This window comes from Cupriavidus phytohabitans, assembly GCF_017815025.1.
GTDB lineage: Bacteria > Pseudomonadota > Gammaproteobacteria > Burkholderiales > Burkholderiaceae > Cupriavidus.
In genome coordinates this window covers 57672-108445 of the sequence record NZ_JAGIQB010000023.1, presented here as the reverse complement: position 1 = coordinate 108445, position 50774 = coordinate 57672, and the positions used below count along the sequence as shown (strand labels likewise).

Here is a 50774-nt window from a genome sequence, read left to right as displayed (position 1 = left end):
CGATCAAGCTGGTCGATGGCGGCGCGCAGAAGCGCGCCTTCGCCGATATCTCGGACGGCATCAGCGCGCTGATGCGCGTCATCGAGAACCCCGGCGGCATCGCCAGCGGCAAGATCTTCAATATCGGCAACCCGGCCAATATCCATTCGGTGCGCGAGCTGGCCGAGATGATGCTGACGATGGCCGCGGACTACCCCGAGTACGCCGAGGAGGCGCGCAAGACGCAGATCGTCGAGACCTCGTCGGGCGACTTCTACGGCAAGGGCTACCAGGACGTGCAGCACCGCGTGCCGAAGATCGACAACACCATCGAAGAGCTGGGCTGGAAGCCCGAGGTCACGATGGAGCAGTCGCTGCGCCGCATCTTCGAGGCGTATCGCGGCAAGGTGGTCGAAGCCCGCACGCTGGTCGACTCGGCCAACTGAGCGCGCACCGCAGATGGCACGCATTGCCCTGAAGGTCGACGTCGACACCCTGCGCGGCACGCGCGAAGGCGTGCCGAAGCTACTGTCGATGCTGGACGCCGCACAGGCGCAGGCCACGTTCCTGTTCAGCCTCGGGCCAGACCATACCGGCTGGGCGCTGCGGCGCGTATTCCGGCCCGGCTTCCTGAAGAAGGTGTCGCGCACCTCGGTGGTATCCAACTACGGCTTGCGCACGCTGATGTACGGCGTACTGCTGCCGGGGCCGGACATCGGGCGCAAGGCCGCGGCGGAAATGCGCGCGGCCCGCGCCGCAGGCCACGAGTGCGGCATCCACACCTGGGACCACGTCTACTGGCAGGACAACGTGCGCGAGCGCGATGCCGCCTGGACCCGCCGCCAGATGCAGCAGGCGTTTGCGCGCTACACCGAGATCTTCGGCGAAGCGCCGCCGACGCATGGTGCGGCAGGCTGGCAGATGAACGAAGATGCGTTCCGCCAGATCGACGACTGGGGCATGGCCTATGCATCGGACGGGCGCGGCACGGCGCCTTATATCCCCACCATCGACGGCGTGCCATGCCGGCACGTGCAGATGCCGACCACGCTGCCGACGCTGGACGAACTGATCGGCACCGACGGGCTGACCGAAGACAACGTCCATACTGCGCTGCTGCAGCTGACCGCAGGCCCGGGCGACCATGTCTTTACGCTGCATACCGAGCTGGAAGGCGGCAAGCTGGCGCCGGTGTTCGAGCGGCTGCTGGCGGGGTGGCGAGCGCAGGGGCACGAACTGGTGTCGATGGCGGCGTGGTATCGCGGGCTGGATCGAAGCGGGTTGCCGGAGCTGCCGGTGACCTGGGGGGAGATTCCGGGGCGGAGTGGGGAATTGATCGTGCAGCCCGGAGTGGTATCACGCTGAGCCCCAGCCAACACCGTTTGAACCAGGCACCCCTCTCCCGCAAGCGGGAGAGCGGGAGAGGGGTGCAAACCCGTGGCGACATCTAGTCCCGGCGGCTGGCTGCCCCCACCCGCAGCCCATTGAACACCACCAGCAGGCTCGCCCCCATATCGGCGAACACCGCCATCCACATCGTTCCCATCCCCATCCCCATCACCGTCAGCGCCAGGAATACCGCCTTGATGCCCAGCGCCAGCGTGATGTTCTGCGCCAGGATGCGCGAGGTGCGGCGCGACAGGCGGACGAACTCCGGGATCTTGCGCAGGTCGTCGTCCATCAGCGCCACGTCGGCTGTCTCGATGGCGGTGTCGGTGCCGGCCGCGCCCATGGCGAAGCCGATATCGGCGCGCGCCAGCGCCGGTGCGTCGTTGATGCCATCACCAACCATGCCGATGCGGCCGCCGCGCGCGTGCGCGGCGTCGGTGAGTGCGGCGATGCCGTCGGCCTTGTCCTGCGGCAACTGGTTGCCGCGCGCCTCGTCAATGCCGACCTCGGCCGCGATGGCCTGCGCGGTATGCGGATTGTCGCCCGACAGCATCAGCGTCTTCACGCCCAGCGCATGCAATTCGGCAAGCGCCTGCCGGCTGGTCTGGCGCACCGTGTCGGCCACCGCAAAGAGCGCCAGCGCGGTGGCGGCGCCGTTGTCTTCGACGCGCGCCAGCAGCACCACGGTCTTGCCTTCGCGCTCGATCGCTTCCAGGCGCGCCTCCAGCGCCGGCGAGCATGCGCCCAGGTCATGCACCAGCCGGTGGTTGCCCAGTTGGTATTCAACGCCCTGCACCTTGCCGCGCGTGCCGCGTCCGGCGAGCGCCTCGAAATCGTCCACCGGCAGCGTGGCGATGCCCTCGCCCGCCGCCGCGGCGGCCACCGCGCGCGACACGGGGTGGTCCGAGCGCGCCGCCAGGCTGGCGGCAATGGCGCGCGCCTGCGGCGGCGCGTCAGCCAGCAGCGCATGGCCGGTCTGCACCGGCTTGCCGTGCGTGATCGTGCCGGTCTTGTCCAGCGCCACCCAGGCCAGGTGCCGGCCCTGCTCCAGGTAGACCCCGCCCTTGACCAGGATGCCCCGGCGCGCGGCCGCGGCCAGGCCGCTGACGATGGTCACCGGCGTGGAGATCACCAGCGCGCACGGGCACGCGATCACCAGCAGCACCAGCGCCTTGTAGATCCAGTCGGCCCAGCCGCCGCCGGCCAGCAGCGGCGGCACCACCGCCACCGCCACGGCAATCGCGAACACGGTCGGGGTATAGATGCGCGAGAACTGGTCGACGAAGCGCTGCGTCGGCGCGCGGCTGCCCTGCGCGGCTTCCACCGCGTGGATGATGCGCGCCAGCGTGGAGTCGCTGGCCGGCGCGGTCACGGTGTATTCCAGCTCGCCCGACTGGTTGATCGAGCCGGCGAAGAGCGGATCGCCCTCGGCCTTGTCGACCGGCACGCTTTCGCCGGTGATGGGCGCCTGGTTTAGCGCCGACTGGCCGCGCACGACCGTGCCGTCCAGCGCCACGCGCTCGCCGGGGCGCAGCCGCACCAGCGCGCCGACGGCGACGCTGGCCGCAGACACGGCTTCCCAGCTGCCGTCGTCGCGGCGCACCGTCGCCTGCTCCGGCGCCATCGCCATCAGCCCGCGGATCGCATTGCGCGCGCGGTCCAGCGAGGCAGCCTCAATGCGCTCGGCCAGCGCGAACAGCACCATCACCATCGCCGCTTCGGGCCACTGGCGCAAAAGCAACGCGCCCGTGACCGCGATGCTCATCAACGCATTGATATTCAGGTTGCCGTTGCGCAGCGCGATCCAGCCCTTGCGGTAAGTGGTCAGGCCGCCCAGCGCCACCGCCGCCAGCGCCAGCGCGGCCGGCAGCCACGGCAGGCCGAGCGCCAGCCATTCGGCCGCTTCCGCGCCGACCGCGGCCACGCCGGCCAGCGCCAGCGGCCACCAGGGCTTGTGCGCGGTGGATGATTCGGGCAGCACCTGCTGCGCGGCTTCGGCATCCAGCGGCACCGCCTGCATGCCGAGGCTGCGGATAGCAGCGACCACCGGCTCCGGCGACGGCAGCGTATGGTGGACCGTCAGCACCCGCTGGATCAGGTTGAACTCCAGCGCCGCCACGCCGGCCATACTGCCCAGCTTGTTGCGGATCAGCGTTTCCTCGGTGGGGCAGTCCATCGCGTCGATGCGATAGGCGGCCATGCGGGCGCCGGCCGGCACCTCGACAGGCGCGGCTGCCACGGCCGGCGTCAGGACAATCGTCGACGAGCAGCCACCTCCGCAGCAGTCGGGCGCCGCGGCGGCCGGGGCGGCCTGCGAAGGTCCGTGATCGTGATCGTTGGCGTGATTGTCGCCATGATCGTGATCATGGGAGTGATCGCGCCCGTGATCATGGGCGTGATCGTGGCCATGTTCATGGCAGTGTTTGGAGTGATCGTGCCCCGGGCCTGCATGATCCCGGGGCAGTGCGTCTTCAGGTGACGTGCGAGCCATCTCTTGTTGTTCGCGTGGTTTGACCTGATGACATTGAAGACCCTGTAGCGGCTACAGAGTCAAGCGGGCCAGAGGCCGCAAGAGGCCCCTCAGTGCTCGCAATTGACCATCCACGACATGCCGAAGCGGTCAACCAGCATGCCGAAGCCTTCGGCCCAGAACGTCTTCTGGTACGGCACCACCACCTGCCCGCCGTCGGCGAGCCCGTTGAAGATGCGCTCGCCCTCTTCCTTGCTGACCGCGCCGACCGACAGGCTGAAGCCGCTGAAGGCCGGGCGCTCGCCCGGGCGGCCATCGGACGCCATCAGCTGGGTCTCGCCGAACTGGATATTGGCGTGCATCACCTTGTCCTTCCAGTCTTCCGGGATCTGCATGCCCTGGTCCGGCGGCGCCTCCTTGTAGCGCATCGCAAATGTCACCTGCGCCCCCAGCACCTTGCCGTAGAACGCCACGGCTTCGTCGAAGCGGCCGCCAAAATCCAGATAGGGTTGCACCTGCATTGTCACTCTCCTTGTGGGTTGTGATCCTGGTTGCGTAGGGATGCGCCGGCCGGAGTTGCCGTTGCCGGCACGCGCGCCATTATGCGCGCGCGCCGGGCACATGCAAGTGCAGCGGGCGTTTCACGCCACCGGGGCAGGCGCCTGCGCCGTCGCGGCCGCGCCCTCGGCGGGGAATTGCAGCGAGAACACCGTGTCCCCATCCAGGCTGCGCACGGTCACGCTGCCGCCATGCAGCCGCATGATGGTGTCGACAATCGCCAGGCCGAGGCCGGTCGACGTGGCGGAATTGCGGCGCGACGGATCCGCGCGGTAGAAGCGTCCGAAGATATGCGGCAGCGTTTCCGGCGGGATCGCCGGTCCCGCGTTGCTGACGCGGATGCTGGTAGTGGCGCCGCCCGGCGCAGGCACGCGCGTGGCATCCAGCCGCACCGTGGTGCCCGCGGGCGCGTGGCGCAGCGCGTTGTCGAGCAGGTTGGTGACCGCACGCCGCAGCAGCGTCTGGTCGGCCTGCACCAGCGCGTGTCCGCCAACCGCCAGCGTGACATCGCGGTCGGCCGCGACCGCCTCGAAATACTCGGCCATCTTGTCGAGCTCTTCACGCGCGTCCAGCGTGCGCACGCCCAGCGCCACCTGCGCATGGTCGGCGCGCGCGAGGAACAGCATGTTCTCGATCATGCGCGCCAGCCGCTCGTACTCTTCCAGGTTCGATTCGAGCAGCGCCTCGTATTCCGCCGCGCCGCGGCTCTGCGCCAGCGTCACCTGGGTCTGGCCGATCAGGTTGCTGATCGGCGTGCGGAAATCGTGCGCGAGGTCGGCCGAGAACTCGGACAGCCGCGAGAAGCTGTCCTGCAGCCGCGCCAGCATGTCGTTGAGCGCGGCCGCCAGCTCGCGCAGCTCGGCGGGCGCACTGCCCACATCGAGCCGCGTGGCGAGCCGGCTGGTAGTCACCGCGGCCGCATCGGTTGCCATGCGCCGCAGCGGCCGCAGCCCGCGCCGCGCCAGCACGAAACCGAGCCCGGCCGCCACGGCCGCGCCGCACAGCGTCGCCCACAGCAGGCGGTAGCGGTATTCGCGGATCAGCGCCACGCGGTAGCCGGCATCGCGCAGCACCACGATCTCGACCGCCTTGTCGGAATCGCCGAGCTGGCCGAGCGCCGCAATGCCGCGCGAGGGCACGCCGTTGCGCGGACGCCAGGTCTGCAGCATGTCCTTTTCAGGCTGTGTGCCGGCCGGCAGCACGCGCAGCGGCGGCACGGTCTCGTTGCGCGGATTGAGGGTGACCAGCGGCTCGCCCTGGCGCGTGCGCACCACCAGGATCAGCCCTTCATGACCCATGGCGATATCGGCGAACCGGTGCGTATCGGCGCGGATTTCCGCCTCGCTGCGCACTTCGCGCAGCAGGTGGCGCACCAGCAGCACTTCGCCGACCAGCTCGCTCTCATCGCGGCCCTCCAGCTGCGCCGACAGCGCGCTGGACAGGTAGGCGGCCACGCTGACCAGGATCGCGGCCGTGGCCAGCCCGTACGCCAGCGCCAGCCGCGTGGTAAGGGACGACGGCAGCCGCATCATGCCGCGGCGGGGCCGCAGCCATCGCTGTCTTCGCCATCGTCCAGGACGTAGCCCATGCCGCGCCGGGTATGGATCAGCTTGCGCGGGAACGGGTCGTCGACCTTGGCGCGCAGGCGCCGGATCGACACGTCGACCACGTTGGTGTTGCTGTCGAAGTTGACGTCCCACACCTGGGACGCGATCAGCGAGCGCGACAGCACCTCGCCGCGGCGGCGCGCCAGCAGGTACAGCAGCGCAAACTCCTTGGAGGTCAGGTCGATCTTCTGGCCGGCGCGCACCACGCGACGCCGGATGGCGTCGATCTGCAGGTCGGCCACTTCGATGAATTCGCTTTCGCGCATCGGTCCGCGGCGCAGGATGGTGCGGATGCGCAGCACCAGCTCCGCGAACGCGAACGGCTTGACCATGTAGTCGTCGGCGCCCAGCTCCAGGCCCTTGAGGCGGTCGGACAACTCGTCGCGCGCGGTCAGGAACAGCACCGGCGTGTCGCGCTCGCGGCGCAGTTCGCGCAGCACCTGCCAGCCGTCCAGGTTCGGCAGCATCACGTCCAGCACGATCAGGTCGTAGGGGTGCTCGCGCGCGTGGGCCAGGCCGTCGACGCCGTCGCGCGCCAGGTCCACCACGAAGCCGGATTCGGTGAGGCCCTTGAGCAGGTAGTCGCCCGCCTTGGGTTCGTCCTCGACAATCAGGATACGCATGTGTCAGTCACTTTCCGGCGGCGCCAGTGCCGCCAATGCGTAACGCTAGCCGAGGACAGCCGGAAATGGGCAAAGATTTCAGAAATGTCATCGCAAAGACGGCTTTTTGCGGGTAAATGCCAGTAAAATGCGCGCTGACCGCCCGGCTTCGCCGATGGTTCCCCGCGCGCCGCGCGCTTTCCTGTCCGCTTAGCCTTCGCCCGCCTGATGAAACGCCTGCCGCGCCTGTCGAATTCCCTGCTGCTGTCGCTTGCCCTGATCGCGCTGCCCGTGTCCGCCGCCGACGCGGCCGTGACGACCGTGTGCAGCGCGGTGCAGGCCGCGGGACTATCGCTGCCGGAACGGCATGCCGCGGCCAAGATGGTAGCCGAAGCCGCACTGGGCGGCGGTAGCGGAGGCAGCTGCCGCGGCGCCGCCGTGCAGGTCATGGCGGAACCCGGCGGACAAGGCGTGCCGCTGCAACTGCAGGACGATGGATCGCCGCAGCCGTCGGACGACGACACCGCTACGCTGCCGGCGCAGCCCGCCGCCGCGGCGGGCGAACTGCCGGAACTGCCGCCCGAGGTGATGGCCCACTGGGCGCATGTGGCGCCGATGGCGACACCGGCGGTATTCAACGGCCTGCTGCCTTTCGCCACGCGCTGCTGAAGCGCCACGCCGCGCCTGGCCGCTTTTCCGACTGTTTTTTTCAGACTGTTTTCAGACGGTTTCCGGCTGCTACGCCTCGACCGCCACACAGCCACTGGCGCTGCGCATGCGGCTTATCCGACGCGGAAGAACTCGATCGATTGCCCCGCATTGACTGCGCGCTGCAGCCAGTCGGGGTATTCGCCCTCGCCGTCCCAGCTTTGCCCCAGGGCATTGCGGTAGAGCGGACGCGGTGCGCCGTTGGCTTTGGCGGCTTTGGCGCTGACAACATCGGCGCCAGCCTCGGGCGCGGCTGCCTTGCGTGAAGATTCCAAAGCGGGCGCCGGGACCTTGTCAAAGCATCCCGCGGCGACCAGGTCGTCAAGCGTCAGCGCATGACGATCCATTTGCTCGTGGATCCAGGCCACCGCAGCGAGTTTGGCTGAATCAGACTCGGACATGACTATCGTGAGAGGCCCGCTGCATTCCCGCGGGCAATGAAGACCGGCGATGGAACCGCAGGCCGGTCGGATAGCCATGATTCTACAGCCTTTGCCTGCGCTGCCGGAGTTTGCGCGTGACCGCGCAGCGCATTTCCTTGCATTTGCCATGTGCTGGCCCTGCGCTTGCCATGCACTGGCCGCGCTGGCCGCGTTGGCCAATGCTGCATGACGGCAATGTCATGCGGGCGTCATGCTGGCGTGGAGGGCGAGTGCCTAGACTTCTCTCTACCGCCGCCCGTCCCGGGCTGCACTCTTACGGAGAAGCATCCATGCAAGCACTCAGGCAAATCCTTGTCGCCACCGCGCTGACTGCGGCCGTGGCCGGCACCGCGCAAGCCGCACCGCGCAGCGTCGATCCGTTCAGCGATGGCGCGCGCAGCGTCACTGGTACGCGCAGCCCGTTCACCGACGGCGCACATACGGCCACCGGCACCCGCAGCAGCTTTACCGATGGCGCACACACCGCCACCGGCACGCGCAGCACGTTCACCGACGGCGCGCACAACCCGAACGGCCCGCGCGACAGCTTTAGCGACGGCGCCTGACCTCCCCAGCCCATGCGCCCGCCACGCAGCCGCCACGCCGCGCACGCGGGACCGCATCAGCGCACCGCGCCGTAGATCCGGCGCGCATCCGCGGCGCCGGCGATGGGCCGGCCCAGCGTGAGCCCGCCTTGCACGGCCTGCGCCACCAGCGCGGCGTTGCCGGGCGCGCGGCTGCCGTCGCGCAGCAGCAGGTTGTTCTCGAACCCTACCCGCACATGGCCGCCGAACGCGGCGGCCGCGGTCACGCAGGCATTCTCTTCGCGGCCAAAGGCGCAGATCGCCCACGGCAGCGTATCGTCGCTTTCCGCGGCCACCTGCAGGAACGGCAGCAGGTCGTGTGGCGACGAGACCTGCCCCGCCGAATAGCGTCCCAGCACATAAAGCAGCGACCACGCGCCAGCCGGCACCAGCCCGCGCGCGCGCAGCCCATGCCAGCGGCGCACGTCGGCCGCGTCGTACAGGATCACCTGCGTCATCACGCGTTCGCGCGCCAGCCAGGCGAAGAACGCGGCCAGCTCGTCTTCCGGGATCTCCGGCACCGCCACTTCGCGCAGCCCCACAGACACGGCTTCTGGCCGCAGCTCGCGCACCATCGCCATCTGCGCGGGGGCCTTGTACACGCCGGCGGCTTCGCTGGTCACCTGCACCAGCAACGAGTCGCCGACCGCCTGCCTTACCGCGGCCAGCGCGTCGCGGTAAGCCTGCACGTCGAGCGAATGGCGGCCCTGCGCGTCGCGCACGTGCATATGCATCATGGCGGCGCCGGCATCGACGCAGGCACGCGCTTCCTGGGCCAGCGCCGCGGCGGTCAGCGGCACCGCGGGATGGTCGGCAGACTGCTTGTACGCGCCGTTGGGCGCCACCGTGACGATCAGCGGCGAATCGGCCAGCGCTGCGCGGGGGGCCGCGGATTGTGCCGAGGCGGACGGATTGGCTTGGGTCATGGCTGGATCCCGGGCAATTCAGGGGCGATCAGGTCGAGGCCGGCACGCAGCAGGCGGTCGTAGCGCGCGCGCTCGGCGTCAATGGCTTCGGGGCTCCAGACATAGAAGCCCTCGCCGCGCTTCATGCCGTGGCGGCCGTCGGCGGCGCGCTCGGCCAGGCAACGGGCGGGATGGTCGTCATTGCAGAAGCTCGGGTACATGGTGGCGCCGGCGGCGGCATGCACGTCGATGCCGGCATGGTCGCGCTGCAGCACCGGGCCCGCCGCCAGGAAACGGAAGCCGAAGCCGAAGCGCACCGCCGCATCCACGTCCTCGGGCGAGGCAATGCCGCGGTCGATCAGGCTGAAGGCCTCGCGCGACAGCGCGTGCTGCAGCCGGTTGGCGAGGAAGCCCGGCAAGTCCTTGCGCACCTTCACCGGCACCATCGCGCAGCGGCGCATGAACGCAATCAGGGCGTCGGCGCCGCGCTCGTCGCTGTCCTCGCCCATCACCACTTCGACCAGCGGCACCAGGTGCGCCGGCATGAAGAAATGCAGGCCCAGCATGCGCGCGCGCGTCTCCAGCCCGGCTCCGATCGCGCTGATCGGGAAGCTCGAGCTGTTGCTGGCGAGCACCGTGTCGGGCCGCGCGCGCCGGACCAGGTCGGCGAACAGCTGCTGCTTGAGTTCGAGCCGCTCGGGGATGCACTCGATCACCAGGTCGACCGTGGCCCAGTCGACTTCATCAAGCGAGGCTGCCACGGACAGGCAGGCGTCGCCCTCGGCGCGGCCGATGGCGGCCAGGTTGTCGCGCACCCGCCCGGGCAGCGCGGCACCGCGCGTGGCGTCGGGCTCGATCACGGTGGTGCGGCACAGGGCGCGGGTCAGCACCACGGCGACGTCGGCGCCCATGGTGCCGCCGCCCACCACCACCGCATGGGCGGCGCGAGGGGGGCCCAGCGGGCTGGTGGTGACCGGCTCGGTCAGGTTCGGCATAGGTTCTCCGGGGAAATCCTGCGGGATTGGTGGGCTGCCCCGGCGGCCACCAGAGCGCGCCGGACAACGGATTCCCGGCAGTGTAGAGAACTCGCTTTGATTGATGAAGTCGATTCTGTGGATAAAATGATCCACAAATCAGATCAATGGCACGATCAGGCCTGTCGTGCCTCTCATGTTTTCCGCGGCGCACACCGCGCCCGCCACTGCCCGACCATGAAACTCAACCTGTCGATGCGGGACATCGAAACCACACTGGTACTCGGCCGCACACTCAACTACCGCCAGGCCGCCAGCCAGTTGCACCTGTCGCAGTCCGCCCTGTCCACGCAGATCCTGCGCATCGAGGAATCGCTCGGCGTGCGGCTGTTCGACCGCACCACCCGCAGCGTGCGCCTGACCGCCGCGGGCCAGGTCTTCATGCAGCAGGCCGCGCTGCTGCAGGCCGCCTTCCGCGGCGCCATCGACGCCGTCACCGGGATTGCCAGCGCCGAGCGTGGCCAGGTGGCCGTGGCGGCGCTGCCGTCGCTGGCGGCCCGCATGCTGCCGCGCGTGCTGATGGCCTACCACCGGGCGCGCCCGGAAGTGGCGCTGAAGGTGATCGACACGCTGTCCGGCCCGGCCTTCGACCTGGTACGCGCGGGCGAGGTGGACTTTGCGCTGACCGCGGCCGATCCGCAGCAGGCCGATCTGCACTACGAGCCGCTGCTGTCAGACCGCTTCGTGCTGCTGATCCCGTCGGCGCACCCGCTGGCGCGCAGCGGCGGCCCGTTGCGCTGGGCCGATACCGCCGCCGCGCCCCATGTATCGATGACGCACCCCAGCAGCGTGCGCCAGTACGCCGAATGGGCCTTCCTGCAGAACAAGATCCGTTTCCAGCCGGTGTTCGAGGCCGAGCACCTTGCCACCATCGCCGCCATGGTCGAGTGCGGCTTCGGCGTGGCGGCGCTGCCCGAGATCGCGGCCGGCACCGTGCGCCAGCCGGGCATCGTCGAACGGCTGCTGACCGCGCCCGTGACCGAGCGCTCGATCGGGCTGGTGACCTCGCGCAACCGCACGCTGTCCCCCGCTGCCGCCGAACTTGCCGCGGCGGTGCGCGCGCAACTGGCGCACCCCGACGCCGCCGGCGCGGGAACGGCGCTGACCTGACGCGATAATGCGCGATACCTCGCCGATGTTCGGCTGTTTGCGCTGCGCAAGGACAAGCTGACGCTGGAAACGACGCGCGAGGGAATTGGTGATTTTCAAGCAGCGTTCAACCAGATCGCCCCGGTGATACAGCGGCGTGGCTCGCCAGCCTGTTGCGTCCGTCGCTGAGCGGCGTGCAGCAGCGCCAGGACAGGCCCGGCGCGCAGCGGGCCTGCCAGCTTCAGGAAGGGTCTTTGGTACGCGTGCGCGAGACGGCCATCATGATGCCGATGCCGAGCACGATCAGGCAGGCAATGCCGATATAGACGGTCGCGAGGCCGGCCGTTGACATCGCCCAGGCGATGCCGCCGACCAGGACCAGCAAGCCAATGATGTATAGCGCGAATGACATGAACCGGCTCCTTGCGGTGGTGACGCTGCTTCCAATGTAGGTAGCGCCATGCGCGCAAGGGATAGGACGATGGCGGACGGCGGCGTAGGCGGGTTCTGACTTCGCTGTGATGCCGCTGTCACGCGGCAGTCGCGGCGACGCTCGACCGGATCCGTTCAGGCAGCGCCCCGGGCCTGCTCCGCGGCGAGATAGGCATCGCGCGACGGCAGCAGGTGGCGCCGGCACAGGTCGACCAGTGCCTCGCGCTCGCCCTGCTGCAATGCCTCGATCATGGCCCAGTGCTCCTGCCGCGCGCGCTCGCGGTAGGCCGCGGCCGCCAGCGTGCCGAAGCGGATCGGGTGGGTACGGCGCGCATAGTCGCCGATGGCCTGCTGCAGCACGGCGTTGCCGGTCAGCGCGAACAGCTCGCGGTGGAAGGCCTGGTTGATGCGGAACACCGCGCGCGCATCGCCGGTGGCCACGGCCGCGTCGTGCTGCTTCTGCACGGCGACCAGCGGCGCCAGCCGCGCTGGCGGCACCGGCAGGTCGATCTGCGCGGCCGCATGGCATTCCAGCACTTCGCGCAGCGCGTACAGTTCCAGCACCTCGCGCGCGGAGAACGCTCGCACCACCGCGCCGACATTGCGCTTGCGCTCGACCACGCCGATCGCCTCCAGTCCCGCCAGCACCTGCCGCACCACATGCCGCTTGAGGCCGAAGCGCGCCATCAGGTCGTCCTCGGTCAGCCGCTCACGCGGGTGCAGCCGGCCGAAGACGATGTCCTCCTCCAGCGTATCGACCGCCTGCTGCATGGTTTCGGCCTGCAGGGTGATGTCGTGCATGGCTCAGCGCTGATGCGGCACGGTATCCACCGTCTGCGTCGCACGCAGGAAGTCGAAGTCGACACCCTGGTCGGCCTGCGTCACGGTTTCCAGAAACAGCTTGCGGTAGCCGCGCCCGGCGCGCGGCCGCTCCACCGGCTGCGCCGCGGCGCGGCGGGCCAGTTCTGCGTCATCGACCAGCAGCGTCACTTCGCGCTCGCGCACCGACAGGCGGATGCGGTCGCCGCTCTGCACCAGCGCCAGCGGCCCGCCGATCGCCGCTTCGGGCGTCACGTGCAGCACGATGGTGCCAGCCGCGGTGCCGCTCATGCGGCCGTCCGAGATGCGCACCATGTCCTTGACCCCGGCACGCGCCAGCTTGCGCGGGATCGGCATGTAGCCGGCTTCCGGCATGCCGGGCGCGCCGGTGGGCCCGATGCGCTTGAGCACGAGAATATCGTCGGCCCTGACGTCGAGCGCTTCGTCGTCGATGCGCAGCGCCATGTCTTCGGCGTTCTCGAATACCACGGCGCGCCCCTCGTGCTCCATCAGCACCGGATCGGCGGCGGACTGCTTGATGATGGCGCCGCCCGGCGCGAGGTTGCCGCGCAGCACGGCCAGGCCGCCGGCCGGATAGATCGGGGCGGCGGCGCTGCGGATCACGTCCTGCGCGAACGGCGGCGGCGCGGCGTCAAGCTCTTCGCCGAGTGTGCGCCCGGACACGGTCAGCGTGTCCAGGTGCAGCAGCGGACGCAGCTCGCGCAGCAGCGTCGCCATGCCGCCAGCCTTGTGGAAGTCCTCCATGTAATGCTGCCCCGAGGGCTTGAGGTCGACCAGCACCGGTGTCTCGCGGCTCATGCGGTCCAGGCCCGCCAGGTCGATATCGATGCCGAGGCGGCCGGCGATCGCGGTCAGGTGCACGATGCCGTTGGTCGAGCCGCCGATCGCCAGCAGCACGCGCAGCGCGTTCTCGAAAGCCTTGCCGGTCAGGATGCGGTCGGGCGTCAGGCGCGCCTTGGCCATTGCCACGGCCGTGGTGCCGGTGCGCTCGGCCACGCGGATGCGATCGGCCGTCACCGCCGGCGCCGACGCACCGCCGGCCACCATCATCCCGAGCGCCTCGGTTACGCACGCCATGGTGCTGGCGGTGCCCATCACCGAGCAGGTGCCGACGCTGGCCACCAGCTGATTGTTGACGTCGGCGATCTCGGCGGCATCGATCTCTTCCGCACGATAGCGGCCCCAGTAACGGCGGCAGTCCGTGCAGGCGCCCACGCGCTCGCCGCGATGGGCGCCGGTGAGCATCGAGCCGGTCACCAGCTGGATCGCCGGCACCCCGGCCGAGGCCGCGCCCATCAGCTGCGCCGGCACGGTCTTGTCGCAGCCGCCGATCAGGACCACGGCATCCATGGGCTGCGCGCGGATCATCTCCTCGGTGTCCATCGACATCAGGTTGCGCAGGTACATGCTGGTCGGCGCGGAAAAGCTCTCATGCACCGAGATGGTCGGGAAGTCGACAGGCAGGCCACCGGCGAGCATCACGCCGCGCCGCACCGCCTCGATCAGCTGCGGCGCGTTGCCGTGGCAAGGGTTGTAGCTGCTGCCGGTGTTGACGATGCCGATCACCGGCCGCGAAAGCGCGTCGTCGGTATAGCCCGCGCCCTTGATTAAGGCCTTGCGCAGGAACAGCGAGAAGCCCGTGTCGCCGTAGTTGGTCAGGCCCTTGGCCAGGCCTTGCGGTTGGGCGTCGTCGGGCTTGCCGGGGTCGTTGGCGGACATGAGGGCTACCTCCAATGAAATTATTGATAATCGATGGCCAGAAGCTTAGCGGCCAATGCAGGCGTGGCGCAAGTCCGGCATCGCAATGCATTTATTAATTTCATTTTGAGATCAGTCGATAGAAAAATACGAATTCATCAATCAAGCGCTGCGACCTACACTTGGCCCCGATAACGAGCCGGGCGTCATCCGCCGGCGGCCAGCCGCCGCCCGCCGATCCATTCCCATTCCAACGATTTCCCGGCACAGGAGACCCACATGCCTGGCATTTCGCCCACGGCCGTCCGCGCCGCCACTGCGTCGCGCCGCACCCCTCGCCGCTCCATCCTGGTCGCTTCTCTCGCATTTGCCGGCATGCTTCTCGCCCCGGTATCGGGCATGGCCGCGGACGCCTACCCCGCCAAGCCCGTCCGGCTTGTCGTGCCTTACCCGCCCGGCGGCGCCACCGACGTGATCGGCCGCACGCTGGCCCAGCGCCTGTCCACCACGCTCGGCCAGCCGGTCGTGGTCGACAACCGCGCCGGCGCCGCGGGCAACATCGGCGCCGAGCTGGTCGCCAAGTCGCCCGCCGATGGCTATACCCTGCTGATGGGCGCGCTCACCAGCCACGCCATCAATGCCGCGCTGTACAAGAGCCGCGTGCCTTACGACCTGGAAAAGAGCTTTGCGCCGGTTTCGATCGTCGGCACCGTGCCGCTGGTGTTCGTGGTCAATCCTTCGGTCAGCGCCAGCAGCCTGCCGCAACTGGTCTCGCTGGCGAAATCCAAGCCCGGCGCCATCACTTTCGCCTCGGCAGGCAACGGTTCTCCGCAACACCTGGCCGGCGAGATGTTCAAGCGCATGGCCGGTGTGGAGATGCTGCACGTACCGTACAAAGGCAGCGGCCCGGCCATGACCGACCTGATCGGCGGGCAGGTGCTGAGCATGGTCGAGACCGTTCCCGCAGCCCAGGCCTACGTCAAGACCGGCAAGATCCGCGCCCTGGCGGTTGCCTCGCCCGAGCGCGTCAACGCGCTGCCCGACGTTCCCACCGCCACCGAGGCCGGGCTCAAGGACTTCGAAGTCAGCTCGATGTTCGGCATCGTTGCACCGGCCGGCACGCCGGCGCCGGTGATCGACCGGCTCAGCAGCGACCTGAAGAAGATCCTGGCTGAGCCGGAGGTCCAGGCCACGCTGCTCAAGCAAGGGGCGATTGCCACGTGGACGACGCCGGCGCAGGCGAGCGCCCGGATCAAGGCGGAGGTCGGCAAGTGGAATACCGTGATCCGGGATGCGGGGGTGAAGCCGGAGTAGGCGTTTCGGCCCTTTGGGCCATTGAGCGGCAAACCCATCGAATTGCCATGCTTGATGCTTGATGATGACGGCTGCGTCACCTGTTGCGCAGCCGTTTCCCCGTCGCTGTATCTGTCGCTGCCTCGAACCCGCCCGTATACTTTGTGGGGGCCTCCAGCCTGCGCCCTCACCGATTCCACAACAAATCAAGCAACGGAGCAGCAGCATGCGTGTCGCATTTCTCGGCCTGGGCGTCATGGGTTTCCACATGGCCGGCCACCTCGCCGCCAAGGGGCACGAGGTCACCGTCTACAACCGCACCGCCGCCAAGGCGCAGGCCTGGGTCGAGCAGTTCGGCGGCAAGTCTGCAGCGACCCCGGCACTGGCGGTGCGCGACGCACAGGTGGTGTGTTCCTGCGTCGGCAACGACGACGACCTGCGCGCGGTGCTGACCGGCCCTGACGGCGCCTTCTTCGGCGCGCCGAGCGGCTGCATTTTCGTCGACCACACCACGGCCAGCGCCAATGTCGCGCGCGAGCTCTACGCCGCGGCCGGCGAGCGCGGCCTGCATTTTGTCGACGGCCCGGTCTCGGGCGGCGAGGTCGGCGCGGAAAAAGGCATCCTGACCATCATGTGCGGCGGCGATGCCGACGTCTACGTGCGCGCCGAGCCGGTCATCGCCGCCTATGCCCGCGCCGTCACCCGCATCGGCGAGGCCGGCGCCGGGCAACTGGCCAAGATGGTCAATCAGATCAGCATTGCCGGCCTGATCCAGGGCCTGTCCGAGGCCATTGCCTTCGGCGAGCGCGCCGGGCTGGACATGCCGCTGGTGCTGGATGTCATCAGCAAGGGCGCCGCCGGCTCCTGGCAGCTGGAAAACCGGGGCCCCACCATGATCGACAACAAGTTCGATTTCGGCTTCGCGGTGGACTGGATGCGCAAGGACCTGGGCCTGTGCCTGGACGAATCGCGCCGCAACGGCGCCGCGCTGCCGGTGACGGCACTGGTTGACCAGTTCTATGCCGACCTGCAGCAGATGGGATGCGGCCGCGCCGACACCTCGTCGCTGATCAAGCGCCTGCGCGTGCATGGGAAGAAGGCCTGATGTGGCGGCTGCGGCGCATGCCGTCGTCCGATTCCTACAACGATTTCGGCGCATGCCGGAAAGGCTGCCGGCCGGCACGGGCCTAAGCTGGACGCATGGGCCCATCCCCCGGGACCGGCCCGGCAACGATGCAGGAGATCATCATGTGGAAACTCGCGGGCGCGCTCCTGATAGGCGCGAGCATGGCGCTGGCTGGCTGTACCGCGGCGGGCGCAGTCGCCGGCGGTGTGGCCGGCCATGAACTGACCGACGGCAGCACGGCCGGTACCATCGGCGGTGCCGTGGTCGGCGGCGTGATCGGGCACGAGCTGGGCAAGTAGCTGGGCAAGTAACAGCTGACAGCTTCGCGCTTCGGCACGGGCAGCTTCGGAAAGGCAGGAAGGCCGCATTGCGCGGCCTTCTTTGCTTTGCCGGACGGCCCGTGCTCAGCTCGGGTGCCGGGGCGCAGCCTTGCCGGCAAGCCGCAAGCGCCGCCACAGCAGCGCCGGCAGCCGCACCACGCATCCGGCCAGCAGCCGCAGGTGCATCCCGGTCAGCAGCAGGTTGTCACGCAGGTAGCGGAAGTGCGAGACGCCGCCTTCGCCCCGTGCAAAGTAGCGGACCGGTGCGGCCACATTGATGGGGCGGACACCACGCCAGCACAGGCGGACCGCTGCCTCGGGATCGAAATCGAAGCGCCGCATCCAGCGCGTTTCGTGCATCACCGCGCGCAGGGGCGCGATCGGGTAGACGCGGAAGCCGTAGAGAGAATCGCCGATCCCGGCCCATAGCGTCTCGACATCGGCCCAGAAATTGGACATGCGCCGCCAGTAGACCCGTTCGCGGGGCGCGCTGGCGTCAAATACCGGCTGGCCCAGCACCATCGCGTCCGGCTCGCGCTGCGAGATCGCCATGAACTCGCCGATCAGGTGGGCAGGGTGCTGGCCGTCCGCATCCATGACCAGCACATGGGTGAAACCCTCCGCCGCGGCGGCTTCGATGCCATGCAGCACGGCCGCGCCCTTGCCCTGGTTGCTGGGCAGCGTCAGCACGCGCAGCGCCGGGGCGGCACCCTCGGCCTCGGCTTGCAACCAGCGATCGCTGCCGTCGGTGCTGCCGTCGACCACTACCCATACCGGCGTCCAGGCTGCGCGCGCGGCCTGCAGCGTGCCATGCAGGCGCATGCCGGGGTTGTAGCTGGGGATCAGCACCAGGTGGGACCGCTGCGCCGCGTCGGCGCCCGCCGCCGGCACCAGGCGTGGCGTGGCATGCTGGGGCATGTCGCGCTCCGGATCCCGGGTGGCAGGCTCAGCTGGCGCGCTGCGCCGCGACGTAGGCAGCGAGGCTGCCGAGCGACGCGAAGATGGTCTTGTTGTCGGGATTGTCCGAACGCAGTTCGACCCCGTACTTGCGCGACACCAGCAGGGCGATCTCCAGGATGTCGATGGAGTCCAGCCCGAAGCCTTCGCCGTAAAGCGGCGTGTCGGCGGTGACGTCTTCCAGTCGCAGCTCTGCGATGTCGAGTTCGTCGATGATCAGGCGGGCGAGTTCGGTTTCGAGTTCGGTCATGTTGCAACAGAGGGGCCGCCGCGGCACGCAGCCGGTCCGGATCGTCCCGGCGCGCCGTGGGGGCCAGCCGATGCTACCAAAGGCCCCGATGGCGGGCTAGCCGAGAGAAGTTTGGTAACAACATCAACAGGGCTTTGGGGAATCCTGGCACCGCGTAGGAGGTCTTTTAAGGTATAAAGCGTTCGCTTCGGTAGCCTGGCACACTCGTGCGGCTTTTGAGTTTTGCCAATCTTGGGCCACCGATTGAAGTGCCGTTTGCCCTACATGATAACGACTAACGATGTCCTCGAGCCAATCTTCCTTCCCCCACGGCCGGTCCGCGCCGGACCAGCCGATCGCCAGGGCCGCTACGCCGCAGGCAACCCCTTTGGTGGCCGGCCGGGGATGGATGTTCGGGGTCGCCGGGTTCGTCGCCTATGAATGCGCGCTGCATTATGCCGCCCATCGGGCAGGAGCCGAAGTCGCCGCATTGTTTCTTGGCGCCCTGCCGTTCGTTGCGATCGGTTTCCTGACGGCGGTGCGCACGGCTGGCCGAAAACCGGCGCTGTTCGCACTGCTTGCGGCATGCACAGCGCTCTGGCTCTGGCGTACGCCGCTGTCGCACCATTTCGGCTGGACTTACCTGATGCAGCATGCCGGCGTCAACGTTGCCCTCGGCCTGATGTTCGGCCTGACGCTGCGTGCCGGCCGCACGCCGCTGTGCGCGCAGATCGCCGCCGCGCTGCACGGCGAACTGACGCCGTCGCACGCCCGCTATGCCAGGCGCGTAACGCAGGCCTGGACCCTGTTCTTCGCGGCCATGGCGGGCGTCTCGACGCTGCTGTTCGTGCTGGCGCCGGTGGCGACATGGTCGAACTTCGCCAACCTTGGCACGCCCGTGCTGATCGCCGCGATGTTCGCTGCCGAAGCGGCATGCCGCCGCATCGCCTTCCCCGGCATGCGCCACGGCGGCCTGCTCGATGCGGTGCACGGCTATCGCGCCGTGATGGCGGCGAGGGCGGCGAGGGCGGCCCGGGCGGCCCGGGCGACCAAGGCGACCGGGGCCGTGGCACCGGCGCGCGCCGGGATGCCGCGCTGAGGCGCGCCGCGGTTCTGCCATGACTGAGATTCCGCTCATCGCGCGCACCTCACCCGGCGCCATCCTGGCCTGGGTACAGGGCCGGCCCGTCACCGTGCGCGAGTTCCTGGCCGACGTGGCGCTGCTGGCCGCCGCGATGCCGGCGGGGGGGCACGTCTTCAACGCCTGCGCCGACCGCTACCACTTCACCGTAGGCCTGTGTGCCGCGCTGCTGCGCGGCAAGGCCACGCTGCTGCCGTCGTCGCAAACCCCCGAGACGGTGCGCCAGCTCAGTGCATTCGCCCCGGACGTGTTTTGCCTGCGGGACCAGCCGGCCCCGGCAATGGCAATGCCGGTGTTCGACTATCACCAGGGCGTCGTCGCCGCCGCGGATGAGAACGCATGCTCCGATGTGCCTTCGATTCCCGCCGACCGCGTCCTGGCCTACGTCTTCACCTCCGGCTCGACCGGCACCCCGGTGCCGCACCGCAAGACCTGGGGGGCGATGGCCCGCGGCGCGCGTGCCGCTGCGCAACGGCTGGGCCTGTGCGACGGGCGCGCATGGACCCTGGTCGGCACGGTGCCGCCGCAGCATATGTTCGGTCTGGAGGCCACCGTCATGCTGGCACTGCAGGGCGGCGCCGCTCTGGCGTCGGCACCGGCGTTCTACCCGGCCGACGTCCGCGACGCACTGGCCGGAGTGCCCGCGCCGCGCGCGCTGGTCAGCTCGCCGGTACACCTGCGCACGCTGGTGCACGCGGACATGGCCATGCCCGCCGCCGACCTGCTGTTGTGCGCCACTGCCCCGCTCGGCCGCGATCTGGCTGCCGCTGCGGAAGCGCTGTTCCACGGCCCGTTGCGTGAAATCTACGGCAGCACCGAGACCGGCCAGCTTGCCACCCGCCGCACCGCGCAGGAAGACATCTGGACGCTGGTGCCCGGCGTCCGGCTGCAGCCGCGTACGGCGGACGGCGCAGCAGACACCATGACCTGGGCCGAGGGCGGGCATATCGAGCAACCGGTGGCGCTCGGCGATGCCATCGAACCGCTGGATGCGGGGCACTTCCTGCTGCACGGCCGCAAGGGCGACCTGCTCAATATCGCCGGCAAGCGCACCTCGCTGGCCTACCTTGACCACCAGCTCAATGCCATCGACGGCGTGCAGGACGGCGCCTTCTTCATGCCCGGCGACAGCCACGAAGGCGATGCACAGGGACACGTGGTGCGGCTGGTGGCAGTCGTCGTGGCGCCGGGCGTGACCCCGGCGGCGATCCTGCAGGCGCTGCGCGAGCGCATCGACCCCGCCTTCCTGCCGCGCCCGCTGCTGTTCGCCGAACGCCTGCCGCGCAATGCCGCCGGCAAGCTGCCGCGCGACACGCTGGCGGCGCTGGTGGCGCAGTTGTCCCGCGCGCGGGATGTCGCAGCGGCCCTGCCCGCCTTTGTCATCGACGCCGGCCACCCCGCCATGGCCGGCCATTTCCCCGGCAATCCGATCGTGCCCGGCGTAGTGCTGCTCGACCACGCCTTGCTCGCGCTCGGGTCCGCACTTGGGCGGCCGCTGGTGCCCACGCAGGCCGGGACGATCAAGTTCCTCAGCCCCGTGCGCCCCGGAGAACGGGTCGAAATCGAACACGACGCCGAGCCGGCCACGGACGGCAGCGAACGCTTGCGCATCACGCTGCGCAGCGCGGGACGCGAAGTGGCCAGCGGCACGCTGCAACTGCGCGCCGCTACTTCGGAGGGCGGGCCATGCTGACCTGGCTGTGGAAGCGGCAAGCGCCGGTGGAGGCCGCCGACTGGTCCCGGCACAAAGAGCGCAGCAACATCCCGCTGCTGCGCGTCATGACGTGGATCTCGCTGGCGCTGGGACGTCCGGCCGGGCGCGTGGTGCTGCGCCTGATCGCGGCCTATTTCACGCTGTTCTCGCCAGCGGCGCGCCATGCCTCGCGCGCCTACCTGGACCGCGCGCTGGGCCGCGAGGCCAACTGGATCGACGGCTACCGGCATGTATTCACCTTTGCCTCGACCATCCACGACCGCATCTACCTGCTCAACGGCCGCTTCGACCTGTTCGACATCCGCCTCCACGGCGAAGGCCTGCTCGAAGCCGCCATGGCGCGCGGCCGCGGTGCGATCCTGCTGGGCGCGCACCTTGGCAGCTTCGAGGTCGTGCGCGCGCTCGGCCGGCAGCATCCGGACATGGAGGTCGCCATCACCATGTACGAGGAAAACGCGCACAAGCTCAACGACGTGCTGCAGTCGATCAACCCCGCCATGCGCCAGGACGTGATCGCGCTGGGCCGCTTCGACACCATGCTGCGCGTGCGCGACTACCTCGACCGAGGCTACATGATCGGCATGCTGGCCGACCGCACCTTGTCGCAGCGCGCCACCGATCCGGTGCAGCAATGCGACTTCCTCGGCGCGCCCACCGGCTTCCCGACCGGGCCACTGCGCATGGCCGCCATGCTGCGCCGGCCGGTGTTCTTCATCACCGGGCTGTATCGCGGCGGCAACCGCTACGATGTCCACTTCGTGCCGCTGGCGGACTTCTCGCAAACCGCGCGCGGCCAGCGCGAAGCCGCGGTGCAGTCGGCACTCGACGGCTATGTGCGCCTGCTGGAGAAATTCAGCCGCAAGGCGCCATACAACTGGTTTAATTTCTATGACTTCTGGCACGCCGGCCCGCCGCTGTCGGAGCAGCCGCCGCCGGGCAACGAGCCATGAGCCCATTGAGCGTCTTGAGCGTTTTGAAAGCCTTCGATCCTGACCCGATCTTTTCCGCCAGGCGCGCCGGGCCCGCCCAGCTCATTCTCCGCGCGCTGCTGCCGTGGCTGCTGGCAGGCGCCGCGTTCGGCATCGCGATAGCGGGCAACGCCGCCGCCCAGTCCGTGCCTGCCACGCGCCAGGCCGCGCCCGCCTTCGGCGTCGACCAACTGATGTCCACGCTGGCGCAGCGCAAATCTGGCCGGGTCCGCTTCACCGAGACCAAGTACCTGGCGATGCTGGCCAGGCCGGTGCAGTCTTCCGGCGAACTGGTCTTTACCGCGCCCGACCACCTGGAGAAGCGCACCGTATCGCCCAAGGCCGAGAGCATGGTGCTCGACGGCGACATGATGACGGTGGAGCGCGACGGCAAGCGCTTCACCATGCCGCTGCAGAACTACCCCGAGCTGGCGGCCTTTATCGAGAGCATCCGCGGCACGCTTGCCGGCAACCGCCATACGCTCGAGCGCTACTACAAGCTCGGCCTCGAAGGCCGCGCCAGCCGCTGGACGCTGACGCTGACGCCGGCGGACTCGCGCATGGCGGCGGTGGTCAGCCAGGTGCGCATCGATGGCCGCCAGGATGCGCTGGACCGCGTCGAGATCCGCCAGGCCGACGGCGACCGCTCCGTCATGACGATCCGCCCCGCCGGCCACCCATGAGCGCAGCCCCCCGTACGCCGCCCCCCTTGCCCCCCTCGCCCCCCTCGCCCCCCTCGGCGCCGCGGCGCTTTACCCTGCCCGGCGCGCGCCTGGCGCTTGCGCTGTGGCTGGTCGCGCTGCTGGCGTGTGCGGCGGTGATCAGCCGCACCAGCTTCACCGCCGACCTGTCCGCCTTCCTGCCGCGGCTGCCCAGTGCCGAACAGCAGTTGCTGGTCAGCCAGCTGCGCGACGGGCTGGTGTCGCGGCTGATCCTGGTCGGCATCGAAGGCGGCGACGCCGATGGCCGCGCCGCGGTCTCGCGCGCGATGGCGGCGCAGTTGCGGCGCGATCCGCGCTTCACCGCGATCCAGAACGGCGAGCCGCTGAACCAGGACGCCGACCGTAAGTACGTCTACGGACACCGCTACCTGCTCAGCCCCACCGTCACGCCGGAGCGCTTCAGCGAGCACGGACTGGCGCGCGCCGTGAACGACTCGTTCGAGCTGCTGGCCTCGTCGGCCGGCCTCTTCACCAAGGCACTGCTGCCACGCGACCCCACCGGCGAAGTCGCGGCGATGCTGACGCAGCTCGACGCCGGCCAGCGCCCCCCGCTGCATGCCGGCGCCTGGGCCTCGCGCGACGGCAAGCGCGCGGTGCTGCTGGCGCAGAGCGCGGCCGCGGGTTCGGATACCGACGCGCAGGCGCAGGCCATCGGCGCAATCCGCGATGCCTTTGCCAGTGCCGCGGCGAACGGCCCCTACCAGCTCGCCATGACCGGGCCCGGCGTCTTCTCCGTCAAGTCGCGCGACACCATCCGGCACGACGTCGAGCGCTTGTCGACCATCGGCGTGGCCATCATCGTCACGCTGCTGCTGGTGGTCTACCGCTCGGTGCCGCTGCTGGTGCTGGGACTGGTGCCGGTAATTAGCGGCGCGCTGGCCGGCATCGCTGCGGTCAGCCTGGGTTTCGGCGGCACCGTGCACGGGCTGACGCTGGGTTTCGGCACCACGCTGATTGGCGAGGCGGTCGACTATTCGATCTACCTGTTCGTGCAGTCGGCGCAATACACGCGCAACGGACAGCGCGACAACCGCGCCTGGCTGGGTGGGTTCTGGCCCACGGTGCGGCTGGGCGTGCTGACCTCGGTCTGCGGTTTTGCCTCGCTGCTGCTGTCGGGCTTTCCCGGGCTCGCGCAGCTCGGCTTGTACTCGATCGCCGGGCTGGCAACGGCGGCGCTGGTGACGCGCTTCGTGCTGCCGCAACTGGTGCCTGCCACGCTGCACCTGCGCGACGTAACGCCGCTGGGACGCCGACTGGCGTGGCTGGCCGACCGCGCGCGCCGGCTGCGCTGGCTGGTGCTGTTGCTGGTGGTCGCCGCAAGCGCCGTGCTGGCGACGCATCGCGGCACGCTGTGGGGCCGCGAGCTGGCCGCGCTGAGCCCGGTGCCCGCGAGCGAGCAGGACCTCGACGCCTCGCTGCGCGCGGACCTTGGCGCGCCCGACGTGCGCTTCCTGGTAGTGCTGTCCGGCCCCGATCAGGAGAGCGTGCTGCAGGGCGCCGAGCGCGTGGCCCACGAACTCGACCCGCTGGTGGCGCAGAACTTCATCGGTGGCTATGAAAGCCCCGCGCGCTACCTGCCCAGCGACGCCACCCAGCGCGCGCGCCAGGCCAGCCTGCCGCCGCCCGCCGAGCTGGCGCAGCGGCTGCGCGCGGCCGTCGCCAGCCAGCCGGTGCGGGCCGACCTGTTCGCACCGTTCCTGGCCGAAGCCGAGCAGGCTCGCACCGGCCCGCTGCTGCGGCGCGAAGACCTGCGCGGGACCTCGATGGCACTGGCGGTCGATGCGCTGCTGACGCAGCGCGACGGGCGCTGGAGCGCGACGCTGCCGCTGCGGGCTCCTGCCACAGCGAACGCCGCGCATGCCGGCGACGGCGTCGACAGCGCCGCGGTGCGCGCCGCGGTCGCCCGCGCCGATGTGCCCGATACGCTTTTCGTCGACCTCAAGGGCGAGTCCGACCGCCTCTATGCCGGTTACCTGCGCGAAGCGCTGCTGCTGTCGCTGGCTGGCCTGCTGGCCATCGTGGCGCTCCTGGCGATCACGCTGCGCTCGCCGCGCCGCGTGGCGGCCACGGTACTGCCGCTGGCCGCCGCCGCGGTGGTCGTGCTGGGCGGACTGGCCGCCCTGGGACAGCCGCTGACGCTGCTGCACCTGGTGGGCCTGTTGCTGCTGGTGGCAGTAGGCTCGAACTACGCGTTATTCTTCAATGGCGCGGCAGCGGGCCAGCCCGGCGCGGCCAATTCCCCGCACACGCTGGTCTCCCTGCTGCTCGCCAACCTGACGACGGTAGCCGCCTTCGGGCTGCTGGCGCTGTCGAGCCTGCCATTGCTGCGGGCGTTCGGCCTGACGGTCGGCCCCGGCGCCATCCTGGCGCTGTGGTTCTCTGCGATCCTGGCGCGGCCCGCGGCCGCCCCGAATGCCGGGAATGCCGCGACCGGACCGGACCGGAGTACGATATGAACCGCTTTTCCGCATCCGGCGGCGCCTGGCACGACACACCGCCAAGCCGCCGGTGGCGCCCCAGCCCGCTGCTGTACGGCGCGGCCGCGGTCCACGTGGCCGGCATCGGCGCCATGTTCACGCATCCCGGCAGCATGGTCCCGGCACTGGCAGGCATTGCCGCCACCCATGCGGCCATGTGCGCCGGCGGCTTGTGGCCGCGCAGCACGTGGCTGGGGCCCAACCTGCTGCGGCTGCCGCCGTCCGCGCTGGATTGCGTAGCGCTGACCTTCGACGATGGCCCCAATCCGGCGCTGACGCCGCGCGTGCTCGACCTGCTCGACCAGCACGGCGCGCGCGCCACCTTCTTCTGCGTCGGCGAGCGCGCCGCGGCGCATCCGGCGCTGGTGCGCGAGATCGTGCGCCGCGGCCATGCGGTGGAAAACCACAGCATGCATCACCGGCTCAATTTCTCCCTTTTCGGACCGGGCCGGATGCTGCGCGACATCAGCGCGGCGCAGCAGGTGCTGAGCGACATCACCGGGCAGGCGCCGCGCTTCTTCCGCGCGCCGGCCGGGCTGCGCAACCCGTTCCTGGAACCGGTGCTGTGCCGCCTAGGGCTCCACCTGGCGGCGTGGACGCGGCGCGGCTTCGATACCCGCTCCGGCGACATCGCGGCGCGCGTGGCGCAGCGCCTGACCGGCAAGCTCGCGGGCCGCGACATCCTGCTGCTGCATGACGGCAATCCCGGCGTCGATCCGGCCGGCAATCCGCACTGCACGACGGTGCTGCCGGACCTGCTTGCCGCCATCAACCGGGCCGGGCTGCGTTGCGTGACGTTGCGCGCGGCGGTGGAATCAGGGCATGCCGACAGCCGTACAGGACAGTCGCCGACAAACTGACCGGCCCCGGCTTGTTACAATTGGCCCATCCCCAGGAATCGCGCAAAGCCTTGTCTCCGCTACTGTTTTCCCACTTCACGGCCACCAGCTGCATCGGTACCGGCGCAGACGCCACCTTGTCGGCACTGCGCGAACGGCATGGCGGCCTGGCGCCCTGCCGGTTTGGCGACGTGCGCCTGGACACCTATGTCGGTGAAGTGCCGGGACTGGATGCGGTGACGTTGCCAGCGCACCTGTCGCACTTCGACTGCCGCAATAACCGGCTGGCATGGCTTGGACTGGAAGCGGACAACTTCGCCGAGCGCGTACGCGAAGCCGCGGCGCGCCATGGCGCGGACCGCATCGGTGTCTTTCTCGGCACCAGTACCGCCGGCGTGCTGCAGACGGAACTTGGCTATCGGCATCGCGATCCCGATACCGGCGCGCTGCCGGCGGGCTTCCACTATGGCGGCACGCACAACCCCTATTCCCTGCCCGGCTTCGTGCGCGAGTACCTCGGCCTTGGCGGCCCGGCGGTGGCGATATCGTCGGCGTGCTCGTCCGGCGCCAAGGTCTTCAGCTCGGCCCGGCGCATGATCGAAGCAGGATGGATCGACGCAGCCATCGTGGGCGGCGTTGATTCGCTGTGCCACACCACGCTGTATGGCTTCAATTCGCTGGAGCTGCTGTCGACGCAGCCATGCCGCCCGTACGATGTGGCGCGCGACGGCATCTCGATCGGCGAAGGCGCGGCGTTCGGGCTGCTCGAGCGCGTGCCGGACGCGCCGGATGCCGATGCCATCCTGCTGGCCGGCATCGGCGAGTCGAGCGACGCGCACCACATGTCGACCCCGCACCCGGAAGGACTCGGAGCTCGCCTGGCCATGGAACAGGCGCTGGCCAGCGCCGGCATCGCCGCGGCGCAGGTAGGCTACGTCAACCTGCACGGCACCGCCACGCGCAGCAACGACGCCGCGGAGGCGCTGGCCATGGCCGCGGTGCTGCCGGGTACGCCGTGCAGCTCGACCAAGGGCGCCACCGGCCACGCGCTCGGCGCGGCCGGCGCACTGGAGGCCGTGATCTGCGCGCTGGCATTGCGCCATGGCCTGCTGCCGGCCGGCATCAACACCACGCAGCCGGACCCGGCGCTGGGCGTGAACTACCTGCTCGTTAACCGTGACGTTAAGCGCGACGCGCCGCTGCGCTATGCCATGAGCAATGCGTTCGGCTTCGGCGGCTCCAACTGCAGCCTGCTGTTCGCGCGCGCGGACGCGGCGTCCCACTGAGCCAGCGCCATGCCGCGACCCGCTTTGCAACCCGCTTTGCCACCCGTCTATATCGAAAGCATCGGACTGCTCGGCCCCGGCATGAATGGCTGGGACGCGGCCCGCGAGATGCTCGCGGGCCGCGCGCCCTACACGCACGCGCCGACCGAACTGCCGCCACCCGCTGGCCTGCCGCCCGCTGAGCGCCGGCGCAGCGGCCCGACCGTGCGCCTGGCGCTGGGCGTGGGCCAGCAGGCCGTCGCCGCAAGCCGCCGCGATGCCGCGCAGCTGCCGACGATCTTTACCTCGTCGAGCGCCGACGGCCAGAACTTCCACGAGATCTGCGAAGCGCTGGCCGAGCCGGACCCGCTGATGTCGCCGACGCGCTTCCACAACTCCGTGCACAACGCCACCGCCGGCTACTGGGCGATCGCGGCTGGCGCGATGCGCACGTCCAACGTGCTGTGCGCGATGGACGGCAGCTTTGGCGCCGGGCTGCTCGAATGCGCGCTGCAGGTGGCGGGCGATGCCGAGGCCTGCCTGCTGATTGCCTACGACACCGGCTACCCCGAGCCGCTGCACAGCCATCGGCCCATCCCCGACCCGTTCGGCGTGGCGCTGCTGATGACGCCGCAGCCGACACCGCTGGCGCTGGCGCAGCTCGAGGTCTCGCTGACGCAGGCCGGCGCCGACACGATGCCGGATGCCGCGCTGGAGGCGCTGCGCAAGTCGGCACCGGCCGCGCGCGCGCTGCCGCTGCTGGCCGCCATCGCGCGCGGAGACACCGGCGCGGTGGTGCTCGATTACCTTGGCCGGCTGCAGATCCGGGCCAATGTGGCCAGCCTCGGCACCGCCACCAAGGCCTGACACCGTGAAGCTGCCCGCACCCGTGCGCGACCACGACTGGATCGCGGCGCGCATTCCGCACCAGGGCACGATGTGCCTGCTCGACGGCGTGCTGGACTGGGACGAGGACGTGGTGCGCTGCGTGTCCGGCACGCATGCGCGGGCGGACAACCCGCTGCGCGCGCAGGGGCGGCTGGCGGCGGTCTGCGGCATCGAATACGCGGCACAGGCGATGGCCGTGCACGGCGCGCTGCTGGCCGCGCAGGAAGACAGCCCTTCGCCCCCGCGCTCCGGCTACCTGGCGTCGGTACGCAAGCTCGAACTGCTGGTGGAAAGGCTGGACGATATCGACGCGCCGCTGCTGATTGAAGCGCGGCGCGTCAGCGGCGAAGGCGCCAGCGTCCTGTACGCCTTCACCGTCAGCGCGGAGGGCCGGACGCTGCTGTCAGGCCGGGCAGCGGTGATCCTCGATGCCGCCCGGCATGGCACGCACGCTGGCTGAAAAGCCGGCTGAAGCGCCGGCCGACGCACCTTAGCGCGCGGGCAGGATCTTGCCCGCGACCGTGCCGAAGCCGACGCGGTAGCCCTCGCCCTGGCAGTAGCCGGTCATGATCACGCTGTCGCCATCCTGCAGGAAGCCGCGCTGGCTGCCGTCGGCAAGCGTCACCGGCTCGGCGCCGTTGCGGGTCAGCTCCAGCATGCTGCCGTAGGAGTCCGGCGTGGTGCCCGAGATCGTGCCCGAGCCCATCAGGTCGCCCACGCGCACATTGCAGCCCGACACCGTGTGGTGCGCCAGCTGCTGTGCCATGGTCCAGTACATTGCCTTGAAGTTGGTGCGGCAGATCGTGCTCGGCGCGGGCGCGCCTTCCGGCTGCAGCGACACTTCCAGCGCGATGTCATAGGCGTTCTTGTCCTGCTGCTGCAGATACGGCAGCGGCTGCGGCGACTGCTCGGGATTGTCGCGGCGGAACGGTTCCAGCGCGTCCATCGTCACCACCCACGGCGAGATCGAAGTGCCGAAGCCCTTGCTGTTGAACGGCCCCAGCGGCACGTATTCCCACTGCTGGATATCGCGCGCGCTCCAGTCGTTGAGCAGCACCATGCCGAACATATGCGCCGGCGCATCGGCGGTGCTGACGGGCTCGCCCAGCGCCGATTCCTTGCCGACGATAAAGCCCATCTCCAGTTCGAAATCCAGCTTGCGGCAAGCGCTGAACACCGGGCGCGCTTCATTCGGCAGCTTGATCTGGCCGTTCGGGCGATGCAGCGGCGTGCCGCTCACCACCACCGAGCTGGCGCGGCCGTTATAGCCGATGGGGATTTCCAGCCAGTTCGGCAGCAGCGCGTTGTCCGGATCGCGGAACATGCGGCCGACATTGGTGGCGTGTTCCTTCGACGAATAGAAGTCGGTGTAGCCCGGGATGTCGACCGGCAGGTGCAGCGCCGCGGCGGACATCGGCACCAGCGCCTTGTCGCGCAACGCTGCGTTGTCGCGCAGCGCTGCATCCTCGCCGGACAGCAGCGCGGTCAGGCGCTTGCGGGTCTCGCCCCAGGTGGACTTGCCAAGGGCGATGAAGCGGTTCAACGTCGCCGCGGCGAACGTGCCCTTGGCAGCGGCGGGCAGCAGGCCGGCGTCATCGAGCGCGGCCAGGTCAAGGATCTGGTCGCCGATGGCAACGCCGACGCGCGGCGACTGGCCTTTGACGGAGAACACGCCGTAAGGCAGGTTCTGCAGCGGGAAATGGGTCTGGCCGTCGTTGGCGCTGTCGATCCAGCTGGTTTGGGGGGCGGTCATTGGTTCACTCCAGAATTTGTCGGGTTCAGCGGACGTTCGGGTTGAAATGCTTCTTCAGGCCTTGCCAGCAGGTGTAGTACTCCTGCTGCAGCGAGGCCGACTGCGCCGCGTAAGGCGTCGGGCGGATCACGCCCGGGGTCTCGAACATGAAAGCCATGGTGTTCTCGATGTGGTGCGGCGTCGAGGTATCGGCGGCGCTGGCCTTCTCGAAGGTCTCGGCGTCGGGACCGTGCCCGCTCATGCAGTTATGCAGGCTGGCCCCGCCCGGTGCGAAGCCCTCGGCCTTGGCGTCGTAGACGCCGGTGATCAGGCCCATGAATTCGCTGGCGATATTGCGGTGGAACCAGGGCGGGCGGAACGAGTCCTGCATCGCCAGCCAGCGCGGCCCGAAGATGACAAAGTCGATGGTGTCCACGCCCGGGGTATCCGACGGCGACTGCAGCACCAGGAAGATCGACGGGTCCGGGTGGTCGAAGCTGATCGAGCCGATGGTGTTGAAGCGGCGCAGGTCGTACTTGTACGGCGCGTAGTTGCCGTGCCAGGCCACCACGTCCAGCGGCGAATGGCCGATCCCGGCGCGCCACAGGTTGCCCTGGAACTTGGCCACCAGCTCGAAATCGCCTTCGCGGTCTTCATAGCTGGCCACCGGCGACAGGAAGTCGCGCGGGTTGGCCAGGCCGTTGGAGCCGATCACCCCCAGGTCGGGCAGCTTGAACAGCGCGCCGTAGTTCTCGCAGATATAGCCACGCGCCTCGCCATCCGGCAGCTCGACGCGGAAACGCACGCCGCGCGGGATCACAACGATTTCCTGCGGTTCCACTTCCAGGCGGCCCAGCTCGGTCACCATCAGCAGGCGCCCTTGCTGCGGCACGATCAGCATCTCGCCGTCGGCGTTGTAGAAGAAGCGGTCGTGCATCGACTGGTTGGCCAGGTACAGGTGGATGCCGCAGCCGCTCATCGCTTCCGGGCCGCCATTGCCGGCCATCGTGACGATGCCGTCGATGAAATCGGTCGGCACCGACGGCATTGCCGGCGGGCTCCAGCGCATCTGGTTGGGCGACGGCGGCACCTGGTCGAAGCGGCTCAGGAAGCGCGACTGCTCGACCTGCGTGAACGGCTGGTGCATCGACGCCGGGCGGATGCGGTACAGCCACGAGCGGCGGTTATGCGCGCGCGGCGCGGTGAAGGCGCTGCCGGACAGCTGCTCGGCATAGAGGCCGTAAGGCGCGCGCTGCGGCGAATTCTGGCCCACGGGCAACGCACCGGGCAGCGCCTCGGTGGCGAATTCGTTGGCGAAGCCGGACATGTAGCCGTGCTCGGCGAGCTGGGTGTGCGTGAGGTTCATGGTGGTGTCGTCAGCGTTGCGGTGTCGGTCGGGGGGTTCAGGGTTCTCTAGTGAATCTGGCCGTTGGCTGGCAGGCACAGCGCGCGCAACAGCGCGGCCAGCACGGCTTCGGCATCAAAGGCTCGCCAGCGGGCACAGACGTGCTGGTCGGGACGGATCAGGTAGCAGGTGCCCGGACGGCCGTCGTAGCGGCCTGCAGCAAGGCCTTCGGCATCGCTCACATGGCGCGGGCCTTCAGGCGGTGCAGCTGGCGGTGCGGCGGGCGGGCCCGGCGGCACCACGAACAGCAGGCGCACCGGCACCGCGGCGGTTGCCAGCCGGCGGCGCGCTTCGGCCGGAATAGCGCCGCCGTCGCCAAAGACAAGCAGCGTGAAGTCGTTGCCCAGTTCGCCGAGCAGCCAGCCCGGCCGCGCGTCGCCGTGGCGCTGCAGCGGCGCATCCACGCACGGCGCACCCGGCACCATCGCGCCCGCGAACACATCGCGGTCCGGCGTATTGAGCGGCGAATCACGCAGCACCGTGGGCAGCGACAGCCGGCCGCTGTTGACCAGCTGGCGCGCGAACGCATGGCGGCGCGCCAGGCGCAGCACGGCATCGCGGAAGGTGCGGCTCACGGCGCTCTTGGGCGTGATGAAATCGGTGGAACGCGTCGAGTGGCGGATGTTCTCGTCGGCGGCGGCCTCGCGCTCGCTGGCATAACTGTCGAGCAAGGCATCGCCAGCGCGTCCGGCCAGCACCAGTGCCAGCTTCCACGCCAGGTTCTCCGCATCCTGCACGCCGCTGTTGGCGCCGCGCGCGCCGAACGGCGAGACGCGGTGCGCGGCATCACCGGCGAACAGCACGCGGCCGTGGCGGAAGGCATCCATGCGCTGGCAGCAGAAGGTATAGACGCTGACCCACTCCAGCGTGAAGGCCACGTCATCGCCCAGCATGGCGCGGATGCGCGGGATCACGCGCCCGGGTTGCTTCTCGGTTTCGGGATCGGCATCCCAGCCCAGCTGGAAATCAAGGCGCCAGACATCGTCGGGCTGCCGGTGCAGCAGTGCGGAGCGGCCCGGGTTGAACGGCGGGTCGAACCAGAACCAGCGCTCGGCCGGAAATGGCGCGGCCATCTTCACATCGGCGATCAGGAAACGGTCGTGGAACACGCGGCCCTTGCTTTCCAGGCCAAGGCCCTGGCGCACCCCGCTGTGGGCGCCATCGGCGGCCACCACGTAGCGCGCGTGCAGCACGTAGTCCCCTTCAGGCGTCGAGACCGTCAGCGCGACTTTGTCCTGGCCCGGCGCAACGCCGGTGACGCGATGCCGCCAGCGCAGTTCGATGCCGGGCAACCCGGCGGCGTGTTCGATGAAGAAGCTTTCCAGGTAGTACTGCTGCAGGTTGATGAAGGCCGGCCGGCGATGGCCCGCCTCTGGCAGCAGGTCAAAGCGGTACACCTGCTCGTCGCCGAAGAACACCTTGCCGACATGCCAGCTGACGCCCTTGGCCGCGATCCGTTCGCCGCAGCCGAGACGGTCCAGGATATCCAGCGTGCGCTTGGCGAAGCAGATGGCGCGCGAGCCGGCGGCGAGGGTGTCGTCCTCATCCAGCACGACCACGGGTACGCCGCGTTGCGCCAGGTCGATCGCTGCGGTGAGACCAACCGGCCCCGCGCCCACCACCGCCACCGGGTGGACCGCATGCGCAGCCGCCGGCAGCGAGCGTTGCTCGGCGCCGGGCTGGTACGCGAAGGGGCGTTGCGGGTTGATGGTGTCCAAGGCGTCTCCATGCGGCGCTACGCTGGCGCCCCGGGAACCCTTTGCTGGGCCCTGCCGGTTTGGGTGAGTTCGCTACGGAATTACGTATTCCGTAATTGATTTACTATATCGTAATCTTGGTAAACGGGCGTGTCAAACCGAGCCGGCGTATGCGCAAGGCAGCGCACCCACTGGAGTTGTAGGCCGGAACCGGAAAAAGGGGAAAAGTGTGAACTTCAGCGCGCGTCAGGCATGGGACGCGGCGGTTTCAAGAAGTCGGGCAGAAGACGCAGGCAGTCACCGGCGCAGGGACCGCGGCGGCGTGATGGAGGCACCGGGCGGCGCAGACAGCGCCCGGGTCGATGACAACCGGCGCGGTGCGAAGGCCGCGCCGCGCCGGTTATTGGTGGTCTGGAACGCCGTCCGCCTGCACCGGCCCGTGGAGACGTGGCCGGCCAGGCAGCGGCCGGATCAGACCGGCTTGTGGCCCTCGCCGGTACCGGAGCCAAAGCCGCCGCCCTGCGCCGGTGCCGTGGCCGGTGCCTGCGCACCAGCCGCGGCCGGCTGGCCGGCCATCGAGGCTGCCGTCACGCCGCCGTTGCGGCTGGCGATAAAGGCGTTGACGTCTGCTGCGAGATGCTGCGGGGCCAGCACCACTTCCAGGCCCAGCGCCTCGCAGGCAGCGAGGAATGTCGACATGCGGGGATCGGCTTGCCCCGATTCTGCCCGCAGGTAGGCTTCCCGCGAGATGCCCGCTTTGCGGGCGACGTCCTCTTGCTTGAGCTTGCGCGCGCGGCGCAGCGCCCGCAGTTGCCGGAACGGTTCGCTAGCGCCTCTTGGCACGGCTGTACTGTTCATGTCGGTCTCCAGTCACCAGTGAAAAAAAGTGCGCGGACGTGCATTCGAGTATAGAGCACGCAAAGCGTTCCGTATGTAACCGCCGAAACACTTTGTGCAGATTTCTTCCAAGTCCGCAATTCGCCTCTTGCCCCGGCCGGCAAACGGAAGGCAAAAGGCCGCATCCTGCACAACATCGCCGCATCGCAAAGAGACTAACGACCCTTGGCGGTTCGCGTTGACGTCACACGCCCTGCGTATGACGTTATGGCCTTCGCTGCACAACTTCGCAAGTCGGGGCAACTACCATGCATCCGGTTTCGTTGACAAACCGACCGGTCGTGCTATTCTTCATCCCATGCAAAAGGGACAACTCACCCGCCACGCCATCATCCAACAGGCGTTCGATACCGCGACCAAGGTCGGCTTCGAGCAGCTGTCGCTGGCCACGCTCGCCGCGGACACCAACATGTCCAAGAGCGGCCTGTATGCGCACTTCAAGTCCAAGGAGGCGTTGCAGCAGGCGGTGCTGGATCTCGCCATCGAACGCTTCGGCGAAATCGTGGTGCGGCCGGCAATGCGTCAGCCACGCGGCATGCCGCGGCTGGAGGCGCTGTTCGAGGGCTACCTGGAGTGGCTGGGCGGGACGGTGACGCAGGGCCGGTGCCTCTTCATGGCGCTGGGGCAGGAATACCGCGACCGGCCGGGCACGATCCGGGACCTGGTGGTGCAGTCGCTGAAGGACTGGCACAGCACCGTGGCGCGCGTGGTTGGCGATGCGATCGACGAAGGCCAGTTCGGCACGGGCGTGGAGCCGCGGCAGTTTGCCTTCGAACTGTCCGGCATCGGCATGGCGTTCCAGCAGTCGTTCAAGCTGCTGGGCCGGGCCGATGCCGAGGCCATGGCGCGGCGCGCGTTTGGCGCGCTGGTGGCACGCGCCGCCGAGGGCGCGACACAGAGCTGACAGAAGAACCAGCAAACGAGATTGGCGCCGGCGCTATCCCGCCGGCGGGCAGCAACCTTCCGGCGGCTTTTTTTACTCTAAAAAAGCACGACTGGTCGGTCTTAAAAATGCGCGCGGAAAACCGCCGGCTGGCGCCGGTTCCGATGATGCCGCGCCAAGCCAGCAATCGATTGGAGGTGCAGGTCGTGACGCAAGCAGTCTCTTCCACTTCCCCGGCGACCTCCGCCGGCCCGGCGCCGGTCGCCAAGGCACCGGGTAACCGACCCGCCGCCCTGCCGTCCTGGCAACGGCTGCGCTGGCAGGCGGGCAGCCTGGTATCGCCATCCGCCACCGCGCGTGCGCTCGAGCGCCTGTGGTTCACGCCGCCGCGCGCCGCCCCGACGTCGGCGGCCCGCCGCTTCCTGGACACCGCCCGCAGCGACTGGGCGCTGGTAACCGGTCACGGGCCCAGCCGCCGGGTGCGTGTCTACCGCTGGGGCGATTCCGGCCCGGTGGTATTGCTCGCCCACGGTTGGGGCGGCCATGCCGGCCAATGGCATGCGGTGGCCGGCAGCCTGGTGGCGGCCGGCATGCGCGTGGTGGCCTTCGATGCGCTATCGCATGGCGCTTCCGATGCAGGCACGCGCGGCGCGGCACAGACCTCGGTGCTGGAAATGTCGCGCTCGCTGCTGGCCGCCGCCTGGCATGCCGGCCCGGTCCACGCCGTGGTGGCGCACTCGCTCGGCGGCGCGGCCACCGCGCTGGCGCTGCGCGAGGGCCTGCCGGCGCGCGCCGCGGTGCTGGTCGGCTCGCCGGCCGATATGCACGCCGCGTGCGCGGCACTGGCCTGGCAACTCGGCATCGCGCCGGCGGTGCTGGCACGCATGCAGCGGCAGAGCGAGCGCTGGCTCGGCATGCCGTGGTCGGCGTTCAACGTACCGGAGATAGGGCGCACGCGTCCGGTGCCGCCCACGCTGGTGATCCACGACCGCGGCGACAAGGAGGTGCGATGGGAGGACGGCGCCGCGATCGCCGGCGCCTGGCCCGGCGCGGAGCTGGTCACCACCGACGGGCTGGGCCATCGCCGCATCCTGCAGGACTCCGCCGTGATCGGCCGGATCGCCGGCTTTGTCCGGCCGAAGGCCGCGGACACGGTGACGGCCACGGCGGCCACCCTGGCCGTGAACTGAACCCCGGAGGCCATCATGTTCCTGGTAAGCAACGATATGACCGCCACCCTGCCCGCACGCAGTTCGCTGCGGCTGGTGGCCGATACGGGCGAGCACGTCGCGGTGCGCTGTACCGAGGGCGAGTTGTGGCTGATCCGTGATGGGGATCCGAAAGACACGTCCCTCGCCGCCAGCGAATCGTTCACGGTGCCAGAGGCTGGCACCGTGGAGCTCTATGCCGTCACCCGGGCCAGCGTGCGTGTCACGCGCTGCAGGACGGGCGCGGCAGGGGCGCGCGGCTGGCGGCACTGGCTTGCACGTTTCCTCCCGAGGCAACGTGCCGGCTACGCGGGTACCCACCGCTGAGTCCCCACACCGCTCGTCTGCAGGCGCCTGCGCGCGCGCGCGTTGGGGGAGGGTTGTGATTTCAGGCGGTTAATTGCATTATCGCGGACGAGCGGAGTACCGCCCGTCTCCTGCTCCGGCTCAGATCCGCAGCGCCGCCAGCATCCGGAGCGCGATCGGCCGCAGCCAGCCGCGCCGCCATGTCAGCGTGAAGGCGACCGCCATCGCGCCGGCCATCATCGTCAGCGCCCACAACAGCACGCCAAAGCCGGCGCCGTTGCCCGGCAGTGCGGCCGCGGCGCCCAGGGCCACCAGCGCCCAGGCCACGCCGCGCAGGCGCCGGCGCGACCGGTCCGGCAAATCGCCGCCCTGCCCCGATAGCTCGTTCCAGTGCCGCTCGCTGGCGCAGGCAAACAGCACAAAGGCGCCATACGCGCACAGCGCCAGCGCGATCAGCAACAGGTGGTCAAGCGCGTTCGGCATGATCTGCCTCCTCCAGGTCTCGAGCAGCCGCCACGCGGGCCGCTTCCACTTGCCTGACGCGGCGCGCCGTCGTCAGGGCAAGCGCGCCGGTCAGCAGCAGCGCGATATCGACACCCGCCACGGCAAACTGCCCGCGCGCCAGCGCCAGCGGCAACCAGTCGCCGGTGGTGAGGCCGTTGCACACCGGCGCTGCCACCGCCAGCGCTGCGATCGCCAGGCATTGCTGCCGCCACGGCACCAGCGTGCGGCTGCCTGGCCGCATCGCCACGCGCGCGTGGATGGCCGTGGCCAGCCAGACGAGAAAGAACAGCCCGGCCTCGATGAACTCGCGCGACGGCAGCGTCATCGGCAGCAGGCGATTGGCCACCATCATCGCCAGCGTCGCGATCACCAGCCCGGTCGTCATGGCCGCGGTAACGGCGGCGGCCAGGCGCACGCCGCGCTCGCCATGGCGCGCATGGCGCTTGTCGAGCCAGTACAGCTGCCCCGTGCCGATCAGCACGCAACCGGCCAGGCCGCCAAGGAAATACAGCCAGCGCAGCGGCCAGTGGTCGAAGGCGATGAAGTGCATGCCGGTCAGGAAACGCTGCGTGGTCGCCGCGGGCTGCAACGGCGCGTGGTGCAGCAGCGCCCCGGTGGCGCCGTCGAAGTAGGCGGCGTCGTCCGCCAGGCTGACGCGGTCGCCCACCGAGCGGCTGACCTTGACCACCGCGTTGGCGTCGCCCGGGTTCCAGACGCGGATCGCGGCAGGCGCCGCGCCGCCCCAGCGCGCGCGCGCCGCCTCGACCATCGGCCCGAGCGGCGCCATCGGCGCGGCCACGCCCGCAGCCTGCCGCGAATAGCCCGACAAGGCCTGGTCGTAGAAGGCATTGGGCTGCTGGTACAGCGCGTTGATGCCGGCCGGGATCAGGATCATGTAGACGATGCAGATGCCGGAGAAGGAAATCACCGCATGGAACGGCAGCGCCAGCACGCCGGTCAGGTTATGCAGGTCGAGCAGGCTGCGCTGCAACTGCTTGCGCGGCCGGAAGGTGAAGAAATCGCGGAAGATGCGCACGTGCACGATCACGCCGGAGACGATCGCCGCCAGCATCGCCATCGCAGCCAGCCCCACCAGCCAGTAGCCGATGTTCCACACGCGCAGGTGCAGGTTGTAGTGCAGCGGGTAGAAGAAGGACGATGCCCCGAGCGTGCCGACTTCCGGCAGCAGAGCGCCGGTGCGCGGATCGGCCAGCCGGATCTGTCCGCCGGCCGCGGCATAGCGCACGCGGGCGATCATCACCGGCGTGCGCGCCTCGGGCAGCGTCACGGCCCATTCGCGCAGCGGCTTGCCGGCGGCCAGCGCCTCCACCGCACGCGGCACCACGGTGTCGATATCGATGCCGGGCGGCGCGGCCTCGATGCGCGTCGCCGGCATCATCCAGCGGTCGATCTCGCGGTCGAACACCGCGACCGACCCCATGAAAAAGGCCACCATCAGCACGCCGCCGAGCAGCACGCCGATCCAGGTATGCGCCCAGGTCATGGCCTGGCGCAGCCCGCCTTCGTGTGCCGCAGTCTTGTTCGCCGCGGCACGGTTATTGTTCTTGCGCACGGTCTTGCTCACGCCAGCCGCTCCCCGAGCCATTGCGCCACGCCGGCGCCGATGGCGGCGCCGGCCAACAGCACCAGCCATACGCGCCACAGCCGCCGCGTCACCAGCGCCCACAGTGACATCAGGGGAAACAGCAGGAAGGCCAGCATCGAAAACCAGAGCACCGCTTCGCTGCGCGGCAAACCGAGGCGCCAGCCGAGCACGGCACCGCCGGCAGTGATGCCCCAGGTGAAAGCGTAGCTGCCGGCCAGCGCGGCCAACGCGCGCACCGTCATCGCCAGCGCCGGACCGATGGCGCCGCGAGACGGCAAGGATGAGGGACTATCGTTCATTGGAATATCCTGCAGAACGCGGCCGGCGTGGCGGTGCGATTCGCGGCACCGCCATGCCGGCATCGCGCTTACATCTTCATGCGTACGGTGAACATCGCCGCGCGCGGCTGGCCATAGATGTTGCCTTCGCGCGGGTTGTTGATCCGCGCATAGTAGCTGCGGTCGAACAGGTTGGTCAGGTTCAGGTCGGCCGAGACATGCTTGTTGAAGTCATAACCGATCGCCGCATCGAAGGTCGCATAGCCGCCGCGGCGCAGCGTGACCGCGCCGATCGGTGCCGGGAACAGCGCGGTGTTCTGCACATGGCTGACCGCGGTCATGCCGCCGCCGATGCGCCAGCGCTTGAAGTCGCCGGGCAGGCGGTACTGCGTCCACAGCTTGAACAGGTGCTTGGGCGCGATCGCCGAGAATGCCGTGTTGAGCTGGCCGGTGCGGTCCTGCAGGTCGGTGGTGACGTTGAAGGTATAGCCGGCGTAGACGGTCCAGTTCGGCGTGATGCGGCCGCTGGCCTCCAGTTCGAAGCCCTGGCTCTTGGTCTCGCCCTGCGACACGTAGAACGGGTTGCTCGGGTTGGTGGTGTTGACGTAGTCGACCGTGGCGCGGCCGGTCTCGCGCACCTGGAACAGCGCCACCGAAGTGTTCAGCGCGCCTTCGAAGAACTCGCCCTTCACGCCCACTTCATACTGCTTGCCCTTGATCGGATCGACCAGGTTGCCGCTGGCGGTGAAATACTCGTCCTGCGGCTGGAAGATCTCGGCGTAGCTCGCGTAGGCCGACCAGTGCTCGGTGAAGTCGTAGATCAGCCCGGCGAACGGGGTGAACTTGGCGTTGATGTTGTCTTGCCTGGTCACGCTGGCGGTCGGCGTGTACTGGCGCGCATTGATGTCCCACCAGCTCAGGCGGCCGCCCAGCACCAGCGTCACCGGGTCCAGCAGCGAAAAGCGTGCGTCGCCGTAGACGCCATACTGCCGGGTCGCGGTGGTGGTGCCCGAGCCGTTGGGGGTGAAGACCGGCTTGGCGAAGTCGCTACGCGGGTTGAAGATGTTCACGACCTGCGTGAACGGCGTCGACGAGTACCGCGGGTCGCGCCGCTCAGAATCAGAGAAATTGAAGCCGACCAGCGCCTTGTGCCGGCGCCCGAACAGCGAGAACGGGCCGTTGGCATAGACATCGAAGCTGGTCTGCTCCTGCGTGTAGGTCTGCTTGGCAGCGAACAGCGTGGTGGTATTCACGCCCGGGATGACCGGCGAGTAGGCGTACGCCTGCTCGCGGTGCATCTGGTTGTTCAGGTAGCGCAGCGCGCCCTTGACCTGCCAGCCGCTGTCGAACTTGTGCTCCAGCTCGGCAAAGGCCGAGGTGGTATAGAAGTGGTCGCTGTTCCAGTCGGCACCGAGGTAGGTCGAGCGCGGCACGTCGAGCAGGCTCGCCTGGCGCGTGACCGGGTTGTAGTAGGCCGGCAGCGTCCACGGCTGGCGGCCCTCCGAATCCTGGTAGCTCGCGCCCACCGTCACCATGGTGCTGGGCGTGATGTCGTACTCGACCACGCCATAGAGAGCACCGGTGCGCATATTGGCCTTGTCGATGAACGAGTCCTTGTCCTGGAAGGCGCCGGTCAGGCGCGCGCGCAGCGTGCCGTCGGCATTCAGCGCGCCGCCCGCGTCGATCTCGGCGCGGTAGTTGTTCCACGACCCGACCGACAGCGCGCCCTGCACCTGCGTCTCGCGCGTGGGCTTCTTGCGCACCAGGTTGATCGCGCCGCCGGTCTTGCCGGCGCCGGACAGCAGCCCGGACGGGCCCTTCAGCACCTCGACGCGGTCGATCATCGACAGATCGGGCTGCACGGTGTTGCGCCAGTCATACTTGGTCGGCACGCCGTCCAGCAGGAAGGTGTCGATCTCCAGGCCGCGCGAATAGTAGATGGTGCGTTCCTGGTCGCGCTTTTCCACGAACACGCCGGTGGCCTGCGCCAGCGCGTCTTCCAGCGTCACCAGGTTCTGTTCCCTGATGCGCTCGCTGTTGACCACGGTCACCGATTGCGGGACTTCGCGCGCGGTCAGCGGCACTTTGCTGCCGGCCGTCGTCGGCGGGTTGACCGGATTCTCGCGCACGCCGTTGACCGTCACCGCCGGCAGCGCATGCTCCGACGGCTTGGCAGCACTGCCGGTAGCGGCAGCGGCCGTTGCCGGCGTCGTTCCCGTGGTGGCTTCCTGTCCAAAGGCCGATGCGCTGAAGACCAGGCCGACCGCGGCCGGGATCCAGCGCATGGCGGTGCGGCACGACGTTGCGGCCCCGTTCCGTGCTGCCCGCGCGCGTGCGTTCGCGCGTCTGTTGCTGTGTTTCATGCCCTTCTTGCTCCCCTGCTCTGTTGTTGAAAATGTTGGCCACAGGAACCGGCTCGCGGCCATGCGGTCGCCAGCCGGTCCTCGCATTGGTTTTCTTGTGTTCAGTGCGTGCCGGCGTGCGCCATCCGAGACGGACGGCTGCGCGCAGGCTCTGGCGCAGCGGCGCGCACGTTAGCCAGGCCCTGGCTTTCGCCGTTGCCCAGCACCGCCGCCGCGATCTCCTGCGCACGCACCGCCAGCACTGACAGCAAGGTGTCCGACAAGCCGTGCGTCGCTTCGCAGCAGCCCTGCAGGAACACGCCCGCCTGGCAGCCCGGCGCCATCTGCAGCCGGTAGTCGCGGTCGGCCTGGAAGCCCTTGGCGTCGTCCAGGTATGACGCCAGCGGCGCCAGCAGCGACTGGTGCAGCTCGCGCCGGTAGCCGGTGGCGAGGATCACCGCGTCATAGCGCTGCAGCTGGTGCGCGCCGTCGTCGCGGCGCGCGATGTCGAGCCGCACGCCGTCGGCATCGGCCTCGGCGTGGCGCGCCTCGCAGCCGGCCAGCAGGCGGTGGCGCACCTTGCCGGTGACCTTCTGCTGGTACAGCACTTCATAGATGGCTTCGATCAGGTCGGTATCGACCACCGCGTAGTTGGTGTTGCCGAATTCGCTCAGCAGCTGCTCGCGCTCGTTGGGCGCGCGCGAGAACAGGTAGTCGATATAGCGCGGGTTGAAGATCTCGTTGACGAACGGGCTGTCGTCGGCCGGCTTGAGCGCCGGCGCCCGGCTGACCAGGTCGACCTCGATATTGCCTTCGCGGCCGTGCAGGTCGAGGAAGATCTCGGCGGCGCTCTGCCCCGATCCGATCACCGCGACCCGGCGCACCGGCCCCGACTGCCCGAGCCGCTCCAGCGACTCCAGGTAGTTCGACGAATGGAACACGCGCGCATGTCCGCGCAGCGGCACGAAGGTGTCGGGGATGCTGGGCGCGCCGCCCACGCTGACCACCACGTTGCGCGCGCGGCGCACCGTCAGCGCGCCATCGGCCGCGCGCGAGGTCACGCGCAGGCACGCCAGGGCGCCATTGCCGCCATGGCCTCTATTCGCGCCGGCGGCCTCGGGCTCGACGGCAACCACTTCCTCGCCGTAGTGGCAGGTGTCGGCAAAGTCCGCCGCCACCCACGACAGGTAGTCGTTGAATTCGTAGCGGCTCGGGTAGAAGGTGCGGGTATTGATGAAATCCAGCAGCCGCTCGCGCTCGTGCAGGTAGTTGATGAAGGTATAGCGGCTAGCCGGGTTGCGCATCGTGACCAGGTCCTTCAGGAACGAGATCTGCATGCGGCTGTTGTCGAGCAGCATGTTGCCGTGCCAGACGAAGCCGGACTTCTTCTCGATAAAGCCGAAGCGGAACGGCGCCTGCCGCGGCAGCATCTCGCGCAGCGCCACGGCCAGCGCGAGGTTGGACGGGCCGAAGCCGATGCCGAGCAGGTCGAGCACGGGCGGTGCGCCGGTACCCACGGCACCCGGGCGGGCACCGTTCGCGGCGACGGTCGAAGCTGAGTAAAGCATTGGGGTCTCCTTTCGCGGCGGGTTCAGGCGGCAAGCGCGGCAAGTTCTGCGGGGGCTTGCGCCGGCGCGTCTTCCTTCGGCACCCACAGGCGCTCGCCGAAGAAGCGTTCGCGCAGCAGCATCACCAGCATGGCGCGCTTGTGCGGGAAGTCGAAGGCCTTGACCTTGGCGAACCCGGAACGGTCGAGGTTGCGGATCTGCTGCACGTGGTCGATGCGGGGTTCGCCGACGATGCGCTGCGTGCGCGGATCGTCGAGGAAGATGTAGTGCATCAGTGACGGCAGCCAGGCGCTGATATACGCCTTGCCGCGGATCTCGCCATCGCCGATCAGCACGTGCCAGCCGCGGTCGAAGTCGTCGGCGTCGTAGTACGGGCCGATGCGGTTTTCCCTGGCCCAGTACACTTCGAAATAGGCGAAGGGCTTGCCGTCCAGGCAGCCGATCAGCGGAATGGTGTGCGGGTCATCCAGCTGCGCCCGCAGGTAGCCGCGATGCTTGGCGAGATCGCCTTCTTCCTGCCAGAACACCGCCACGCGCGGGTCGTTCATCCAGCCGTGGAAGCACTGAAGATCGGCATCGAGATCCGCCACGCGCATCGAGAACACCTGGTCCAGCCAGGGGATATGGCGCGCGTAGACCTGGCCCGTCGGCTTGGGCGCGCGCAGCGGATGGCGCTTGCCTGCGCTCATGGCGTACTGCAGCGGGAAATCGCGGCCCGACGTGCCGGTGTGCCACAGCGCCGGCAGCTGCCACATCTGCTCGACGCGCGAGACCAGCTGGCCGCCGGCATCGCGTACGGCGCTGCCTTCGCGCAGCATGGCGGCGGCGAGGGCCTCGGGTACGTCCAGTGCAATCGCTTCGGCGGCGGGCGTGCGCGCCAGCGCCGCTTCGCAGGCGGCGAACGTGGCGGCGCGTGCCAGCGGGAGGTCTTGCGTGGAGCCGGCAAGCGCAAGGCGGGGCTGCACGTCCGGCGTGAACTGCCACGCCTGCAGCGGCGCGTCGTCCAGGCTGAGCTGCAGCGTGGCGCCTTCCCAGCGGCTATGCAAGGTGGCGGAGGATGCGTATGACCAGGGCTGGCCGGCGACGGCATGGGTCATCGAAGACGCGGTGCTTTGCATTTGAGCTGACTCCCTCTGAATGTTGGCGCGCGTCATGCGGCGGCCTGTTGTTCGTTGTGTTCGTTGTGTTCGTTGTTGCCGGGACCGGCGCCGGCGTTGGCGCTGTCGGCGCTGTCGGTGCGGATCACGCCGCTGTCGCAGCGGATCACGCGGTCGGCCACGTGGAAATAGCGGTCGTCGTGGCTGACCGCGACGATGGTCTTGCCGCTGCGCTTGAGTTCCGGCAGCAGCGATTCATAGAAGTAGGCGCGGAATACCGGGTCCTGGTCGGCGGCCCATTCGTCCAGCAGCAGCACCGGCCGTGCCTCGACATAGGCCGCCAGCAGCGCCAGCCGCTTGCGCTGGCCCTGCGACAGCTGCGTGGTCGACAGCAGGTCGTCGCGGATCGAGACCTTGTGGTCCATGTGCAGCCGCTTGAGGAAAGCACTGGCAACCGCGGCGTCGAACTTGCCGTCCGGGCCAACCAGCCGCGCAAACAGATGCGCGTTGGAGAACACGGTGGCGAAATGGCTGCGGTACCAGGGCAGTTGCGCCGCGCCTACCGTGGTGCCGCCCAGCGACACACTGCCGTCCGTGGGCTGGTACAGGCCCGCCAGCAGCTTCATCAGCGTCGATTTGCCGCTGCCGTTGCCGCCGACGATGAACACGGTCTCGCCGGCGGCCAGCGTCAGCGACACCGGGCCAAGCCGGAAGCCACGCTCGTCGCCCTGCCCCGGGTAGTCGTAGCGCACGTCCCGCAGCGCAAGCAGCGGCGTCCCAGGCGCCGGCGCCATGGCGGTGGCGTTGTCGCTGGCATGCAGCGCAAAGTCCTCGGTGTACGGCGCCAGCCGCAGCGTGTCGATCTTGCGCAGCGCGACGTTGCCGGTCATCAGGATCGGCAGCGTGCCGACCAGGTCGTTCAGCGGCATGCGCAGGAACATCAGCACCAGCACGAAGGCGGTGATGCGCTCGCGGGCAATGCCCAGCGCATCGCCGGCGATAAAGATCGCGCAGGCGAGCCCCAGGATCAGCGCCGCGGTGAACGACAGGCTCAGCACCCAGTAGCGGTCGGCACGGACTTCATGCGCGCGCGCAAACTCGGCGGCGGGCTCGAAGTCGCGCTGGTAGAAACTCTGCTTGCGCCAGGCGTTCAGCGCCAGCTCGTAGCGGCCATCGATGGCGCCCTGGTAGCCGGCGTAGAGGCGGTCGTCGGTGTCGCGCACGGCCTTCATCAGGCCGCGCATGCGCAGCACCCAGCGCTGCGCCAGCAGCACGCCGCCGCCCAGCACCACGGCGCCGAGCACGAACAGCTGCCACGACAGCCAGCCCAGGTACAACAGGCCGCCCACCACCAGCACGCCGTTGTAGAACACGAACGGCACGCGGTTGAAGGCCATGCCGATCGAGGCGATGTCCTTGGTCAGCGTGGCATAGACAGTCGGGCCGCCGATCGCTTCCAGGCGCTCGACGTCGGTATCGAGCACGCGCTTGAGCATGCGCATGCGCATGTCGTAGACCACGCGGTGGCCCAGCGCGGTCAGCAGCGCCTGCGAGCCGAAGCCGCAGCCGAACAAGACGGCCAGCAGGCCCAGCAGGATGCCGATGCGGCCAGCTTCAAGCGCAGCCGGCGCGGCAATCATGCGGTTGATCTCGGCGATCAGCGCGATGCCCGCGAGCGCGCTGCAGGTACCCGCGGCCAGCGCCAGCAACAGCAGGCCGCCAAAGCGGCGGCGCAATGACAGGAACAGGTTCACAGGGTCTCCAGCAGGTCGTTCATGAAGGCCAGGTCGGCGTCGGCATCGCGCCGCCCGGTCCGGTCGATCGCCGCGGCCATGTCGCGCAGCAGCGGCGCCGCGAACAGCGCCGGCAGCGCCAGTTCGCATGCCATCTGCTCACGGATGCGGGTCTGCAACCGCACCAGCAGCAGCGAATGGCCGCCCAGCAGGAAGAAGTCGTCGTCGGCGCCGGCCTCGGCCACGCCCAGCACCGCGCACCACAGCGCGGCGAGCGCGTGCTCGGTCGGCGTCGACGGCGCTGCCGCGGCGCGCGGCGCGGCCGGTTCCGGCAGCGCCTGGCGGTCGACCTTGCCGTTGGCGTTAAGCGGCAGCGCGTCGAGGCGCGTCAGGCTGGACGGCACCATGTAGCCGGGCAGCTGCTCGCGCAGGCGTGCCAGGATGGCGTCGTCGGACGCTTCGGCATCGGCCGCGTAGTAGGCACAAAGCCGCGCCATGCCGTCCGGGCCGGGGCGTGCCACGCACACGGCGTGCCGCACGCCTCGGCAGGCGGCCAGCACCGCCTCGACCTCGCCCGGCTCGACGCGGAAGCCGCGCACCTTGACCTGGTGGTCGCGCCGGCCGAGGAACTCGACGATGCCGTCTGCACGCTTGCGTGCCAGGTCGCCGGTCCGGTAGAGCCGGTCACCCGCCATGGCGCCGGGCGTGCCTTGGGGGAACGGGTTGGGCACGAAGGCCGCGGCGGTGCGCGACGGGTCGGCGGCATAGCCGCGCGCCAGGCCGGCACCACCGATATAGAGCTCGCCGGCCACGCCCGCGGGCACCGGCTCCATGCGCGCGTCCAGCACGTAAAGCTGGTTGTTGGCGATGGGATGTCCGACCGGCGCCAGCGCCCACGCGGGCATGCCTTCGCCCTCGCCCGCCAGCGCATGCGCTGCGGACCAGACCGTGGTCTCGGTCGGGCCATAGACGTTGCAGACTTCGGCGCCACGCGCCAGCAGCGCCGTCGCCAGCTCGCGCCCCAGCGCTTCGCCGCCGCACAGCACGCGCAGGCCCTGCCATGCCGGCGTGGCCTGCGTGACCAGCATCTGCCAGGTGGCCGGCGTGGCCTGCATCACGGTGATGCCGTGGGTAGACATCAGCGCCGCCAGCCGCGCCGGATCGCGCGCATCGTCGCGCGTGGCGATCACCACGCGCGCGCCGCCGGCCAGCGGCAGGAACAGTTCCAGCCCCGCGATATCGAAGCCCAGCGTGGTCACCGCCAGCAGGCGGTCGTTGCCGTCCATCGGCACCACCGGCGTCATCGCGCGCAGGAAGTTGGCGAAGGCCGCGCGCGAGATCTGCACGCCCTTGGGCGTGCCGGTCGAGCCGGAGGTGTAGAGCGTGTAGGCGAGCTGCGCCGGATGGCAGTCCACCGCGGGGACGGTCGCGGGCGCGGCATGCCACGGCGGCAACGGCGACGCCTGGCCGTCGACCAGCACCACGCCGCCGCTGTCGCCCAGCGCGGCACGCGTGATTGATGCCGCGAGGATCAGGCGCGGCCTGGCGTGGCGCAGGATGTGGGCGTTGCGCGCGGGCGGGTGGTGCGCGTCGATCGGCAGGTAGGCGGCGCCTGCCTTGAGGATGCCCAGCAGCACCGCCACCAATTCCGGCGTGCGTGGCAGGCAGACGCCTACCAGCGTGTCGGTAGCCACCTGCTGCCCGGCCAGCCAGTGCGCGATGCGGCTGGCACTGGCTTCCAATTCCGCGTACGTCAGGCTGGCACTGCCGTCGGTGATGGCAATGGCGTCCGGCGTAGCCGCGGCGGCGCATGCGATGCGGGCCACCACGTCGTCTTCGGCGTCGAGGGCCAGGCCGGTGTCGTTGGCACTGGCCAGCGTCGTGGCGCGCTCGCTTGCGTCCATCAGCGGCAGCGCGTCGAGCGGCACGTCGGGCGATGCCAGCATCGCGCCGAGCAGTTGCTCATAGTGCCGGGCCATGCGTTGCGCAGTCGCTTCGGCAAACAGCGCGGCATCGTATTCGAGCGTGGCCGCCACGCGCTCCGCGCTGGCCTGCACGTCGAGCGTGACGTCGAACTTGGCGCTGTCGTCGGGCACCTGCAGTGCGCTCGCCTGCAGGCCGGGCAGCGCAAACGACGCGGCTTCGCCCATCTGCAGGTTGAACATCGCCTGGAATACCGGCGTGCGGCTGGGGTCGCGCGCCGGCGCGAGCTTGTCGACCAGCAGTTCGAACGGCAGGTCGGCATGGTCGAGCGCGGCGCGGGCGTCGTCGCGCACCTGCTGGCACAGCGCGCGGCCGGTCAGGCCCGGCGCCAGCCGTGCGCGATAGACCTGGGTGTTGATGAAGCAGCCAACCAGGTCGTCGAGTTCTTCATGGGTGCGCGCGGCGTTGGGCACGCCGACCGCGAAATCGGACTGGCCGCTGTAGCGCGCCAGCAGCGCCTGCCAGGCCGCCAGCAGCACGGCGAACGGCGTGGTGCGGCCGCCGCCGGCGTCGCTGCAGTAGTCGCGCAGCGCGGCCACGACGCCGTCGGACAACGTCCAGCGGATGCGCCCGCCCTGGCCCGCCGGGCGCGCCGGACGCGGCGCGTCGAGCGGCAGTTCCAGCGCGGGAATTCCGGTGCCAAGGCGCTGCGCGAAACGCGCCAGCGCGCTGTCGAGGGCAGGTCCCGCCAGCCGTTCGCGCTGCCATGCGGCGTAGTCGGCGTACTGCACCGGCAGCGGTGTCCAGTCCGGGTTGGTGCCATCCAGCGCGGCGCCATAAGCGCGTGCCAGGTCGCGCGCCAGGATCGGGTTGGACCAGCCATCGGAAACTATGTGGTGCATGGCCAGCACCAGCACGTGGGCACCGTCGTCCAGCCGGGCCACGGTGACCTGGATTGGCGCGGCGGCGTGCAGGTCGAACACGCGCGCGGCTTCGCAGCGAAGCAGCGCATCGACCTCGCCAGCCGGCAGGTCGACCCATTGCACGGGAGGCGCCGCATCGCCGACCAGCTGGCAGGGCTCGCCGTCGCCGGCCGAGAAACGGGTACGCAGCACTGCGTGGCGCGACGTCACCAGCGCCAGCGCCCGCTCCAGCGCCGGTGCCGACAGCGGCCCCTGCAGGCGCCACGCGCGCACCAGGTTATAGGCGGTGCTGTCCGGCGCGTAACGCTGCAGGAACCACAGCCGCTGCTGGGCGAAGGAGAGCGGCGCCGGGCCGTGCGCGGCGCGCGCGCGGATCGTCAAATCGGGCTGCGTCATCGGGTCTTCTCCGGAGCGGCGATGCGGGCGTTGCTGGCCTGCCTGCCTCGGCCCACGCGGGCCCGCCTTGGACCAGGCATGGCCGCAAGCGCTTCGCCGCCGCGCAGATGCCTCCGCCGGCTTTGAGGAAAGCGCCCGGGTTCGGGATTGTCTTTACAAATGCAATTGCGAATATACCCGATAATCATTCTCATCTTCAACTATAAAGATGGCGTTGAATACACAAAAACAACGCCGTTCAGGGTTGTCTCTCTTGTCTGCTTTGCTACCGCTACCGTTGTTGCTTGAACTGTTTCCAGGCCCTCTGCGCCAATACGCCGAAGCCGTGGTGGCCGGTCCTTCCGCGCCCGCGGACATCTCCGTCGCCATGCTCGGCCCGACGCCGGCAAACCCCTTGTCCTGGGCGCTGCAGGCCAGCGCCGCGCACCACGGCAGCGACGATGCGCGCGTGACCGGCTCGGTCTGGGCGCGGCATGGTTTCTCGTCGCTGCTGCCCGGCGTGGTGGCCGCCGCCGCGCTGGCGCACCACGTGCTGCCGCTGCGCGACGCCGCGATCCGGCCCGATGGGCACGGCCGCGCAGTGACGCTGTTGTTGCCACATGGCGGCGAGGCACTGCACGGCGCCCCGCCGCAGCAGCGCTACGGCGCGCTGCTGGATGACCTGCTGGTGCCGCTGGTGCAGGCGCTGGCTTCGGCCAGCGGCGCGTCGCCGCGGCTGCTGTGGGCCAATGCCGGTGCCGTTGTCGCCGAGGTGTTCCGCCATGCGCCCGCCCTGCTCCGGCCGGGCCTGCCTGCCACCGGGGCCACGCTGGCGCAGGATGCCGCGTGGCTGATGGACACCCGCACCCGCCCCGACGGCCGCGACAACCCGCTGCATGCGCCGATGCGCGCGTACCGCGTGACCCGCGACGGCACCACCACCACGCTGTGGCTGCGCCGGCTGTGCTGCCTGCGCTACCGGGTGCACGGCTTCCCGTTGTGCGGCGACTGCCCGCGCCAGTTGCTGCGCTGAGGCCATCGCCCCCTGCCACGCCACCTGCACCACCTGCACCACCTGCACCACCTGCACCACCTGCGCCACCTGCGCCACCTACGCCGCCAGCGCACTGGCGCGGCCCTCGCTGCCGCCGGCGATGCGTGCCGGCAGCTCGGCCAGCGTGGCATCGGCCAGTGCCGGCAGGGCCAGCAACAGCGCCATGCATTGCCCTGCGAGGTCCTGCGCGGCGGGGTGGCCGAGCGCAGCCGTGTCGTATTCCACGCGCAGCGTCAGCGTTTCGCGCGGGATCACGATGGCGGTCACGGGGTAGCTCATCTGGCCCCGGTTGTCGACGTCGCTGAAGCGCAGCGCGCCGCGCTCGGTTTCGCGCAGCGTGCTGTCGACCGGGTAGTTCTCGTAGATCAGCATGGTGTCGAACGGCGCCTGCGCCGTGTCGTCGCTGCCTGCGGCCCAGGATTGCAGCCACGCCGGCGGCGCGTGCTCGGTCTCGCGCAAGGCCAGGTTGTCGGCCTGCAGCGCCGGCAGCCAGTCGGCGACGCGCAGCGTGTCGGGCAAGTCCTGCACCAGCGGCAGCGTGCTGGCCAGCAGGCCCATGATGGCTTCGATGCCGGACAGTTCCGCCGAGCGTCCCGAACCCACCACTGCCATGCCGACAGTGCGGGCGCCGGTTGCCTGGCGCAGCGCCAGCAGCCAGGCGGCCTGCACCAGCGTGTTGACGGTGACGAGCTGGCGGCTGGCGAAGGCGGCCAGCGTGCGCAGCGCGTCGGCCGGCACCACGTGCTCGACGGCACCCATGCACTGGCCCCGCTGGCCGCGCTGCGCGGGCGCGATATCGCGGGTGATCCGCACCGGCTGCCGTTGCAGCGGCGCCAGCCGCGTTTCCCAGTGCTCCTCCGCGCCGGGCTGCGCCTGCTGCCACGCCACGTAGCGGCGCAGCGATGAAGCCGCCTGCGCAGGCTGTTCACCGTCGTAGCCGCGCAGCACTTCACCCAGCAGCCGCGACATGCTCCAGCCATCCAGCAG

The 50774-nt window shown here is 69.6% G+C and carries 46 protein-coding genes (1 of these 46 only partly in view); 21 read left to right on the top strand and 25 right to left on the bottom strand.

The genetic code is table 11. From position 1 onward, the window contains the following. A partial coding sequence (locus J8I34_RS17625) for a Rossmann-fold NAD(P)-binding domain-containing protein (protein ID WP_500784431.1) occupies positions 1-425 on the top strand: 425 nt, incomplete at its 5' end. 13 nt (positions 426-438) lie between these two features. Beyond that, positions 439-1344, top strand: coding sequence for a polysaccharide deacetylase family protein (locus J8I34_RS17620; protein ID WP_029046936.1), 906 nt, complete (start codon positions 439-441; stop codon positions 1342-1344). Positions 1345-1426: 82 nt separating this feature from the next. Here the strand turns inward: J8I34_RS17620 and J8I34_RS17615 are convergent, their stop codons facing one another. The 4 genes from J8I34_RS17615 to J8I34_RS17600 all read right to left on the bottom strand — a co-directional run bounded on the left by J8I34_RS17615 (position 1427) and on the right by J8I34_RS17600 (position 6626). Then, positions 1427-3859 (bottom strand): heavy metal translocating P-type ATPase, encoded by a 2433-nt coding sequence (locus tag J8I34_RS17615; protein ID WP_209806565.1) that lies wholly within the window; start codon positions 3857-3859, stop codon positions 1427-1429. A gap of 89 nt (positions 3860-3948) precedes the next feature. Further along, positions 3949-4359 carry a VOC family protein gene (locus J8I34_RS17610; protein ID WP_029046938.1) on the bottom strand — a complete coding sequence of 137 codons (411 nt, stop codon included), beginning with the start codon at positions 4357-4359 and terminating at the stop codon, positions 3949-3951. 120 nt (positions 4360-4479) lie between these two features. After that, a complete protein-coding gene (locus tag J8I34_RS17605; RefSeq protein WP_209775570.1) occupies positions 4480-5928 on the bottom strand; it encodes a heavy metal sensor histidine kinase in 1449 nt (482 codons plus the stop codon). Next, positions 5925-6626 (bottom strand): heavy metal response regulator transcription factor, encoded by a 702-nt coding sequence (locus J8I34_RS17600; RefSeq protein ID WP_029046940.1) that lies wholly within the window; start codon positions 6624-6626, stop codon positions 5925-5927. Before J8I34_RS17600 ends, J8I34_RS17605 begins: the two co-directional genes overlap by 4 nt. 207 nt (positions 6627-6833) lie before the next feature. On the opposite strand from J8I34_RS17600, the gene J8I34_RS17595 reads away from it, so the two are divergent. Further along, the gene (locus tag J8I34_RS17595) at positions 6834-7274 is read left to right on the top strand and encodes a hypothetical protein (RefSeq protein ID WP_209806563.1); all 441 of its coding nucleotides are present in this window, start codon (positions 6834-6836) and stop codon (positions 7272-7274) included. 113 nt (positions 7275-7387) lie between these two features. Here the strand turns inward: J8I34_RS17595 and J8I34_RS17590 are convergent, their stop codons facing one another. Further along, the gene (locus J8I34_RS17590) at positions 7388-7714 is read right to left on the bottom strand and encodes an H-NS family nucleoid-associated regulatory protein (RefSeq protein WP_209806574.1); all 327 of its coding nucleotides are present in this window, start codon (positions 7712-7714) and stop codon (positions 7388-7390) included. A gap of 311 nt (positions 7715-8025) precedes the next feature. Here J8I34_RS17590 and J8I34_RS17585 point away from each other — a divergent pair, with 311 nt between their 5' ends. Then, positions 8026-8301, top strand: a complete 276-nt coding sequence (locus tag J8I34_RS17585) for a hypothetical protein (protein ID WP_029046943.1) — start codon at positions 8026-8028, stop codon at positions 8299-8301. A 56-nt stretch (positions 8302-8357) separates the two neighbouring features. On the opposite strand, the gene J8I34_RS17580 is transcribed toward J8I34_RS17585, so the two are convergent. Continuing rightward, on the bottom strand, positions 8358-9245 hold the full coding sequence (locus J8I34_RS17580; RefSeq protein ID WP_029046944.1) for a beta-keto acid cleavage family enzyme: 888 nt from the start codon (positions 9243-9245) through the stop codon (positions 8358-8360). After that, a complete protein-coding gene (locus tag J8I34_RS17575) occupies positions 9242-10219 on the bottom strand; it encodes a 3-hydroxyacyl-CoA dehydrogenase family protein (protein ID WP_209806561.1) in 978 nt (325 codons plus the stop codon). The genes J8I34_RS17580 and J8I34_RS17575 overlap by 4 nt, the downstream gene beginning before the upstream one ends. A 216-nt stretch (positions 10220-10435) precedes the next feature. Here J8I34_RS17575 and J8I34_RS17570 point away from each other — a divergent pair, with 216 nt between their 5' ends. Continuing rightward, positions 10436-11368 (top strand): LysR family transcriptional regulator, encoded by a 933-nt coding sequence (locus tag J8I34_RS17570; protein ID WP_209806560.1) that lies wholly within the window; start codon positions 10436-10438, stop codon positions 11366-11368. Between the two features lie 220 nt (positions 11369-11588). On the opposite strand, the gene J8I34_RS17565 is transcribed toward J8I34_RS17570, so the two are convergent. From J8I34_RS17565 to J8I34_RS17555, 3 genes are all read right to left on the bottom strand, one after another. Beyond that, the gene (locus J8I34_RS17565; RefSeq protein WP_029046947.1) at positions 11589-11759 is read right to left on the bottom strand and encodes a hypothetical protein; all 171 of its coding nucleotides are present in this window, start codon (positions 11757-11759) and stop codon (positions 11589-11591) included. Positions 11760-11914: 155 nt separating this feature from the next. Continuing rightward, positions 11915-12580 (bottom strand): GntR family transcriptional regulator, encoded by a 666-nt coding sequence (locus tag J8I34_RS17560; RefSeq protein ID WP_209806559.1) that lies wholly within the window; start codon positions 12578-12580, stop codon positions 11915-11917. Between the two features lie 3 nt (positions 12581-12583). Beyond that, on the bottom strand, positions 12584-14338 hold the full coding sequence (locus J8I34_RS17555; protein WP_209806557.1) for an IlvD/Edd family dehydratase: 1755 nt from the start codon (positions 14336-14338) through the stop codon (positions 12584-12586). A gap of 258 nt (positions 14339-14596) precedes the next feature. Here J8I34_RS17555 and J8I34_RS17550 point away from each other — a divergent pair, with 258 nt between their 5' ends. From J8I34_RS17550 to J8I34_RS17540, 3 genes are all read left to right on the top strand, one after another. After that, complete coding sequence (locus tag J8I34_RS17550; protein ID WP_209806556.1) at positions 14597-15631, top strand: Bug family tripartite tricarboxylate transporter substrate binding protein; 1035 nt, start codon at positions 14597-14599, stop codon at positions 15629-15631. A 184-nt stretch (positions 15632-15815) separates the two neighbouring features. After that, the gene (locus J8I34_RS17545; RefSeq protein ID WP_371748094.1) at positions 15816-16715 is read left to right on the top strand and encodes an NAD(P)-dependent oxidoreductase; all 900 of its coding nucleotides are present in this window, start codon (positions 15816-15818) and stop codon (positions 16713-16715) included. A 143-nt stretch (positions 16716-16858) separates the two neighbouring features. Next, entirely contained in the window at positions 16859-17035 is a 177-nt protein-coding gene (locus J8I34_RS17540; protein ID WP_029046952.1) for a glycine zipper 2TM domain-containing protein, read from the top strand. Positions 17036-17140: 105 nt separating this feature from the next. Here J8I34_RS17540 and J8I34_RS17535 read toward each other — a convergent pair whose 3' ends face one another. Beyond that, positions 17141-17974 carry a glycosyltransferase family 2 protein gene (locus J8I34_RS17535; RefSeq protein WP_209806553.1) on the bottom strand — a complete coding sequence of 278 codons (834 nt, stop codon included), beginning with the start codon at positions 17972-17974 and terminating at the stop codon, positions 17141-17143. Positions 17975-18002: 28 nt separating this feature from the next. Next, positions 18003-18263, bottom strand: coding sequence for a phosphopantetheine-binding protein (locus J8I34_RS17530; RefSeq protein ID WP_029046954.1), 261 nt, complete (start codon positions 18261-18263; stop codon positions 18003-18005). Between the two features lie 280 nt (positions 18264-18543). Here J8I34_RS17530 and J8I34_RS17525 point away from each other — a divergent pair, with 280 nt between their 5' ends. The 9 genes from J8I34_RS17525 (at position 18544) to J8I34_RS17485 (ending at position 28716) form a co-directional block, all read left to right on the top strand. Beyond that, positions 18544-19341 carry a COG4648 family protein gene (locus tag J8I34_RS17525; protein WP_371748092.1) on the top strand — a complete coding sequence of 266 codons (798 nt, stop codon included), beginning with the start codon at positions 18544-18546 and terminating at the stop codon, positions 19339-19341. A gap of 19 nt (positions 19342-19360) precedes the next feature. Continuing rightward, positions 19361-21076, top strand: a complete 1716-nt coding sequence (locus J8I34_RS17520; RefSeq protein WP_209806551.1) for an AMP-binding protein — start codon at positions 19361-19363, stop codon at positions 21074-21076. Further along, a complete protein-coding gene (locus J8I34_RS17515; RefSeq protein ID WP_209806549.1) occupies positions 21070-22047 on the top strand; it encodes a lysophospholipid acyltransferase family protein in 978 nt (325 codons plus the stop codon). Before J8I34_RS17520 ends, J8I34_RS17515 begins: the two co-directional genes overlap by 7 nt. A gap of 83 nt (positions 22048-22130) precedes the next feature. Next, positions 22131-22748, top strand: a complete 618-nt coding sequence (locus J8I34_RS17510; protein ID WP_156914360.1) for a LolA-related protein — start codon at positions 22131-22133, stop codon at positions 22746-22748. Next, complete coding sequence (locus J8I34_RS17505) at positions 22745-25243, top strand: MMPL family transporter (RefSeq protein ID WP_209806548.1); 2499 nt, start codon at positions 22745-22747, stop codon at positions 25241-25243. The genes J8I34_RS17510 and J8I34_RS17505 overlap by 4 nt, the downstream gene beginning before the upstream one ends. Then, positions 25240-26124 (top strand): polysaccharide deacetylase family protein, encoded by an 885-nt coding sequence (locus J8I34_RS17500; RefSeq protein ID WP_209806547.1) that lies wholly within the window; start codon positions 25240-25242, stop codon positions 26122-26124. The genes J8I34_RS17505 and J8I34_RS17500 overlap by 4 nt, the downstream gene beginning before the upstream one ends. A 50-nt stretch (positions 26125-26174) precedes the next feature. After that, positions 26175-27389 carry a beta-ketoacyl-[acyl-carrier-protein] synthase family protein gene (locus J8I34_RS17495; protein ID WP_209806545.1) on the top strand — a complete coding sequence of 405 codons (1215 nt, stop codon included), beginning with the start codon at positions 26175-26177 and terminating at the stop codon, positions 27387-27389. A 9-nt stretch (positions 27390-27398) separates the two neighbouring features. Next, a complete protein-coding gene (locus tag J8I34_RS17490) occupies positions 27399-28235 on the top strand; it encodes a beta-ketoacyl synthase chain length factor (RefSeq protein WP_245175979.1) in 837 nt (278 codons plus the stop codon). Next, the gene (locus tag J8I34_RS17485; RefSeq protein WP_209775584.1) at positions 28201-28716 is read left to right on the top strand and encodes a hotdog family protein; all 516 of its coding nucleotides are present in this window, start codon (positions 28201-28203) and stop codon (positions 28714-28716) included. Before J8I34_RS17490 ends, J8I34_RS17485 begins: the two co-directional genes overlap by 35 nt. A 30-nt stretch (positions 28717-28746) precedes the next feature. Here the strand turns inward: J8I34_RS17485 and fahA are convergent, their stop codons facing one another. The 4 genes from fahA to J8I34_RS17465 all read right to left on the bottom strand — a co-directional run bounded on the left by fahA (position 28747) and on the right by J8I34_RS17465 (position 33948). Then, on the bottom strand, positions 28747-30009 hold the full coding sequence (fahA, locus tag J8I34_RS17480) for a fumarylacetoacetase (protein ID WP_029046962.1): 1263 nt from the start codon (positions 30007-30009) through the stop codon (positions 28747-28749). A 25-nt stretch (positions 30010-30034) separates the two neighbouring features. Then, positions 30035-31354, bottom strand: a complete 1320-nt coding sequence (hmgA, locus tag J8I34_RS17475) for a homogentisate 1,2-dioxygenase (protein WP_209775586.1) — start codon at positions 31352-31354, stop codon at positions 30035-30037. Between the two features lie 47 nt (positions 31355-31401). Further along, positions 31402-33111 (bottom strand): FAD-dependent oxidoreductase, encoded by a 1710-nt coding sequence (locus tag J8I34_RS17470; protein WP_209806543.1) that lies wholly within the window; start codon positions 33109-33111, stop codon positions 31402-31404. Positions 33112-33561: 450 nt separating this feature from the next. Next, entirely contained in the window at positions 33562-33948 is a 387-nt protein-coding gene (locus tag J8I34_RS17465; protein WP_029046965.1) for a helix-turn-helix domain-containing protein, read from the bottom strand. 337 nt (positions 33949-34285) lie between these two features. On the opposite strand from J8I34_RS17465, the gene J8I34_RS17460 reads away from it, so the two are divergent. From J8I34_RS17460 to J8I34_RS17450, 3 genes are all read left to right on the top strand, one after another. Continuing rightward, positions 34286-34891, top strand: coding sequence for a TetR/AcrR family transcriptional regulator (locus J8I34_RS17460; protein ID WP_245175978.1), 606 nt, complete (start codon positions 34286-34288; stop codon positions 34889-34891). A gap of 185 nt (positions 34892-35076) precedes the next feature. Next, the gene (locus J8I34_RS17455; RefSeq protein ID WP_348635785.1) at positions 35077-36060 is read left to right on the top strand and encodes an alpha/beta fold hydrolase; all 984 of its coding nucleotides are present in this window, start codon (positions 35077-35079) and stop codon (positions 36058-36060) included. A gap of 15 nt (positions 36061-36075) precedes the next feature. Then, positions 36076-36405 carry a DUF2917 domain-containing protein gene (locus J8I34_RS17450; RefSeq protein WP_209806542.1) on the top strand — a complete coding sequence of 110 codons (330 nt, stop codon included), beginning with the start codon at positions 36076-36078 and terminating at the stop codon, positions 36403-36405. Positions 36406-36525: 120 nt separating this feature from the next. On the opposite strand, the gene J8I34_RS17445 is transcribed toward J8I34_RS17450, so the two are convergent. From J8I34_RS17445 to J8I34_RS17410, 8 genes are all read right to left on the bottom strand, one after another. Further along, complete coding sequence (locus tag J8I34_RS17445) at positions 36526-36867, bottom strand: DUF3325 domain-containing protein (RefSeq protein WP_051320438.1); 342 nt, start codon at positions 36865-36867, stop codon at positions 36526-36528. Continuing rightward, positions 36851-38473, bottom strand: coding sequence for a PepSY-associated TM helix domain-containing protein (locus tag J8I34_RS17440; protein ID WP_371748091.1), 1623 nt, complete (start codon positions 38471-38473; stop codon positions 36851-36853). Before J8I34_RS17440 ends, J8I34_RS17445 begins: the two co-directional genes overlap by 17 nt. Continuing rightward, positions 38470-38793, bottom strand: a complete 324-nt coding sequence (locus J8I34_RS17435) for an iron uptake protein (RefSeq protein WP_209775590.1) — start codon at positions 38791-38793, stop codon at positions 38470-38472. The genes J8I34_RS17440 and J8I34_RS17435 overlap by 4 nt, the downstream gene beginning before the upstream one ends. A gap of 68 nt (positions 38794-38861) precedes the next feature. Continuing rightward, a complete protein-coding gene (locus J8I34_RS17430; RefSeq protein ID WP_209806539.1) occupies positions 38862-41057 on the bottom strand; it encodes a TonB-dependent siderophore receptor in 2196 nt (731 codons plus the stop codon). Between the two features lie 179 nt (positions 41058-41236). Continuing rightward, the gene (locus J8I34_RS17425) at positions 41237-42682 is read right to left on the bottom strand and encodes a lysine N(6)-hydroxylase/L-ornithine N(5)-oxygenase family protein (RefSeq protein ID WP_245175977.1); all 1446 of its coding nucleotides are present in this window, start codon (positions 42680-42682) and stop codon (positions 41237-41239) included. Positions 42683-42705: 23 nt separating this feature from the next. Continuing rightward, positions 42706-43800 carry a GNAT family N-acetyltransferase gene (locus tag J8I34_RS17420; RefSeq protein WP_209806538.1) on the bottom strand — a complete coding sequence of 365 codons (1095 nt, stop codon included), beginning with the start codon at positions 43798-43800 and terminating at the stop codon, positions 42706-42708. Between the two features lie 32 nt (positions 43801-43832). Next, entirely contained in the window at positions 43833-45533 is a 1701-nt protein-coding gene (locus J8I34_RS17415; protein WP_348635787.1) for a cyclic peptide export ABC transporter, read from the bottom strand. Next, positions 45530-48754: a non-ribosomal peptide synthetase gene (locus J8I34_RS17410; protein WP_209806536.1), complete on the bottom strand. Its 3225-nt coding sequence runs from the start codon at positions 48752-48754 to the stop codon at positions 45530-45532. Before J8I34_RS17410 ends, J8I34_RS17415 begins: the two co-directional genes overlap by 4 nt. Before the next feature lie 328 nt (positions 48755-49082). On the opposite strand from J8I34_RS17410, the gene fhuF reads away from it, so the two are divergent. Further along, positions 49083-49766 (top strand): siderophore-iron reductase FhuF, encoded by a 684-nt coding sequence (fhuF, locus tag J8I34_RS17405; protein WP_209806534.1) that lies wholly within the window; start codon positions 49083-49085, stop codon positions 49764-49766. A 78-nt stretch (positions 49767-49844) separates the two neighbouring features. On the opposite strand, the gene J8I34_RS17400 is transcribed toward fhuF, so the two are convergent. Further along, positions 49845-50774, bottom strand: partial view of a non-ribosomal peptide synthetase gene (locus J8I34_RS17400; protein WP_209806532.1) — the 3' portion only. Its footprint extends 5103 nt past the window's final position; 930 of the gene's 6033 nt are visible here — the last part of the coding sequence; the start codon falls outside the window, past its right edge; the stop codon is at positions 49845-49847.

Coding starts and splice junctions, on each gene's coding strand:
- fahA (WP_029046962.1), bottom strand. CDS start 30,009: ATGACCGCCCCCCAAACCAGCTGGATCGACAGCGCCAACGACGGCCAG.
- J8I34_RS17565 (WP_029046947.1), bottom strand. CDS start 11,759: ATGTCATTCGCGCTATACATCATTGGCTTGCTGGTCCTGGTCGGCGGC.
- J8I34_RS17535 (WP_209806553.1), bottom strand. CDS start 17,974: ATGCCCCAGCATGCCACGCCACGCCTGGTGCCGGCGGCGGGCGCCGAC.
- J8I34_RS17610 (WP_029046938.1), bottom strand. CDS start 4,359: ATGCAGGTGCAACCCTATCTGGATTTTGGCGGCCGCTTCGACGAAGCC.
- J8I34_RS17575 (WP_209806561.1), bottom strand. CDS start 10,219: ATGCCGAACCTGACCGAGCCGGTCACCACCAGCCCGCTGGGCCCCCCT.
- J8I34_RS17515 (WP_209806549.1), top strand. CDS start 21,070: ATGCTGACCTGGCTGTGGAAGCGGCAAGCGCCGGTGGAGGCCGCCGAC.
- J8I34_RS17435 (WP_209775590.1), bottom strand. CDS start 38,793: ATGAACGATAGTCCCTCATCCTTGCCGTCTCGCGGCGCCATCGGTCCG.
- J8I34_RS17550 (WP_209806556.1), top strand. CDS start 14,597: ATGCCTGGCATTTCGCCCACGGCCGTCCGCGCCGCCACTGCGTCGCGC.
- J8I34_RS17570 (WP_209806560.1), top strand. CDS start 10,436: ATGAAACTCAACCTGTCGATGCGGGACATCGAAACCACACTGGTACTC.
- J8I34_RS17500 (WP_209806547.1), top strand. CDS start 25,240: ATGAACCGCTTTTCCGCATCCGGCGGCGCCTGGCACGACACACCGCCA.
- J8I34_RS17560 (WP_209806559.1), bottom strand. CDS start 12,580: ATGCACGACATCACCCTGCAGGCCGAAACCATGCAGCAGGCGGTCGAT.
- J8I34_RS17485 (WP_209775584.1), top strand. CDS start 28,201: ATGTGGCCAGCCTCGGCACCGCCACCAAGGCCTGACACCGTGAAGCTG.
- J8I34_RS17465 (WP_029046965.1), bottom strand. CDS start 33,948: ATGAACAGTACAGCCGTGCCAAGAGGCGCTAGCGAACCGTTCCGGCAA.
- J8I34_RS17450 (WP_209806542.1), top strand. CDS start 36,076: ATGTTCCTGGTAAGCAACGATATGACCGCCACCCTGCCCGCACGCAGT.
- J8I34_RS17430 (WP_209806539.1), bottom strand. CDS start 41,057: ATGCGCTGGATCCCGGCCGCGGTCGGCCTGGTCTTCAGCGCATCGGCC.
- J8I34_RS17490 (WP_245175979.1), top strand. CDS start 27,399: ATGCCGCGACCCGCTTTGCAACCCGCTTTGCCACCCGTCTATATCGAA.
- J8I34_RS17445 (WP_051320438.1), bottom strand. CDS start 36,867: ATGCCGAACGCGCTTGACCACCTGTTGCTGATCGCGCTGGCGCTGTGC.
- J8I34_RS17505 (WP_209806548.1), top strand. CDS start 22,745: ATGAGCGCAGCCCCCCGTACGCCGCCCCCCTTGCCCCCCTCGCCCCCC.
- J8I34_RS17460 (WP_245175978.1), top strand. CDS start 34,286: ATGCAAAAGGGACAACTCACCCGCCACGCCATCATCCAACAGGCGTTC.
- J8I34_RS17410 (WP_209806536.1), bottom strand. CDS start 48,754: ATGACGCAGCCCGATTTGACGATCCGCGCGCGCGCCGCGCACGGCCCG.
- J8I34_RS17420 (WP_209806538.1), bottom strand. CDS start 43,800: ATGCAAAGCACCGCGTCTTCGATGACCCATGCCGTCGCCGGCCAGCCC.
- J8I34_RS17600 (WP_029046940.1), bottom strand. CDS start 6,626: ATGCGTATCCTGATTGTCGAGGACGAACCCAAGGCGGGCGACTACCTG.
- J8I34_RS17555 (WP_209806557.1), bottom strand. CDS start 14,338: ATGTCCGCCAACGACCCCGGCAAGCCCGACGACGCCCAACCGCAAGGC.
- J8I34_RS17605 (WP_209775570.1), bottom strand. CDS start 5,928: ATGATGCGGCTGCCGTCGTCCCTTACCACGCGGCTGGCGCTGGCGTAC.
- hmgA (WP_209775586.1), bottom strand. CDS start 31,354: ATGAACCTCACGCACACCCAGCTCGCCGAGCACGGCTACATGTCCGGC.
- J8I34_RS17615 (WP_209806565.1), bottom strand. CDS start 3,859: ATGGCTCGCACGTCACCTGAAGACGCACTGCCCCGGGATCATGCAGGC.
- J8I34_RS17580 (WP_029046944.1), bottom strand. CDS start 9,245: ATGACCCAAGCCAATCCGTCCGCCTCGGCACAATCCGCGGCCCCCCGC.
- J8I34_RS17520 (WP_209806551.1), top strand. CDS start 19,361: ATGACTGAGATTCCGCTCATCGCGCGCACCTCACCCGGCGCCATCCTG.
- J8I34_RS17530 (WP_029046954.1), bottom strand. CDS start 18,263: ATGACCGAACTCGAAACCGAACTCGCCCGCCTGATCATCGACGAACTC.
- J8I34_RS17585 (WP_029046943.1), top strand. CDS start 8,026: ATGCAAGCACTCAGGCAAATCCTTGTCGCCACCGCGCTGACTGCGGCC.
- J8I34_RS17620 (WP_029046936.1), top strand. CDS start 439: ATGGCACGCATTGCCCTGAAGGTCGACGTCGACACCCTGCGCGGCACG.
- J8I34_RS17595 (WP_209806563.1), top strand. CDS start 6,834: ATGAAACGCCTGCCGCGCCTGTCGAATTCCCTGCTGCTGTCGCTTGCC.
- J8I34_RS17540 (WP_029046952.1), top strand. CDS start 16,859: ATGTGGAAACTCGCGGGCGCGCTCCTGATAGGCGCGAGCATGGCGCTG.
- J8I34_RS17590 (WP_209806574.1), bottom strand. CDS start 7,714: ATGTCCGAGTCTGATTCAGCCAAACTCGCTGCGGTGGCCTGGATCCAC.
- J8I34_RS17425 (WP_245175977.1), bottom strand. CDS start 42,682: ATGCTTTACTCAGCTTCGACCGTCGCCGCGAACGGTGCCCGCCCGGGT.
- J8I34_RS17525 (WP_371748092.1), top strand. CDS start 18,544: ATGTCCTCGAGCCAATCTTCCTTCCCCCACGGCCGGTCCGCGCCGGAC.